The organism is Treponema saccharophilum DSM 2985, assembly GCF_000255555.1.
Lineage (GTDB): Bacteria > Spirochaetota > Spirochaetia > Treponematales > Treponemataceae > Treponema_D > Treponema_D saccharophilum.
This window is the reverse complement of the sequence record NZ_AGRW01000049.1, coordinates 115,184-158,796: the sequence shown is the minus strand read 5'-3', so window position 1 is coordinate 158,796 and position 43,613 is coordinate 115,184. Positions and strand designations below refer to the sequence as shown.

39 protein-coding genes and 1 pseudogene (1 of these 40 cut by a window edge) are annotated in these 43,613 nt (G+C 53.1%); 28 read left to right on the top strand and 12 right to left on the bottom strand.

Annotated elements, in window-relative coordinates; genetic code table 11:
- Positions 1 to 417: 417 nt before the first annotated feature.
- A complete protein-coding gene (locus tag TRESADRAFT_RS09005; RefSeq protein ID WP_040842738.1) occupies positions 418 to 1,290 on the top strand; it encodes a TatD family hydrolase in 873 nt (290 codons plus the stop codon).
- Positions 1,291 to 1,368: 78 nt separating this feature from the next.
- Here TRESADRAFT_RS09005 and TRESADRAFT_RS09000 read toward each other — a convergent pair whose 3' ends face one another.
- The 4 genes from TRESADRAFT_RS09000 to TRESADRAFT_RS08985 all read right to left on the bottom strand — a co-directional run bounded on the left by TRESADRAFT_RS09000 (position 1,369) and on the right by TRESADRAFT_RS08985 (position 6,544).
- Complete coding sequence (locus TRESADRAFT_RS09000; RefSeq protein ID WP_002704958.1) at positions 1,369 to 2,955, bottom strand: glucose-6-phosphate isomerase; 1,587 nt, start codon at positions 2,953 to 2,955, stop codon at positions 1,369 to 1,371.
- 82 nt (positions 2,956 to 3,037) lie between these two features.
- Complete coding sequence (locus TRESADRAFT_RS08995; RefSeq protein ID WP_002704957.1) at positions 3,038 to 4,693, bottom strand: hypothetical protein; 1,656 nt, start codon at positions 4,691 to 4,693, stop codon at positions 3,038 to 3,040.
- A gap of 19 nt (positions 4,694 to 4,712) precedes the next feature.
- A complete protein-coding gene (locus tag TRESADRAFT_RS08990) occupies positions 4,713 to 5,996 on the bottom strand; it encodes a M18 family aminopeptidase (protein ID WP_002704955.1) in 1,284 nt (427 codons plus the stop codon).
- Between the two features lie 98 nt (positions 5,997 to 6,094).
- Positions 6,095 to 6,544 carry a hypothetical protein gene (locus TRESADRAFT_RS08985; protein WP_002704953.1) on the bottom strand — a complete coding sequence of 150 codons (450 nt, stop codon included), beginning with the start codon at positions 6,542 to 6,544 and terminating at the stop codon, positions 6,095 to 6,097.
- 289 nt (positions 6,545 to 6,833) lie between these two features.
- On the opposite strand from TRESADRAFT_RS08985, the gene gltX reads away from it, so the two are divergent.
- From gltX to TRESADRAFT_RS15210, 5 genes are all read left to right on the top strand, one after another.
- Positions 6,834 to 8,414, top strand: a complete 1,581-nt coding sequence (gene gltX, locus TRESADRAFT_RS08980; RefSeq protein ID WP_002704950.1) for a glutamate--tRNA ligase — start codon at positions 6,834 to 6,836, stop codon at positions 8,412 to 8,414.
- Positions 8,415 to 8,726: 312 nt separating this feature from the next.
- Positions 8,727 to 10,808 carry a methyl-accepting chemotaxis protein gene (locus TRESADRAFT_RS08975; protein WP_002704949.1) on the top strand — a complete coding sequence of 694 codons (2,082 nt, stop codon included), beginning with the start codon at positions 8,727 to 8,729 and terminating at the stop codon, positions 10,806 to 10,808.
- A gap of 40 nt (positions 10,809 to 10,848) precedes the next feature.
- Entirely contained in the window at positions 10,849 to 12,060 is a 1,212-nt protein-coding gene (locus TRESADRAFT_RS08970; RefSeq protein ID WP_002704947.1) for a sugar ABC transporter substrate-binding protein, read from the top strand.
- A 4-nt stretch (positions 12,061 to 12,064) separates the two neighbouring features.
- On the top strand, positions 12,065 to 12,445 hold the full coding sequence (locus tag TRESADRAFT_RS08965) for a hypothetical protein (RefSeq protein ID WP_002704943.1): 381 nt from the start codon (positions 12,065 to 12,067) through the stop codon (positions 12,443 to 12,445).
- Between the two features lie 126 nt (positions 12,446 to 12,571).
- Positions 12,572 to 13,138: a CAP domain-containing protein gene (locus TRESADRAFT_RS15210; protein WP_002704941.1), complete on the top strand. Its 567-nt coding sequence runs from the start codon at positions 12,572 to 12,574 to the stop codon at positions 13,136 to 13,138.
- A 191-nt stretch (positions 13,139 to 13,329) separates the two neighbouring features.
- Here the strand turns inward: TRESADRAFT_RS15210 and TRESADRAFT_RS08955 are convergent, their stop codons facing one another.
- The gene (locus TRESADRAFT_RS08955) at positions 13,330 to 14,676 is read right to left on the bottom strand and encodes an RluA family pseudouridine synthase (protein WP_040842770.1); all 1,347 of its coding nucleotides are present in this window, start codon (positions 14,674 to 14,676) and stop codon (positions 13,330 to 13,332) included.
- Positions 14,677 to 14,806: 130 nt separating this feature from the next.
- Here TRESADRAFT_RS08955 and TRESADRAFT_RS08950 point away from each other — a divergent pair, with 130 nt between their 5' ends.
- From TRESADRAFT_RS08950 to TRESADRAFT_RS08935, 4 genes are all read left to right on the top strand, one after another.
- Positions 14,807 to 15,127, top strand: a complete 321-nt coding sequence (locus tag TRESADRAFT_RS08950) for a hypothetical protein (protein ID WP_002704937.1) — start codon at positions 14,807 to 14,809, stop codon at positions 15,125 to 15,127.
- A 96-nt stretch (positions 15,128 to 15,223) separates the two neighbouring features.
- Positions 15,224 to 16,495, top strand: a complete 1,272-nt coding sequence (gene argJ / locus TRESADRAFT_RS08945; protein ID WP_002704936.1) for a bifunctional glutamate N-acetyltransferase/amino-acid acetyltransferase ArgJ — start codon at positions 15,224 to 15,226, stop codon at positions 16,493 to 16,495.
- 54 nt (positions 16,496 to 16,549) lie between these two features.
- Positions 16,550 to 17,437: an acetylglutamate kinase gene (argB, locus tag TRESADRAFT_RS08940; protein ID WP_002704934.1), complete on the top strand. Its 888-nt coding sequence runs from the start codon at positions 16,550 to 16,552 to the stop codon at positions 17,435 to 17,437.
- A gap of 81 nt (positions 17,438 to 17,518) precedes the next feature.
- Positions 17,519 to 19,093, top strand: a complete 1,575-nt coding sequence (locus TRESADRAFT_RS08935) for an ATP-binding protein (RefSeq protein ID WP_002704933.1) — start codon at positions 17,519 to 17,521, stop codon at positions 19,091 to 19,093.
- A gap of 17 nt (positions 19,094 to 19,110) precedes the next feature.
- On the opposite strand, the gene TRESADRAFT_RS16265 is transcribed toward TRESADRAFT_RS08935, so the two are convergent.
- Complete coding sequence (locus TRESADRAFT_RS16265; RefSeq protein WP_159100054.1) at positions 19,111 to 19,287, bottom strand: hypothetical protein; 177 nt, start codon at positions 19,285 to 19,287, stop codon at positions 19,111 to 19,113.
- A 39-nt stretch (positions 19,288 to 19,326) separates the two neighbouring features.
- On the opposite strand from TRESADRAFT_RS16265, the gene TRESADRAFT_RS08930 reads away from it, so the two are divergent.
- The 3 genes and pseudogenes from TRESADRAFT_RS08930 to TRESADRAFT_RS16050 form a co-directional block, all read left to right on the top strand.
- Entirely contained in the window at positions 19,327 to 23,034 is a 3,708-nt protein-coding gene (locus TRESADRAFT_RS08930) for a NusA N-terminal domain-containing protein (protein WP_002704930.1), read from the top strand.
- Between the two features lie 171 nt (positions 23,035 to 23,205).
- Positions 23,206 to 23,607, top strand: coding sequence for a hypothetical protein (locus TRESADRAFT_RS08925; protein ID WP_002704928.1), 402 nt, complete (start codon positions 23,206 to 23,208; stop codon positions 23,605 to 23,607).
- Positions 23,541 to 23,714 (top strand): annotated as a pseudogene (locus TRESADRAFT_RS16050) (transposase); the annotation flags it as partial. The gene TRESADRAFT_RS08925 and the pseudogene TRESADRAFT_RS16050, both read left to right, overlap by 67 nt.
- A gap of 314 nt (positions 23,715 to 24,028) precedes the next feature.
- Here TRESADRAFT_RS16050 and TRESADRAFT_RS16260 read toward each other — a convergent pair.
- A complete protein-coding gene (locus TRESADRAFT_RS16260) occupies positions 24,029 to 24,190 on the bottom strand; it encodes a hypothetical protein (RefSeq protein ID WP_159100053.1) in 162 nt (53 codons plus the stop codon).
- A gap of 259 nt (positions 24,191 to 24,449) precedes the next feature.
- On the bottom strand, positions 24,450 to 24,632 hold the full coding sequence (locus TRESADRAFT_RS08920) for a hypothetical protein (protein ID WP_002704926.1): 183 nt from the start codon (positions 24,630 to 24,632) through the stop codon (positions 24,450 to 24,452).
- A gap of 132 nt (positions 24,633 to 24,764) precedes the next feature.
- Between TRESADRAFT_RS08920 and TRESADRAFT_RS08915 the strand changes: the two genes are divergently transcribed.
- From TRESADRAFT_RS08915 to TRESADRAFT_RS08905, 3 genes are all read left to right on the top strand, one after another.
- Positions 24,765 to 25,250 (top strand): helix-turn-helix transcriptional regulator, encoded by a 486-nt coding sequence (locus TRESADRAFT_RS08915; RefSeq protein ID WP_002704924.1) that lies wholly within the window; start codon positions 24,765 to 24,767, stop codon positions 25,248 to 25,250.
- Positions 25,251 to 25,490: 240 nt separating this feature from the next.
- On the top strand, positions 25,491 to 25,730 hold the full coding sequence (locus TRESADRAFT_RS08910; protein WP_002704922.1) for a DUF6364 family protein: 240 nt from the start codon (positions 25,491 to 25,493) through the stop codon (positions 25,728 to 25,730).
- Complete coding sequence (locus TRESADRAFT_RS08905; protein WP_040842737.1) at positions 25,723 to 26,139, top strand: type II toxin-antitoxin system VapC family toxin; 417 nt, start codon at positions 25,723 to 25,725, stop codon at positions 26,137 to 26,139. Before TRESADRAFT_RS08910 ends, TRESADRAFT_RS08905 begins: the two co-directional genes overlap by 8 nt.
- A gap of 20 nt (positions 26,140 to 26,159) precedes the next feature.
- Here TRESADRAFT_RS08905 and TRESADRAFT_RS08900 read toward each other — a convergent pair whose 3' ends face one another.
- Positions 26,160 to 26,354: a hypothetical protein gene (locus tag TRESADRAFT_RS08900; protein WP_040842735.1), complete on the bottom strand. Its 195-nt coding sequence runs from the start codon at positions 26,352 to 26,354 to the stop codon at positions 26,160 to 26,162.
- A gap of 145 nt (positions 26,355 to 26,499) precedes the next feature.
- Here TRESADRAFT_RS08900 and TRESADRAFT_RS08895 point away from each other — a divergent pair, with 145 nt between their 5' ends.
- The 4 genes from TRESADRAFT_RS08895 (at position 26,500) to TRESADRAFT_RS08880 (ending at position 31,586) form a co-directional block, all read left to right on the top strand.
- A complete protein-coding gene (locus TRESADRAFT_RS08895) occupies positions 26,500 to 27,669 on the top strand; it encodes an acetylornithine/succinylornithine family transaminase (protein ID WP_002704918.1) in 1,170 nt (389 codons plus the stop codon).
- Between the two features lie 289 nt (positions 27,670 to 27,958).
- Positions 27,959 to 29,626: a putative manganese-dependent inorganic diphosphatase gene (locus TRESADRAFT_RS08890; RefSeq protein WP_002704916.1), complete on the top strand. Its 1,668-nt coding sequence runs from the start codon at positions 27,959 to 27,961 to the stop codon at positions 29,624 to 29,626.
- 9 nt (positions 29,627 to 29,635) lie between these two features.
- On the top strand, positions 29,636 to 30,424 hold the full coding sequence (locus tag TRESADRAFT_RS08885; RefSeq protein WP_002704914.1) for an NERD domain-containing protein: 789 nt from the start codon (positions 29,636 to 29,638) through the stop codon (positions 30,422 to 30,424).
- A 133-nt stretch (positions 30,425 to 30,557) separates the two neighbouring features.
- Positions 30,558 to 31,586: a GGDEF domain-containing protein gene (locus tag TRESADRAFT_RS08880; protein ID WP_002704913.1), complete on the top strand. Its 1,029-nt coding sequence runs from the start codon at positions 30,558 to 30,560 to the stop codon at positions 31,584 to 31,586.
- 26 nt (positions 31,587 to 31,612) lie between these two features.
- Here the strand turns inward: TRESADRAFT_RS08880 and thiC are convergent, their stop codons facing one another.
- Complete coding sequence (gene thiC / locus TRESADRAFT_RS08875) at positions 31,613 to 32,941, bottom strand: phosphomethylpyrimidine synthase ThiC (RefSeq protein WP_002704911.1); 1,329 nt, start codon at positions 32,939 to 32,941, stop codon at positions 31,613 to 31,615.
- Between the two features lie 19 nt (positions 32,942 to 32,960).
- Positions 32,961 to 33,791 carry a bifunctional hydroxymethylpyrimidine kinase/phosphomethylpyrimidine kinase gene (gene thiD / locus TRESADRAFT_RS08870; RefSeq protein ID WP_002704909.1) on the bottom strand — a complete coding sequence of 277 codons (831 nt, stop codon included), beginning with the start codon at positions 33,789 to 33,791 and terminating at the stop codon, positions 32,961 to 32,963.
- Positions 33,792 to 34,147: 356 nt separating this feature from the next.
- On the opposite strand from thiD, the gene TRESADRAFT_RS08865 reads away from it, so the two are divergent.
- The 5 genes from TRESADRAFT_RS08865 to TRESADRAFT_RS08845 all read left to right on the top strand — a co-directional run bounded on the left by TRESADRAFT_RS08865 (position 34,148) and on the right by TRESADRAFT_RS08845 (position 38,596).
- Positions 34,148 to 34,861 (top strand): thiamine phosphate synthase, encoded by a 714-nt coding sequence (locus TRESADRAFT_RS08865; RefSeq protein ID WP_002704907.1) that lies wholly within the window; start codon positions 34,148 to 34,150, stop codon positions 34,859 to 34,861.
- 28 nt (positions 34,862 to 34,889) lie between these two features.
- A complete protein-coding gene (locus tag TRESADRAFT_RS08860; protein WP_002704904.1) occupies positions 34,890 to 35,831 on the top strand; it encodes a diacylglycerol/lipid kinase family protein in 942 nt (313 codons plus the stop codon).
- Positions 35,832 to 35,846: 15 nt separating this feature from the next.
- Entirely contained in the window at positions 35,847 to 36,749 is a 903-nt protein-coding gene (locus TRESADRAFT_RS08855; protein ID WP_002704902.1) for a hypothetical protein, read from the top strand.
- Positions 36,750 to 36,770: 21 nt separating this feature from the next.
- On the top strand, positions 36,771 to 37,619 hold the full coding sequence (locus tag TRESADRAFT_RS08850; protein WP_002704901.1) for a patatin-like phospholipase family protein: 849 nt from the start codon (positions 36,771 to 36,773) through the stop codon (positions 37,617 to 37,619).
- A gap of 65 nt (positions 37,620 to 37,684) precedes the next feature.
- Positions 37,685 to 38,596: a prohibitin family protein gene (locus TRESADRAFT_RS08845; RefSeq protein ID WP_002704900.1), complete on the top strand. Its 912-nt coding sequence runs from the start codon at positions 37,685 to 37,687 to the stop codon at positions 38,594 to 38,596.
- A gap of 135 nt (positions 38,597 to 38,731) precedes the next feature.
- Here TRESADRAFT_RS08845 and TRESADRAFT_RS08840 read toward each other — a convergent pair whose 3' ends face one another.
- Entirely contained in the window at positions 38,732 to 39,007 is a 276-nt protein-coding gene (locus tag TRESADRAFT_RS08840) for a hypothetical protein (RefSeq protein ID WP_002704899.1), read from the bottom strand.
- Between the two features lie 320 nt (positions 39,008 to 39,327).
- Between TRESADRAFT_RS08840 and TRESADRAFT_RS08835 the strand changes: the two genes are divergently transcribed.
- The 3 genes from TRESADRAFT_RS08835 to leuB all read left to right on the top strand — a co-directional run.
- On the top strand, positions 39,328 to 41,712 hold the full coding sequence (locus tag TRESADRAFT_RS08835) for a hypothetical protein (RefSeq protein WP_002704898.1): 2,385 nt from the start codon (positions 39,328 to 39,330) through the stop codon (positions 41,710 to 41,712).
- Between the two features lie 16 nt (positions 41,713 to 41,728).
- Positions 41,729 to 43,048 (top strand): fibronectin type III domain-containing protein, encoded by a 1,320-nt coding sequence (locus tag TRESADRAFT_RS08830; RefSeq protein ID WP_002704897.1) that lies wholly within the window; start codon positions 41,729 to 41,731, stop codon positions 43,046 to 43,048.
- A 495-nt stretch (positions 43,049 to 43,543) separates the two neighbouring features.
- Positions 43,544 to 43,613, top strand: the start of a protein-coding gene (gene leuB, locus TRESADRAFT_RS08825) for a 3-isopropylmalate dehydrogenase (RefSeq protein ID WP_002704896.1). It continues 1,025 nt past the right edge of the window; the window shows 70 of its 1,095 coding nt (coding positions 1-70); the start codon lies at positions 43,544 to 43,546; its stop codon lies off the right edge, out of view.

The window sequence follows — 43,613 nt, the reverse complement described above, 5'->3', positions numbered from 1 at the left end:
GCAATTTCCCCGCCCCGTGGTCACGGAGGCACGTTTTCGTGCCGGTCGAACGATTGCCCCAAAGAAGCCGAACTAAGAACGGGAAAAGATTTGCAATTTCCCCGCCCGCCGGGCACGGAGGCACGTTTTCGTGCCGGTCGAACGATTGCTCCAACGAAGCCAATCTAAGAACGGGAAAAGATTTGCAATTTCCCCGCCTGTCGGGCACGGAGGCACGTTTTCGTGCCGGTCGAGCGATTGCTCCAAAGAAGCCAATCTGAGAACGGGAAAAGATTTGCAATCGAGAACGGGAAAAGATTTGCAATTTCCCCGCCCTCGTGGGCACGGAGGCACGCCGCGCGTGCCGGCTGAGCGATTGCTCCGACGAAGCCGAACTTGGAACGGGAAAAGATTTGCAATCGCTGATATTATGGACGGATGTTTTCAGATACGCATTTTCATTTCAGGCATTTGGTGCGCGACCGCGCTCTTGACGGTGCGGCGATTCTTTCCGGGCTGTGCGCGCGGGAGACGTTCTTCGCGCTTGATATCGGGACGGAGGCGGACGACCTCATAGAACGGCTGAATTTCGTGGAGGAGGCGGCATCCGCCCTTTCTGATGGGGAGCGGGAACGCGTCCGCGCGCTTGTGAAATTCTCCGCGGGGATTTGGCCGTCCGTGGAGGAGATTTCCGCACGGCATGAGAGGATGGGAATCCTTGAGGACAAGATAGCGAAATTCTCCGCGGCCGACGGGAAGAGGCTCGTCGCAATCGGCGAATGCGGGCTCGACCATCATTGGAATCCGGCCGGGGCGGACGGACGGAGCGCGGACGATTTCGATTCCGAGATGCTTCGCGGGGAGGAGGAGCTTTTCGAGATGCAGCTCCAGCTTGCGAGCAGTCTCGACCTTCCGGTAATAGTCCATTCCCGCGAGGCGTTCGACGGAACCGTCAGCGCGCTTCGGAACATGGACAGCCACCGCGGGATTATCCACTGCTACTCGTATGGGATTGACGAGGCGCGCGTCTTCCTCGATTTGGGCTACCACATCGCGTTCGGGGGCGCCGTGACGTATGCAAAAAAATCCCGCATCGAGGAGATGGCGGCGCTTTTGCGTTTCGTTCCCGACGACAGGATTCTGATTGAGACCGATTCCCCGTATCTCGCGCCCGTCCCGTTCCGCGGTCAGGTGAACACGCCGATTCTCGTCGAGTACGTCTACAATTTTGTCGCGAGCGCGCGTTCCGTAACCCCGTCCGCCTTGAGCGCGACCGTTGACGGGAACATCTCGAAGCTCTTCCGCCTTTGAGCCGTCCACGCAAAAAAATGCCCCCGGAAAACGAAGCGCGCTTCAGAAATCCGGGGGCGTTTTTATGCGGTCACGCGATTATATGTTGAGGAGGTCGGAGTACGCCTTGAGCGCCCCGTCCGTATCGTGCGCGAGAACCTTTTTCGCGAGCTTCTTTCCGAGCTGGACGCCCTCCTGGTCGAAGCTGTTGATGTTCCACGCGAATCCCTGGAACATGACCTTGTTCTCGAAATGGGCGAGGAGCGCGCCGAGCACTTTCGGGGTGAGCCTGTCGCCGTAGATGATGCTTGACGGGCGCTCTCCTGCAAACGACTTGTTCGGGTCGTCGTCCTTCTTTCCGCACGCGAACGCCATAATCTGCGCGACGACGTTTGCGCAGAGCTTCTTCTGGCTCGTCGAGTCCTCGATGACGACGTCAGTTCCCGTCTGGTTCTCCTTGAACGCGATGAACTGGAGCGGGATGATGTTCGTTCCCTGATGGAGCAGCTGGTAGAACGAGTGCTGGCCGTTCGTTCCCGGCTCGCCGAAAATGACGGGGCCCGTGACGTAGCTGACCGGCTTGCCGAACCTGTTCACGCTCTTTCCGTTCGACTCCATGTCGAGCTGCTGGAGATGCGCGGGGAAGCGCGACAAAGCCTGCGAGTAGGGAAGCACCGCCGTTGACGGATATTCCTGCACGTTCCTTTCGTAGATTCCGATGAGCGCGTCGAGGAGCGACGGGTTCTTGAGGATGTCCTTGTTCGTCGCGGTCTTGTCCATCGCGGCGGCTCCGTCGAGGAATTCGGCGAAGACGTTCGGCCCGAACGCGAGCGACAGCACCGCTCCGCCGACGCCGCTTGTCGATGAGTAGCGTCCGCCGATGTAGTCGTCCATGTAGAATGCGGCGAGGTAGTCGGGGTTGTGCGCGAGCGGGGAAGTCTCGCTCGTGACGGCAATCATGTGCTTCGCGGGGTTGAGCCCTGCTTTCTTGAGCGCGTCCTTGACGAAGGACTCGTTAGTGAGTGTCTCGAGCGTCGTTCCGCTTTTTGAGACGAGTATGAAGAGCGAGTGCGCGAGGTCGAGCGATTTGAGGACGCTCGCGGCGTCATCCGGGTCGACGTTGGAGATGAATTTCGCCTCCATCTTGAACGTACCCTCCGCTTTTGCCCAGTTCTCGAGCGCAAGATACATGGCGCGCGGCCCGAGGTCGCTTCCGCCGATTCCAATCTGGACGACCGTGGTGAATTTCTCACCGGCAGCGTTTGCGATGCGTCCGTCGTGAACCTTGTCCGCGAATTCGGCTATTCTCTTCTGCTCGTTGATGTAGAATTCGCGCTTGTTTACTCCGTCAGCCGTGACGTCCTTTCCGAGCTGCCCGCGCGTGAGCTGGTGGAGGACGAGCCTCTTCTCTCCTGTGTTGACTACAGCGCCGTTGTAAAGCTCCTCGAATTTCTCGACAAGCTGAGCCTCTTGTGAAAGCTCTGCCAGGACGCCGAGGATTTTCTCGTCAACCTGTTTGGCTGCGTAGTTGTAGACGAGCCCCGCCGCCATCGGCACCGAGCATGATGCGACTCTCTCCGCCGCCTTCTCGCCGGAAAGCTCCTTAGCCACCGAGACTGCGCCTTTGAGCGACTGAAGCTTCTTGAACGACGCGAGCGTGTCAAGATTTTCCCAGGAAATTGCCATTTCGTTTCTCCTTTATGTTTTTAGTTCCGAGAGTATACCACATTGATTGGGGCGGTGCGAGCGGTCGGAAACGGGCTGCGGCTCATTCCTGCGCGGAAATCCACGCGGCGGCTTGCTCGTCCTCGCCTTGTACGCCATCCGCGGCGGAATCGTTCCAGAAAAGCGAGAAATCGACGCGAAGCCCGTTGTTCTTGAGCAGCTGCGCGAGGTTCATCTCCGCCGTGAGCGGTTTGTCCCCGCGGGCGGCCGTTCCCCGTATGCGCCACGACGATGCGGCTTTCCCGCTTTTCTCGCAGAGAAAATACATCGGGTCGTACATTTCCGAAAGAAGCGAGAAATTTCCCTCGTCGGACGCTGCCGCGCCTATTTTCCTGAGCGGTTTCTGGAACAGCTTCGCGAACGCTTTCCAGTCGGTAATCTCCGCAATGCCTTCCGCGCCGTCGTATTCCACCCAGCGCCCGCCGCCTTTTGAGAGGGAGAGCGCGTTCAGCGACTCGATGTAGTCGTAGGGCGTGTCGTGTATCCCCGAAAGCTCGCGCTGCCTTTTTTCCGTCATCTCCCTGAACAGCCGCTCCTCCGCGATGTTCGGGATGGCGCTTTTCGGTTTGCGCGGCTTTCTTCCGGCAAACATCCCCTCCGTCGCGGATTCTCCCTGCGGGTTCTCGATTTCTGCGATGTGCGTCGCGAAAAGCCCCGTCTTCCTGGGGAACGGACCGGCGGCGAGGAATTCGTTCAGCGAGCGCGTAAGTTCCTTCCGGTAGAAATCGGCGTAGGGACCGCCGCCGCTTTCGTCGAGCGTCAGCGCGTTCCCGTCGTCGCCGGCAAGACTGAGCGAATTGATTTTCTCCGCGAACGACCGGGCGAGATTCTCCGACTTCAGCCTCTCTTCCTCCGCGTCCCCGCCCGAAAATTCGCGGGCATGTCCCGCGCTCCATTCGAATGCCGCGTCGGAGAGGGGGAGCGCCGTCCTCGGTTCCGTCGCGAAAACGCCGTCGACGGCATCCGTCGTTTCCGCGGCGCCAATCTCGTCGAGCAGCGACGAGTAGAGCGCGGAGTCGCCCGACGCGCCGATGACGCACGCAATCGCGCCGCCCGCGTCGCTTCCGTAGACGAAGAACCCTTTTTCCGGCGGGAGAATATCCGCGTTGAGCCTGATGAAGCGGATTGCCGCCTTGAAGTCAGCGACAGCCGCGCCGACGCCCGTCCCTTTCCCGCGCGCGCCTGCAAGGACTGCAATCAGCCCCGATTTTGCGATTGATGCCGCCTCCCTGGAATACGATTGCGCGGGTTTCATCGCGAGGAACGACGGCGTGTCGATTTTCATCGCGAACGGCGCGCCGTTCCCGCACGCTTTTGCCGTGTACGTTCCGTCGCCGTTCGCCTTCGCGTCGAAAAGCGCGCGCGGCACGAAAACGGCGAGCTGCTCGTGGTGCGTGTCGGCTGCGTTCGCGCAATACGGAATTCCCGTCTGGAAGAAAACGCCGTCTTCCTCGTTCAGAAGCCATTTCGTCATGTCGATTTTCTTGAGGCTGCTCGTTTCCGGGACGAATTCCATCTCGACGAATTCCTCATCGGGCGCGGGAATCTGCTCCTCTTCCGCCACCGCGTCTTTTTTCGGGATGAATTCCTCCTCCGTCACGATTTCGGCTTTTTTTTCCGCCGTCTGCTCGGGTTTTGTCGTCGCGCACGAGAACGCGAGCGCAAGAACAGCCGGAGCGATTAAGGTCGTCCTTCTCATTTTTTTCTCCGTAATAACCTTATTGCGCGTAGAAAAGTTCCGTTGCGCGCGCCATGTGGGCCGCGTCGTCGCTGCCCGCCGACTCGAACGGCGAATGCATCGCCCATTGCGCGAGCCCGATGTCGACTGACAGCGCGGAGACGTGCGCCGTCGATATGTTCCCGAGCGTCGAGCCGCCCGCCACGTTCGAGTTGTTCGTGAACGTCTGCGTCGGAATTCCCGCGTCCGCGCATATCCGCCTGAAAATGGACGAGGAAAGCGCGTCCGTCGTGTATTTCTGCGCCGCGTTGTGCTTGATGACGATTCCTCCGTTGAGGCGCGGCCTGTTTATGGGGTCGGATTTGTCAGGATATGCGGGATGGACTGCGTGCGCGTTGTCCGCGCTGACGAGGAAACTGTTCGCGACTGCCGTGTTGTAGTCCTCGTCGGTGCGTCCGAGCGCGCCGTTGATGCGCCTGAGCGTGTCCTCGAGGAACGTGGAGTCGGCGCCCTGCCGCGTCCCGCTTCCGACTTCCTCGTTGTCGAAAACCGCATGGACGAGCGCGTTCCTTCCGCCTGATTTTTTGCACGCGCCGATGAATCCCAAAAGCGTCGTGTACGCGCATTCAAGGTCGTCGAGCCTCGGTGACGCGATGAATTCGTCGTCCGCGCCCCAGAACATGCCGTCGTCGCTGCACGAAAGGAAAAGGTCGTGCCCGAGGATGTCCTCCTCGCCGATTCCGCAGTGCTCCGAGATGAATTTTTTGAGGGAGAACGACTCTCCTGCCGCGATTACGGGCATCATCTCCGACTGCACGTTGATTTTGCGCCCGTCGTTCGCGTCCCGCGCGAAGTGGATTGCCAGGTTCGGAATCATGACGAGGTTTTTCTTCAGCGAGACGAGCTTCTCCTCCACGTCGAACGCGCCGGGGCCTTTCCGCACAATCGCGCGTCCCGCTATCGATAGCGGCCTGTCGAACCACGGCTGCATGAGCATCCCGCCGTATTTCTCGACGTTCAGCCTCACGCATCCGTTCCCCTTCATCTCGGGGTTCTCCTTTATCTTGAACGAAGGCGAGTCCGAATGCGAGGCTGCAATCCTGAACCCGCAAAAATCGCGTCCCGGCGCCACGAACGATAGTATCGAGGAGCTGTTCCTCGTGACGAAATACCGTCCGCCTTCCTCTATTTTCCATCGTTCGCCCTCGGAAAGCTCCGAAAAGCCGTTTTCCTTCAAAATTTCCTTTATGTTCCCGACGGCATGGAAGCAGCTCGGGCTTTTGCGTATGAATTCCAGCGTTTTTTCTGCAGTTTCGTTTTTCATGCGCACATTCTAGCACACAATCGCTTTTCCGTTTTCCGCTCAGGGCATGAAAAAGCGCGCCTCTCGGCGCGCCGTGGTGACAGCGGATTCAGAACCCGTTATTTGTACGATTTCTGGACGGTCAGGACGTCCGTCTCCTTGTCATAGAGGAACGAGAGGAGATAGATTGTCGTCTCGGATTTTGTCGTGCGCTTGTAGATTGTGCATGCGTACTTGTATCCCTTCTCCTTCATCTCCGGTTTGAGCTCCTCGTCGAAGAGAATCGTCTTCTCGCCGCTCTCGAAGTTGAAGTATTCGGTGATTGTCTCCTTCGGGTTCATGCCCCAGCCGTTCTTGTTCAGAATCTGCTGGACGCGGTTGTCGCGCTGCTCGTCCGTCTTGAATGCATAGAAGTGGTACTTGTGCCCGAGCGCGTTCGCGTCGAATTCGTACCATGTGTAGTTTTCGTCATCCGCGCTGTAAGCCTTTGTCTTTGGCTTGGCTGCGAAAACTGCTGCAGATGAAATCGCGAGGAAAAGCGCGATGATGGAAAATGCTTTCTTGAACATTGTGGTCTCCTTGATGTAAGTCTAAAAAATAGTCTGAAAACAGACTTGCATGACTCATAGTGTATCACAAGATTTCCGAATGTCCAAAATGAATGTTTCCGAACGGCTTTTTTTTGCCCGCTCGCGTTTCCGGGCTGGCAGGGGCGTTTGCCGTACCTTTATGCTTGGTTTAATTGAGGTTTGTCCACTTTTGGAATAAAATTAGACGTTACGTTTTTTTTGAACGAAGCCCCGCAATCACGCAAGGAACGCCGGGGCTGACAATCATTTTTTTACGAGGTTATTTTTTATGGAAAACATCAAGGAAGTCCGCGTGCGCTATGCGCCGTCGCCCACGGGACTGCAGCACATCGGCGGCGTCCGCACCGCGCTGTTCAACTATCTCTATGCCCGCTCGAAGGGCGGAAAATTCATCCTGCGCCTTGAGGACACCGACCGCACCCGCTACGACGAGAAGTACGTCCAGAACCTGTACGACACGATGGCGTGGCTCGGGCTGGACTGGGACGAGGGCGGCGACAAGGGCGGCGAGTACGGGCCGTACGTCCAGAGCGAGCGGTTCGCGCTGTACAAGGAATACGCGCAGAAGCTCATCGAGAACGGAGAAGCGTACTACTGCTTCTGCGACGCCGAGCGCCTCGACAGAATCCGCAAGATACAGCAGGAGAACAAGATGGCCCCCGGCTACGACAGGAACTGCCGCCACCTCACTCCCGAGGAAGTCAAGGCGAACCTCGACGCGGGAAAGCCGTTCGTAATCCGCCTGAAGGTTCCGCTTGAGGGCGAGACGAAATTCCACGACCACCTTCTCGGCGACATCACCTGGAAGAACGAGGACATTTCCCCCGACCCGGTTCTCCTCAAGAGCGACGGCTTCCCGACGTACCACCTCGCGAACATCGTGGACGACCATCTCATGCACGTCTCACACGTCATGCGCGCGCAGGAATGGATTCCCTCGACGCCGCTCCACGTGCAGATGTACCGCTCGTTCGGGTGGGAGCACCCCGAGTTCTGCCACCTTCCGATGGTGAACGGCTCCGACGGAAAGAAGCTCTCCAAGCGCCACGGCTCGACTTCCTTGAACGAATTCCGCGCGAGGGGATACCTTCCGCAGGCAATCGTGAACTACGTCGCGCTTCTCGGATGCTCGTACGAGGAGGGCAAGGAATTCTACACGCTCGCCGAGCTTGCCGAGAATTTCCGCCTCGAGCACCTGAACAAGTCGCCCGCCGTGTTCGACTACAAGAAGCTCGAATACTACAACGGAAACTACATACGCCGCCTCTCCGACGAGGAGCTTTACAAATGGACGCTCCCGTTCATCACGGGGACGGGCGACGCGACGCTCGAAATCAACCCGGAGAACCCGCAGCCCAAGCCGAAGGTGGGGCCGGAATATTCGGGCGTGCGCCTGAACGACGCGGGCGAGCCTGAGTGCGTGGACGAGTCGATGGGAATGACGAGCGCGGACGTGAAGGCCGCCCTCATGAAGCTCATGCCGCTCATCCGCGAGAGACTCCATTTCCTCTGCGATGCCGCGGAGATGGTGCGCTTCCTCTTCACGAAGCCGGCCGTTCTTCCCGTCGAGCAGATTGTCCCCAAGAAGCTCGACGCGGCGAAGACGAAGGAAGTCCTCGAGGCTGCAATCGGCTTCATCGAGAAGCTTCCGTCAATTTCCGAGGAGGAGGGCGAGAACCTCGCAAAGGCGACGGCTGAATCCCTCGGAGTCAAGCTCGGCGACTTTATGATGCCCATCCGCATGGCTGTCACGGGAAGCCGCGTGTCGCCGCCGCTCATCGGCTCAATCCTCATTCTCGGTGCCGATGAATCGGTTGCCCGCGTAAGAAAGACGCTCGAGTCGTTCTGATTCCGCGTTTTTGACGAACGAACCCCGCGCGTGCGTTTTCGTGCGCGCGGGGGTTTTTATGCACGCTGAGCCTGTTCGGGAGACTGCTTCCGGGGCAGGCGTTTTTTGATGTCCTCTTCCTATCATCAAACCTGTTCGGAAACCTCAGTTTCAGAACATTAAGAACAGGTCTGTTTTGGCGCGGTAGAGAATCGCCTCGCCCCTGATAGCCCGCCCCGTTGTCGTAAGCCGCTGACGAAACGGGCGGGTTTCTTAGGAATCGGAATCAGTTTTATGAAAGCCAAGTTTTTGAACACACAAGAAGGAGAACTTATGAGAAGAAATTCCTTGTCTTTCAAAATCGTCACCAGGATTGCGCTCCTCGTGACATTGATTTGCGTCCTGCTCACGGCGTTCGCAATACTTTTTCTTCGCAGAATTCAGACGAACCAGGTCGTCGGCATGATGACGAGATGCCGCGACGATGCCGGAAAACTCATCGACTTGTCGATTGACGCGTACATCCGCGAGGTCGAGGCAATCTCAATGAGAAGCGACATCCGCGAGATGGATTGGGACGTGCAGAAGGAAATCCTCATCGAAGAGGCGCGGCGCATGGGATTCGAGTCGTTCGAGGTCGGCGACATGAACGGCATGGCGCATTCGACGCACGGGAACGACATATGGGTCGGGGGACGGAGCTACTACAACAAGGCGCTTTCCGGCGTCCCCAACATCTCCGATTTGGTCTACGACGAGCGGTACAACAAGATGGTCGTCGTAGTGAGCTGCCCGCTCTATGGCGAAGGCGGTTCCGTGGCCGGCGTCATTTCCGCAGTCGCCGACGCATCGTTCACGAACGCGATAACGTCGTCGGTGAAGCTCGATTACGACGGGGGCATATTCATAATCAACGACGCGGGCGACAAGATGGCGGGCGTCGATTACGCGGGGCGCACGATGCTCGAGAACAACATCCACAGCGGCGATTATGCGCCCTCCGGAAAATTCGGGCAGTTCCGCGAGCTTCAGATAAAGATGATTCAGGAGCCTAGCGGGCTTGAGACGTTCTTCATGGACGGGAAGGAATATTTCCTTTCGTTCGTCACGGTGAACGGCGGCAGGTGGCATCTGGGAATCATTCAGAACAGGGCGCAGGCGCTCGCCGTACTCTCCGAGATTTTCTTCAGGATGGTCCTCATAACGGTTGCCGCGATTGTGTTCGGCTCGCTCGGCGGGCTTTTCTTCGCGCGCACGCTCAGACCGCTCAGAAGGGTCAGCGCGAGCATAAAGGAAATCGCGTCCGGAAAGGCGGATTTGACGCAGCGAATCAGGATAAAGACGGAGTACGAAATCGGGGAGCTTGTGGACGGGTTCAACACGTTCACGGAAAAACTCCAGAGCATAATGACCGTCATGAAGCAGTCGAAGGAATCGCTTTCCGATGCGGGCACGATGCTGAAAAGCGACACGAAGAACACGATTTCCTCGATAGATGCGATTATCGAGAATATCCAGGCGACGAGGATGGGGACGACGCTCCAGTTCTCCAGCGTCGAGCAGACGGCGAGCGCCGTGCACGAAATCGCGTCGAACATCGAGTCGCTTGAGCGCATGGTCGAGAACCAGTCGTCGAGCGTAAAGGTCGCGAGCGGCGCGGTCTCGGCGATGATAGGAAACATCGAGAAAGTCAACGCGTCGGCGGAGAAGATGACCGATGCGTTCAGGCGCCTTGAGGAAAAGGCGCAGTCCGGGCTCAGGAAGCAGGACGACGTGAGCGACAAGATTTCCGTCGTCGGCGAGCAGTCCAAAATTCTCGGCAACGCGAACAAGACAATCCGCGAGATTGCGAGCCGCACGAACATGCTCGCGATGAACGCGGCAATTGAGGCGGCGCACGCGGGCGCGAGCGGCAAGGGATTCTCCGTCGTCGCCGACGAAATCAGGAAGCTTTCCGAGACGTCGTCCGCGCAGTCGAAGGAAATCGGTGAGCAGCTTTCGAAGATTCAGGATTCCATCGGGCAGATTATATTCGCGTCGAACGAATCGCGGCTCGCGTTCAAGAACGTCAGCGAGGAAATCCAGTCCACCGACTACCTCGTCAAGGAAATTTCCTCCGCGATGGACGAGCAGCACAGGGATTCCGAGAAAATCAACGCGTCGCTCGGCAGCATGAACGACAGCACGGACATCGTCCTTTCGGCGGTGAACGAGATGTCGGAGGGAAATGCCGCGATTCTCAAGGAAATCCAGAACCTCCAGTCGTCCACGACGGATTTGAAGCAGAACATGGACAAGATGGAAAGCGGGGCGGAGGACATCAGAAGCACCGGAAGCGCGCTTTCCGAGATTTCGGAGAGGATGTCCGCCTCGATAGAAGATATTTCGGGGCAGGTCGACAAATTCCAGGTTTGAAGGGGCGTTTTTCGTCCCGCAAAGAAAACGAGGCAACACCATGAAGACAATCAGAAGAATCGCTCTTTTTACCGTTCCGCTCATCGCGCTTTTTTTGTCCGGATGCGGGAAGAACAAGGACGGGAGCGTCCCGGCAAAGCAGGACAAAATACACATCCGCGTCTGGGAGACGGACGGCGGTATTGACGAGTTCATAAAGCAGGCGGGAAAGGAATTCTCGAAGCTCCGTCCGGACGTCGCTGTCGATTACATTTACGTGGGGCTTCCTGCGATGGTCGAAACGCTCGAAATCGATGCGCCCGCCGGAGTCGCGCCCGACATAATAACCTCTCCGCACGACACGCTCGGAATCATCGTCTCGAAAAACCTCGTCCTTCCGACGCGGAATCCCGGCGACATCTCGCGCAAGGTGCTCGGCGCGTGCTCGAAGGCGCTTACGTACAACGGCACGATGTACGGATATCCCGTGAGCGCGGAGACGTACGCGCTTTTCTACAACAAGAAGCTCATAAAAGAGCAGGACGTCCCGAAAACGTGGGACGCCCTTGTCGGATGGTCGGGGGAATTCATCGCGAACAACCCGCGCCGATATCCGTTCGTCATGGATTTCATGAACATGTACTACTCGGTGATTTTCACGACGATGAACGGGAACAGGCTCTACGGCGAGAGCGGGAGCGAGGGGCAGAACCCGCACATGGGAACGAAAGACGCAATCCGCGGCATGGAATTCTTCCAGTCGCTCAGGGAAAAGCTCGGAATCGGCAGCACGGAGCTGAACACCGCGACGTGCGACGGACTTTTCTCCTCGGGAAACGCGGCGATGTACGTGACGGGCTTGTGGAACGTGAAGCCGTTCGAGAAGGCGGGAATCGATTTCGGCGTGGCGGCGCTCCCGTCGCTTCCGGGGGAAAACAAGCCGGCGGCATCGTTCAGCGGCACGCGCGGGATGTTCGTCACGGCGGCCTCGAAGCATCCCGACGTCGCGGCCGACTTCCTCGAATTCCTGCTCACGCCGGAGATGCAGCAGCTTCGGTTCAGCCTGACGGGCGCGATGCCTTCGATAGACACGGCGGTCAGCAGCAAATACATGGCGGGATTCACGAAGCAGCTCGGCTACGCGTTCCCGATGCCGTCGATTCCCGCGATGGGGAATATGTGGTCGGAATCGTCCGAGACGCTCCGCAACATCTGGAATGGCGCCGATGTTGCCGAAGAGATGCGTTTGCTCAACGAAAAGATAAAAGGATGATTGTATGAAAAATATTCTTGCGCTCTTTTTTTCTGCCGTCATGTTCCTTTCCCTTTTTGGCTGCGAGATAGAGCCGGTCGAGACGTTCTACACGGTAAGCGGAACCTACGACGAGGAATTCGAGTCGTGCGCGTTCCTTCATTTCGAGCCGGGCGAGGAAAAAATAGGCAGTATTTCCGACAAGGACTGGGGCACCGTCAAGACGATGCTCGTCACGTCCTGCGCGCAAAGACACGAGTGGGCGAAAAGCGAGGTCGAGTCGTTCCTTTTGGGGCAGGGGCTTTCGCCGTCAGACGCGTCGGAAAAAGCCGGAACGCTTTGCTCGATGGAGCACGGTTTCTGGGCGCGCCGCGTCGGTTCCGGAATCACCTGTGTCGTGAAATGACGCGGCGCCGCTGCGGGTTTTCTTTTTTTTGGAAGGGAAACCCGCTTTTTTTTGTCAAAAATACATTCTGTATGCCAAAATGGAGAATCCAGTTTTATGGCGAATCTTTCCGCGCAAGGAGCCTTTATGAAACGAATCTGTCTTTTCCCGCTGGTCGCGCTTTCCGCGCTCTTCCTTTTCTCGTGCGCCGACGACAACAGCGCCGAGCCTGCGCCGGATTATTCGGCTGTTGTCGCGAATACCGACGAGAAAGTAATCGAATGCTTCAACCTTACGAATGAATTCCGTACGGGAAGCGAGGCATATTACTTGAACAATGACAACGTGACGACGACGAGCCTTGTCGGAAAACTTTCCGCATTGACGCTCGATGAGGAATTGTGCCGGGCTGCCCAAATCCGCGCGAACGAAATCGTAAAAAGCTTCTCCCATACGCGCCCGAACGGAAAATCGTGCTTCACCGTTCTTTCCGATTTGTCGATTTCGTATTCCGCCGCCGGCGAGAACATCGCCGCAGGTTCCTCCACGGGAAGCGGCACGTTCACGCAATGGAAGGAGGACGGCGAGAATTATGCGGGGCAGGGGCACCGGCGCAACATGCTCGGTCAGAATTTCACGAAAATCGGAATCGCCTACGCATATGCAGATGGAAGCAGATACGGATATTACTGGGCGATGATTCTCGCTAAATAGCCCGAATGTCGGGTTTCAGTATCGGAACATGGTAGTTGACCGCAGCCGAAGATACTCATAAAAAAGAGAAACCGGTCAGTCCGACAAGCTCGATGACCGGTTTCCGCATCCATAGACCAGTACCTGAAAGTGTCTTGCATTTCGGCATTCCGGACCGTTTCGGAATCTCGCCATTGCCCGCCCCGCGCCCCCTAGAACGCTTCCCCGCACTCAATCGTCATCCGCACGCCCGTCCTCGGATGGGTGAACTCGATTCTGCGCGCGTGGAGCATGAGCCGCTCGCCGTCCGCTTTCGTCCCGTAGAGCGAGTCTCCGATTATCGGGATGCCGAACCCGTGCGCGTCCGCGCTTGCCGTTCGCAGCTGGTGCGTCCGTCCCGTGTGCGGCATGAAAAGGACGCGCGTCGCGTTGCGGGCGGTTCCGCCGGGGGATTCGTACCGCTCGACGCCCAGAACCTGCCATTCCGTGACGGCTTTTTTCCCGTTCTCGGCGTCCCAGATTTGGTGCGGGCGGTTCTCCACGTCAAGCCGGAAGAACGTCTCCACCGTTCCGTGCGCGGGAATTCCATTTTTTGCGAGGACGCCGTCGAGGAGCGCGACGTATTCCTTCCGAACGTCCCCGTTCTCGAACTGCCGCTGCATCGCGCGCTGCGATTCCCTGTTCAGCGCGAGGATGAGGATTCCGCTCGTCTCCATGTCGAGCCGGTGCACGGCGGGCTGCGCGGGAGAGCCGGGGAAAAGCCTTCTGAACCGCGTCTCCGCGCTGTCCTTTTCCGTTCGACCGGGGACGGAAAGAAGACCGCTCGGTTTGTCGATTGCGCAGATGTCGTCGTCGCGGAACAGTATCTTGAGCCCGAGCATCGCGGGAAGGAGGATTCCGCACCGCTCGTCGCACGGCTCGCATTTTTTCGTTCCGCCGTTTCCGACGAAGAATTCGCACATCGAGACGGGAAGCAGGTTGTTCTTGAACGCGTGGTGGAGGAGCTTCGGCGCGCAGCAGTCGCCCGTCCCCGTCGGCGGGAGCTTTCCTTCTGGCATCATCATCGCCGCGTTGTGTGATTCGCATATGTCGCGGAGCGTCCGCGTCTTTCCGTCCGCGCAGCAGAACGAGTAGAGCGCGTGGACGTTCGCGAGTGACTGCGCGCAGAGAATCTTCCTTTTGGATTCAAGCCCGCGCCTTTTTTCCGCGTTCTTTTCCGAGCCGATTTCCTCCGTGAGGCGGTGGATTTCCGCGTCGTTCCCGCTCAGCGCGCGCGCGATTTCTTCGGCGGACGCAACCGGCTCCGCGTATTGTGACGGAAGCGAGAGAATCTCCGTCCCGCGCAAATCGAGCCTGCGCGCCGTTCCCGAATTCGACGCGATGACGGTCTCGTTTCCGTCCTCGTCGCGGCAGACGAGCGCGCCAATCATCATTCCGGCGTCCTTGCGCTCCTCGCTTTCCTTCGTCACGCGGATGACTCCTATCTCGCCCGAATCGATTTTCCTCGCGATTTCCTCGCACGCTTGTGCAGCCCTTTTTTCCGGGAATGGTGGGAACATGTTCTCTCCTTTTGTTTTCTCGTTTCCGTTCCGTCCATCGTAGCGGAAATTCACGCTTTTGCGAACGCGCCGGATTTCAGCCGCCGCCATAAAATTCCGAGAATTTGTTGAGTTTATATGGAGGGAAAAAATGGTAATAGTTATAGATGACGAGAAGGTTATGAGATGCGCGCGGAGGATTTCCCTCTCGCTGGTCGCCCTGGCGGTCCTGCTTTTCCTCGTCCTTTCGGGGATGGTGTTCAAATTCAGCACGGAGCACGCGCTCGAGTACGAGATGAAGTACAACATGATGAACGCCTCCGGAAAAGCCGTCGCTTCCTCGATGCGGAAGACGGGCGAGGTCGAGGATTCCCTCCTGAACAACAAGAACGCGTTCCGCAACACGAAGAAGAACGGGAAGAACAACGCGTTCTTCGACGAGGTTTCGCGGAAGCATCGGAACGACAGATGAAATCCGATTGGTTTTCGCTTTTCTCTTGTGCAGATTCCCTCAATCACATATAATTTTGCATATTTATGCAAATCTCTTGAAAAGGAGTGAATATTTATGCAATTCAAATTCATTGAGGGCGGCGTTGCCGCTGCGGAGGGCTTCACGGCGAGCGGAGTCCTGAACAAGATAAAGGCGAGCCGGACGACGTTCGACACCGCGCTCATTTTCAGCGACGCGCTCTGCAACGCGGCTGGCGTGTTCACGCAGAACCGCGTCAAGGCGGAGTGCGTCAAGTTCACGAAAAACCAGATTGCCGACGGAAAGGCGCAGGCGGTCATCATGAATTCCGGCAACGCCAACGCCTGCACGGGCGCGCAGGGATACGAGAACGCGAGGAAGGAGGCGGATGCCGTCGCGTCCCGGCTCAAGATTGACGCGGGGAACGTCCTTGTCTGCTCGACGGGCGTCATCGGACAGCAGCTTCCGGTGGAGAAAATCCTGAACGGGCTTGACGAGTCTGTCGCGAAACTTTCGAAGACGGGAAACGTCGAGGCGCGCCAGGCAATCATGACGACAGACACGAAGTACAAGGAAGTCGCGCTCGAGACTGAAATCGGCGGGAAGAACGTCCGCATGGGCACGATGGCGAAAGGCTCGGGGATGATTCACATCAACCTCGGCACGATGCTTTCCGTCGTCACCACCGACTGCGCGATTTCCGCCGAGATGCTCGAAAAGGCGCTCAAGAAAAGCGTCGCGGGAACGTACAACTGCGTCTCGGTTGACGGCGACACCTCCACGAACGACACGCTGCTGATTCTGGCGAACGGGATGGCGGGCAACGCGGAGATTGTCTCGGAGGGCGCGGAATTCGATGCGTTCTGCGAGGCGCTCGACACGCTCAACACGCAGATGGCGAAGAAAATCGCGGCGGACGGCGAGGGCGCGACGAGGCTCGTCACCTGCAATGTCGTCGGAGCCGACAACGTGGAGAACGCGCGCGGGCTTGCGAAGGCGGTCATCTGCTCGAACCTCGTGAAGGCGGCGTTCTTCGGTGCCGACGCGAACTGGGGAAGAATCCTCGACGCGATGGGCTACTCGGGATTCTTCTTCACGCCCGAGAAGACGAGCGTCTCTTTCCTCTCTCGCGAGGGGGCGAAGCGCTACTTCGACGACGGCGACGTGAACGGCGGGAAGGAGAATTCCATAAAGGTGTTCGACCACGGCGTTCCGCTCAACTTCGACGAGGAGAAGGCGAAGAAAATCCTCCTTGAGGAGGCGGTGGAAATCCTCGTGGAGCTTGAGGACGGAAGCGCGAAGGGAACGGCATGGGGCTGCGACCTGACGTACGACTACGTGAAAATCAACGGGGACTACCGCACATAATTTCCGCGTTCGCGTCGGGCGGTTAAGAATAGGTCAAAAAATCGAGGTGTTTTTATGGAGAACGGAATAGAGAATCCGAGGCTCGACAACGAGCATTGGGCGGGCGTGCTTGTTCAGGCGCTCCCGTATTTCAGGCATTGGGTCGGAAAGACGGTTGTCGTCAAGTACGGCGGAAACGCGATGCTCAACGAGGAGCTGAAGTCCGCGGTTATGGAGGACATCGTGCTTCTCAACACGGTGGGAATCCACGTCGTGCTCGTCCACGGCGGCGGGCCTGAAATCAACAAGATGCTCGACCGCGTGGGCAAGGAGTCCAAGTTCGTCAACGGGCTCCGCTATACTGACGCGGAGACGATGGAAATCGTTCAGATGGTGCTGACGGGAAAGCTCAACAAGGACATCGTTGGAATCCTTTTGCAGGAGGGCGGAAAAGCGGTCGGTCTTTCCGGCGTCGATTCGGGGCTTCTTCGCGCGAAGAAAATCGACAAGGACGGCGCCGACCTCGGGTTCGTCGGCGAGGTGACGGAAGTCCACCCGGAAATCGTGCAGTCGCTTCTGGAGAAGGGGTTCATACCCGTCATCTCCACTGTGGCGCTCGGCGAGAGCGGGGACTTCAACCGCTACAACATCAACGCCGACACTGCCGCCGCGAAAATCGCCGTCGCGCTCGGGGCGGAGAAATTCGTGCAGCTCACGAACGTCCCCGGCGTCCTCCGCGACGTGAACGACCCCAAGTCGCTCATCCAGCGCATCCACCTTGCTGACGTTCAGAAATTCATCGACGAGGGAATAATCGCCGGCGGCATGATTCCCAAAATCGAGTGCTGCATGATGGCGCGCGAGGGCGGTGTCCCGCGTACCCACATCATCGACGGCCGTGTTCCGCATTCGCTCCTCATCGAGATGTTCAGCGACCGCGGTATCGGAACGATGATTTACTAAAGTTCGCCTGAATGAAGAACGCTTCGGAATGGAATCAGCTTTTTCCGCTTCCGAAGCGTTTTTTTTGCTATAATTTTCATCATGGAAGAATTGCAGCAGTTGCCGCTTGGCGTGCAGGATTTTAAGAAACTCCGCGAAGAGAACAAACTTTACGCGGATAAGACAAGCCTTGTTTATGATTTGACTCATTCCAATTCCGCAGTTTTCTTGAGCCGCCCCCGGCGTTTCGGAAAAAGCCTTCTTCTTTCGACCATAAAATATTATTTTCTTGGATTCAGAAATTTGTTCGCAGGCCTTGCGATTGACGGACTTGAAAAAGACTGGATTGAATACCCTGTTCTTTACTTCGATTTCAACGGTCAAAATTACAGCGAAGAAAACGGTCTTAATGACATAATCGAAAATCATCTGCGGACTTGGGAAAAAGAATATGGCTGCGATTGGATTTCCGAGACAGCCGCAGTCCGCTTTGAGAACGTGATAAAAGCCGCCAGCGAGAAAACGGGAAGACGGGTGGTTGTCCTTGTCGACGAGTATGACAAGCCGCTTCTTGACACGATGAACGACAATGCCGAAATCGAGGAAAAAAACAGGGCTGTTTTCAAGGGCGTTTTCGGTGTCTTGAAAAAAATGGATGCATACCTGCGATTCTGCATGTTCACCGGCGTGACAAAATTCAGCAAAGTGAGCATCTTCAGCGATTTGAACCAGTTGACGGATATTTCCTTGAACGAACGATACAACAACATTTGCGGAATATCCGATTCGGAAATAGAGGGCGAGTTTTTTCCATATGTGAAACGGCTTGCCTCTGTTTCAGGAAGTTCCGAGCAAAAAGTGCGCGACGAACTGAGGCGCATGTATGATGGATATCATTTTTCAAAGTCGGGAGACGGTATGTACAACCCGTTCAGCCTGTTCCACTGTTTCGATGAGAATGATTTTGGAAGCTACTGGTTTGAGAGCGCCACGCCGACTTTTTTGATAAGCAAATTGAACGATTCAAATTATGACATCAGGAGTCTCGCATCGGAGGTTAAGGCAAACGAAAATGAACTGAAGGATTATAGACCCGAGAATTTGAATCTGATTCCTCTCTTCTATCAGTCCGGCTATCTGACGATAAAAGGGTGGAACCAGAGACAGCGTTCTTTCTCGCTTGGTTTTCCAAATGCCGAAGTCAGGTACGGCTTTTTGAATTCCCTTGCTCCAAGTTTTCTCCATGTCGAGCACAAAGCGAATTCCTTCAATATCGATTTGCTTGACGACGCGGTTGAGACAGGTAATACAGACGGAATGAAGAAGTGGTTCGTATCTCTGTTTGCGATTTTGCCGTATTCGGCAGGAAAGGAAATCGAATCTGTCATGGAGCAGAACTTCCAGAATGTGATTTTCATGGCTCTCACCATGATGGGAAAATATGCGCGCACGGAAGTTCACTCGGCAAAAGGTAGGGCTGACTGCATTCTTGAAACAGCTGATTATGTCTATATTTTCGAATTCAAGCGTGATGTTCCTGCAAAAATGGCCCTAAAGCAAATTGAAGAGCAGGGCTACGCAAAGCCGTATTCCGCCGACAACCGTACTCTGTTCAAGATTGGTGTTAATTTCTCAAGCTCCGAGCGCAATATCGCCGAATGGGAAGTCAGTTCGTGAATCGTTTTTTGCCCCACTCACTGCCGTCTTAGCAGCGACTGCGTGAGTTCCTGAATCGTCTGCTTGTTGAATTCCGTTAGCCTGTTGTACCTCTCCATGAGCGTCCTGTTCTCGCTCGAAAGCTCGCATCCCCTCGTCGTTTCGGAGACGCACACGCCTTTCACGAGGTATTCGACAGACGTTTGCGAAGGCATCTTTGTCATGGTATAATAGTTTGTAAAACGAGGTATTTGATGAATTTTGTTGATGAAAACATAAAAAGACTTATTAAGCAGTGTGATGGTGGCGATGAAGCCATGACATTCTTGGCTATATATTCGTTTATCGAAGGGTATTTCCGAGATTTATACCCTAGTGAGTTTAAATATGAAGATGATATAAAATTTCATCATATTATGGACAAAATAAAATCGAGGCATTTAAAGACAAGTTTCCCAGCAGAAATAAATCTCTATGAAACGTTAAAAAAATATCATGGGGAGAAGAATCCTAATGCATATAAAAACTTGCGTACAGCAATAGATACAAATCGGATTCGGCATTGCTTCTCTAATATTCGCCCTGGCACTCTATCTGTCATTGTTGGTCAGTTTATTGATTTTGCTCGTTACAGAGGATTCCTGACGGATGAAATTTCTAATATGAACATTAGCAAACCTGTTTCGGATTCTCGCTCAAAGATTCAGTTAGAACCAACTGATGATTCCGTTTTATATGATTTGAAAAATGATTTGCTTTCGAAATATACTGATGTTTCAAAATTGTTCCACGAAAAAACTCGCATTGCATCAGAGCTCGAAAATATAGATTCTCAAATCATTAATGAATCAAATATACAAAATCTGCAAGCCTTGATTCGGAACAAAAAAGAAAAGTCAGAATATTTAACTAGAATAAATGCTAAACTTGATACTCTTAGAGAATACACTGATTTTATAAATGAACTTGCAATATCTTTGATAGAAGCTCGTAGCAAGAAAAATTATGAAACCCAGATAATTCATTTGAGTGAACCGCAAAAAAGATTGATAAAAGAAGATGTTGATGGACTTACTGAAAGAGATGGTCACTCTATGTATATAAAGGGTGGACCGGGAACAGGAAAAACGTTGGTCCTTATTGTCATTCTTTTTAAACTGTACTTTGCAGAACATAAATCTGTTCTTTTGACATATTATCCTACCTTAAATAAGTATATTTCATATTTGTTTGAGCTATATAACGATGATAAATTGCTTAAGTATTTTGGATTATCAAAAATTGACCCTGTTAGTTTAAAAAACTTGAGTAGTACAGGAATCCTAAAATTTGATGATTTCCTTCTTTCCAAAATTCGAAAACTCTTGGAAGTGAAAAATACATATTCGCTACGAGATAATGCAACTATTTTAACAGAAATTTGTCATTCAGTTGAACCAAATCCTAGAAAAGCGGCAAGACTGTACGAAGAAATTGTAGAAAATGTCTTGCCAAATAAGTTAAATGAAGAAAAGTATTGTACTTCTCAAAGAAAAAGAGAACGATGGGAAAAAATTTCGAAAGTTTTGGAAGCATTAGACGACAGTTCAAATATGCTAGACTTGTATGCTTATTACAAATTTTGCTTACGAGATATTAGTAAAATTGCCCTTACAAATGAAAGTTGCGATTATATTCTTATTGATGAGGCTCAAGATTTAACGAATGCTCAGATTTTTGCAATCAATAAATTTGTAAATAAGAAGGGTGGTTTAATTCTTGCAGGTGATCCAAGTCAGGAAATCAGAAATAAGCGTGTGTCGATGGCGCAACTTGATGTAAATATCAGTGGTGGTAAAAGATATAATCCAGAACTGACACAAAATTTCAGAAGTTCAAGACTGATTCAGGATTTGGGAAATGACTACAAGCAAGAGCCATGTCTGCATATACGAAAAAATACGAAGTCGGTTGAGGGAATTACAGCAGGTCCGCCACCTCAGATTTTTCTAACTGACGACACAGAGGAGTCTAATTACCAAAATACATATGCTCAAATTATAAGTTCTGTAAAAATGTGTACAAATGATTTGTGTATAACGCCTGAAAACATTTGTATTGTTGCATTCAATGAATCTGAATTAGTGTGTCTTCAGCAAGAATTGGCTCAAAAATTGGAAATGGAATCAGTGTTCCTTTATAAGGATTTTTCTTTTAAAGATAACGAGAAAGCAAATGGAAAAATTCGTCTATGCACTTTGCGCGAAATCAAAGGAATTGACTGTGCTGTTCTTCTTTTTATGGTTACAGACCAGTCAAAACAAAAGAACAACGGTGGATTTAAGTCAGAGCTAAAAGCAAATGCAATTTATACTTGTATAACAAGGGCTATGTACCTTCTTCAAGTTTTCATACCAAAATATTGCAGAATGAGTGATTTGAGTGTTGCCGTTTTGGTTAATAAGTTATGTCCGTCTGATACTGAAGTTGCAGAATTTGTGGAGGAACAAAATAAGAAGGAACGAAAAGGAATCCCATTAAAAGAATACTTTGAAAAATATAAAGGAGAACCAGAATCCGAAGTTCTTAGAAAAGTCGAAATTTCTTTGAAAGAGTTTTATGAAAAGCAATTTGGTACAGATGAGAATTGTGTTGTCGAGTATTCAGAGGATTCTTTGATTGCTTATGTCTATGCAAGAAAAAGAGTTGTTCAAAATGTTCAAGATGGTTTAACAGAGATTTCTCTAACAGAAGCACGGTCTATTAGACCTGAGTGTAATATTGATGATGAAATTGAAGTATATGTTAATCCTAAGACTTTGAGCATTAAGCAATCCGAAATTAATATGACAGAGGATGAATCCAAGCCTTTTGTTAAGATTTTGACTGAAGTATATGAGCAATATCCTGAGCGGCGTACAGATGAAAATGGCAATTCTCTGCCAAATTCAGAAGAGGGGTATTTGAATATTGCTGGCTGTGGATTAGCAAAGCCTCTTGAATTTGGTTATGAAAAATGGCCAATTTTGATAAAAGATAATCCTGATAATTTTGATTGGACTGTGTATGATGGCAAAGGAACTGTTAAGGTTTTTGCGTTCAGACCAAAAGTTGTAAAAAATGTAAATAAGGTTATCGTACGAAAGCAAACAATTATAAGTACAAAAAGGGAAGAAAGTGGTGAATTAGCTAAATTGCCTACTTTGGAACAGATAAAATATGCAATAAAAAAGGCAAAAACAGAGGATAATGGAACTGTCTTATTGAAGAATGCAAGAGTAGTAATTAAGGATGATTTTGATATAACGATATCTGCAGATATGTTAAAAGTTCTTGTAATTCAAAATCCAAATATTTTTGAATTGTCGAAGAATTTATCAGGAAAAAATGCAGTTCGAATTATTGAAGAGAAAACCGCATTTCAGGCAAACTCATTAACTGCAGACGAATATGTAGGAATAGTTTTAGAAAAAGATGAGAAAAAGATGCAAATAAGCACAGGCGATATGCCTGTTCAATATCGTTCGTTTGCATATTTCCCTGCATATGCTAATTCTAATGGCGATTTATGGAACTCTTGTAATAAAGGGGATACGGTGTGTTTTAAAGTCATTGATAATCCTGTTCTTCATGGGATGAAGATGGCTAAATTGCTGACTGTTCAAAATAAGGCGGTAACACAAACGATACAACCTGTTATCATTCCTCATTCGCTTAAGGCACAAGTTCCCAATAGTGGAGTAAATACCTATATTTTTGTTGCCGATTCGCTTGGAGTTAATAAAACTCCCAATTTAAAAGGATATTTGCAAAATTCTGTTGAAGGAATTTCTAGGGCATCAATCTCAAAAGTTCGCCTTCAAAGTAAAAATATTCAGATAGCACCTTCTTTGATCGGAAAAAAATTCTTAGTGATTTTGATTGAGAAGAACTCACAATGTAATAGTTGGATTTTAGATGTTGTCAAAATGCTTGATGAATAGAATCCCTTTTTGAATGAAAACCTGCAATCTTTCTGGAACTACTATTCAAAGTTCGCTTGAAATTGCTTCTTCAAAACGCTTTCGGCTCCTCGGAACTCCCCGTTCCCTTTGCCGGAGTGTTTTTTCTCGAACATATTCTTTCTTCATGCTAAAATTGCGACGGAGAAAATTATGCTTGATATCCCGTATAAAAAAACAGGCGCACAAAACGCTTATATCTCTTACGAAAAATTGGAAAGCCGGTTGAAGGCAATTCCTCAGGAATTTTTTGTCGATGTTCTGAATTTTTTTGATTTGCTTGAGTACAAAATCGATGTCGTGAAGTCTGAAAAGAAAAACGAAAAAAAACGCTCGGTTCAAGAAGGCTTGGACTTGCTGGAGAAAATCACGGGCTGCGTTCATGAGACAGTTTCTTTGGAAGACGCAAAAACAGAATACTTCGCGGAAAAATCGAATCTTGATTACATAATCACCAGAGATAAGGAAAATGGTTTCAAAAATTCTCCCGTAAAATCCGCAGGCGGTCGGCTGTTGTCGGGATTTTTCCCTCAACGAATTCTTACATCAGGCTGATAACAAGCTATCTGCTTGAGTATTCAGAGGACTGGCAGACTGGGAGGAGCTACATGAATGCCAGCTCAATAAAAGTTCAAAAGGAGATTCTGTTTAGCGCTGCATGATGGATTATGGCTTTTTTCAGGAACGAAATTGCGAACTAAATTTGACACAATCGAAGATTTCTATAACTAACTTTTGGTTCATAATCTCTTTTACAGACTGCTTAAGGGTAGGCAATAAGTAGAAAAAAATAGCCTGTCAGAATCAAAAAACTGACAGGCGCGTATATTAATTATAACAGTTAAGTAGTTCATTGTTAACGAATAGTAAATTATTATAGCTTTTGTATTTTAAATTAGCTTCTGTGATTGTTAATGGTATTTTGACAGTGGTTCATACACTTTTTCACCTACCTTTGCATCAAAGGCTGCCTTCGTTATTTTTGAAGCACTTCTAAAACCATTTTTGCAACATCTGAATTTGGAGCATCTGACAATGCTTCATATGTTTTTTTACCTGCTTTGTAAAAAAGTGCCGCCCCTGCTAATCCCGCACAAGTTGCAAAAACTATTTTTCCAATATCTGTATCTGATTCCATAAATATTCTCCTTAGTCAAATCTTTGACTTATTGTGTTGTAGATTCTAGAAGCTATGTTAAGTCCAGAACGCCTATCACTTGGTGTCTTTGCTACAACAAAACAAATACTTCTACCGTCATTTAATTGATATGATAAAATATTATGATTTTGCCTCCTTTTTATTCTAAAACCCCACCCATACAAAGTCTGTTCCATTCTATGAGTAAAGTGTTTATAACCACGAAAAAGCTTCTGTACCTCGTTTTTAGTCATAGGCTTTATTCTCTTTCGCAGGTTTCAATATTAACATTGTTGTCATTAACCTGAATTTTTTTAATGCGTTTTGCTAATTTACTAGCACCATAAAGCAATGTACAAGTTAGAACTCCGGCACCTAGCCAATCGTACCATTCTGCATTCACTTCCCCATAAGGAAGTTTAATGATTAACTTGTCATTCATGTTATTACCTCCTGTTCGGTCTTTCGTACCGTTAATTAACCATAATCTACTATATTGATTTTTAATCGTCAAGTATTTTCTTTATAGATTTTTTAGAGTTTATTTATTAAACTAAAGAAAATGAGGTTTTTCATGAAAAGAACAGTTATAAAAGATGAAGATACATTGGAAAATATTTTAACTATGAAAAGGAATCTGAAACATTTAAGAAAAATTGCAGGCTGGACTTCAGAAGAATTAGGAAATCAGCTTGGTCTTTCTAAACAAACAATAAATGGTCTAGAAAACAATCCTGATATACCAATGAGTAGAGTACAATATCTTGCACTTCTAACAATTTTTGAAGCCAAAGCAGAGGATGATAGTAATGATGCATTGAATGTAAGTTTAAATAATTTATTTTTTGAAAAAGATATTTATAAAAAAAATAAGACTGAAATTGATTCAGGTATTGCCATAATTGCAGAATCTGTAGCTAAAGTAGGTATAGGTTCTGCAATAGTGGCATCTTTTATGTCGACAATTTTTACGCCATTAGGATTAGTAGCTACGCCTGTCGCAATTACTGGTGCTATTTTAAGTTCTATTTTATTAAAAAATAAAGATAAGGATAAATAATTATAGAAAAGCCTATGAGAAAAATTACTAGATGATCTAAATCAACGGAGAAAAAGCTTAACGCCGCCGTCAACAAATATAGAAGGCTGCTGAGTCAGATACATAAATAGGACATACCACACTTCATCAAAACGCTTTCGGCTCCTCGGAACTCCCCGTTCCCCTTGCCGGAGCGTTTTTTTTGCGTGAACTATGCATTTACGTACAGAGTGTGGTATCTTGTACGTAAGGAGGCTTCCCATGAATGCAAAATTGACTTTGAGTATGGACAGGGCTGTTATAGCGTCGATGAAAGGTTATGCGGCTGAAAATAATTCAAGCATATCCCAAATTGTGGAGACATTTTTCAAGGGATTGTTGTCTTCTCAGACTGGAAAAAAGAAAATTTCCCCTCTTGTTCAGGAACTTAGCGGAATAATTCCCGCTGAAGATAATGAACATAATGATTATGTTGATTATCTGGAAAAAAAATATGAGTAAATTGATTTTCGTTGATTCTGATGTGATTTTGGATGTTCTTGAAAAAAGAGAGCCGTTTTATTCATATTCTGCTCAGATACTTACATTGGGTGATGAAAAGAAAATAAAACTTGTGACAACTTCATTAGTATTCTCAAATGTCTATTACCTGCTTCGAAAGCATCTTGGAATTGACAAGGCTAAAGAAAGTTTAAGAAAGCTTCGTGTCATAGTTGATGTGATTTCTGTGAACGCAAAAGAGGTCGATTTGGCATTGAATTCTGAAATGTCAGATTTTGAAGATGCCCTGCAATATTTTACAGCGCTGAACAGCAAAATAGGCTTCATAATTACGAGGAATGTTCGTGACTACAAAAATCCAAAACTAATTGTACAGACTCCTCAAGAGTATATCGAAGGATGCAAATAAAAACGTACAGCGCGTTTCCGTCAGCGGACTTCGTATGTGAAGAGGCCCGCATAGTTGCTCTTGTCCTTCGATGCGTAGATTCCGATTGTTTCCGCGTCGGCCGGATAGAACGTTGTTATGCTTGAGCTTCCCGTGTTTTTCGCCATGACGTATGCGATGTGCTTATTCGCGCTCGGAATGTCCACCGTCGTGGAGGCGGGAAAAAGTCCCGGCAACAATGAGAGGAAAAGAATTGCCGCTGCTGGGCTTTGTTCTGAAAAGTTCTCGGACAGGTCGATTGTTTTTTGGTATAGTTAATGATGTTTTTTGGAACGTCGTTTTTCGTGTTCCAAGAAAACAGCACTATTCAAGGAGAAAAACATGGGTTCAAAACTTGTTGTGAATAATTATGGCTCGTTCGATGTCGTCTTCACTCACGGAAACGGTTCGACGATGTACGACGTGAACGGAAAAAAATACATCGACTTCCTCGCGGGAATCGCCGTGAACTCTCTGGGAACGAACTACAAGCCGCTCGTGGAGGCTGTGCAGAAGCAGGCGGAGAAGGAAATCCACATCTGCAACTATTTTATGAGCGATGTGGGAATCCAGTTCGCCGAGGAACTTCTGAAGGCTACGGGCTTCGAGGGCATCTACTTCGGAAATTCGGGCGGAGAGGGCAACGAGGCGGCGATAAAGCTCGCGAGAAAATACGGATACTTGAACGGTGGCGAGAAGAGGCGCGTTATCTACACGCTTGAGAATTCTTTCCACGGACGCACGATGGCGACTCTCACGGCGACCGGCCAGGAGAAATTCCACCCGGCTTATTTCGCTCCGTATGTTGAGGGCTTCAAGACGATAAAGGCGAACGACTGGGACGCGATAAAGACTGCCTTCGACGACACGACAGCGGCTCTTTTGATTGAGTGCGTGCAGGGCGAGGGCGGCGTGAACATCGTTGACGCAGAATGGGCAAAGGCGGCGGCCGATGAAGCAAGAAAGGCGGGCGCGATTGTGATGGCGGACGAGGTTCAGACGGGCTTCGGGCGCACCGGAAGCCTTCTCGCGTCTGACGAGCTTGGATTCAAGCCGGAAGTCGTCTCGTTCGCGAAAGGCGTCGCCGGCGGTCTTCCGATGGGCGGAATCCTCTTCCGCGGCAAGGCGAACGACGTGTTCAAGGCTGGCGACCACCAGTCCACGTTCGCCGGAAACCCGCTCGCCTGCGCGGCCGGACTCGTCGTGCTCCATGAGCTGCAGAAGCCCGGCTTCTTGGAGAGCGTGAAGGAGAAGGGCGAGTACATGAGGAAGGAAATCGCCTCCTGGAAGAACCCGAACACCGGCGACGTCCGCGGCAAGGGCTTGATGATTGGCGTGGACATCGAAAACGGAAAGAGCGCGCTTGAGCTTGAGAAGAAGCTCCTCGCCAACGGCCTTCTCACATCGACCGCGGGAAAAAACACCCTCAGAATCGTTCCGCCGCTCAACATCTCAAAAGAGGAAATCGACGAGGGCCTTTCAATACTGAAAAAAACATTGGAAACGCTGTAAAACCCGATATTTGAATATCAATTAAAAATAAAAAACGGTCATTGAGCGAAGTCGGAATGACCGTTTTTACATGCCAGAGGTGGCTTCGGCTGCGCTCAGACAGCTTGCTGGCATCCCTTTCGGAAATCCATTAGACCTGTTCGGAAACTGAAGTTGTCGAACAGGTCTTTTTTCTTTGAGGCGGGATGCGCTTTCCTGACATCTTCCGTACCGGTTGGCGGCGCGGCGCGGCTTTTCGGAGTCGTTTTTTTGAAAGACGTGGCGTGCTGTTTTCGGTAGAATTGCGCTCATGAAAAACACAACTTACGTATTTGGCCATAAGAACCCGGACACTGATTCCATCGTCTCTGCGGTGGCGTTCGCCCGGCTCAAGAACATAATGGGCGAGAGCGAGTACGTTGCCGCCCGCGCCGGAAAGCTTTCCCCGCAGACTGAATATATTTTCAAGCGATTCAACATCGCGCCGCCGGAATTCCACGCGGACATGGTTCCCAAGGCGGCGTACTACATGAACGAGCTTGGCGAGAACGCGACCGTCCTTGAAAGCGAGTCGCTCTGGAATGCCGCCGGCCTCATGCAGAAAATCGGAAACCACGTTCTTCCCGTCGTCGATTCTGAAGGAAAATACAAGTCGCTCCTCCATTACAACGTTTTTGCGCACAACGTCCTTTCTATTTTGAACCCGGAGCACCATCTCGGCGTCTCGACGAGCATCTCCCTCATACAGAAGACGCTCAACGCGCAGCCGCTCAACATCTGCAGCGGCGACGAGATTCACAAATTCACGATTATCGTCGGGGCGGCGAGCTTCGCGTCGTTCCAGGAGACGATTGGGGCGCATCTTTCCGAGAAGGTCGTCGTCATAACGGGCGACAGGGACGACGTGCATGAGCTGTGCATCGACAAGGGCGTTTTCGCGCTCGTCATAACGGGCGGAAAGCTTCCTGAAAAGGCTGTCATCGAGAAGGCGAAGAAGCGGGGAATTTCCGTCCTCATCAGCTCCTTCGACACCGCCTCGACGTCGATGCTCATCTCGTACTCGTCGCCGGTTTCCGTCATGTCGGACTATTCCGTCCAGCCCGTCCTTGAGATGGACACGGTGAAGAAAATCAAGCCGCTGCTCCACAAAAGCCCGAGCCACTCGCTTCCCGTCGTGGACGAGGACGACAGGCTCATCGGCGTCATCAGCGAGAACGACCTGCTCCACGAGCCGAACGTGCAGATTTCTCTCGTCGACCACAACGAGATTTCGCAGGCTGTGGAGGGAATCGAGAACTACAGGATTCGCGAGATAATCGACCACCACAGAATCGGGGCGATTCCGACGAAATATCCGATTACGTTCATAAACCGTCCGGTCGGCTCGACGTCGACGCAGGTCGCGAACATGTTCCGCGAGAACCGCGTCTCGATTCCTAAAGAAATCGCGCAGATTCTCCTGTGCGGAATCCTCTCGGACACGCTCATCCTCCGCTCCGCGACGACGACGGACGTGGACCGCGACGTCGCCGAATATCTCTCGTCGATAACGGAGCTTGACATCGAGTCGCTCGGAAAGGACATCATCTCCGCGGGAAGCCATATCGGCGCGCGGAGCGCGGGCGAGGTCATCGCGCAGGACATGAAGGAATATTCCGAGGCGAGCGACGGCGGGAAAATCTCGTACACCGCGAGCCAGATTGAGGTCGAGGAGACGGAGGAGATTCTCTCGCGCAAGAAGGAATTCCTCGGCGAGCTTGAGATTGTGAGGAGGAGCCACGGCGCGCTTTTCAGCGTCCTCCTCGTCACGGACATCACGAAGCTCAGCTCCGTCATGCTCATCGCCGGCGACCCGAAATTCATACCGTTCGTCAATTTCCCGAAGAAGGACGAGGGCGTCTTCTACCTGAAGGATGTCGTCAGCCGCAAAAAGCAGCTCGTCCCGCTTCTGACGGAGGTCATCGGGAACTACAGGTAGGATTTTCCGGTGCTGCCCGTCCTTTTCGCGGTTTTTGCCGCCGTCCTTTCCGCCACTGCCGCCGCGATTCTCCTCTTGGTCCGCGGGAACGCGCGCGCCGTTCTTTTAAGGGGCGAGGAGGGGGAGCGCGCGGTCGCAAGAATCCTCTCTGCGCTTCCGGAAAAATTCGTCGTCATGAACGACGTCATCGTTCCGTCGCGGACCGGCTCGGCGCAGATTGACCACGTCGTCATTTCCGAATACGGTGTTTTCGTAATCGAGACGAAGAATTACGCGGGAATCCTCGACGGGGACGCGTCCGGAAAAACGTGGCGCAAGACGCTCGGCGGGCGGGCGATTGAGATAAGAAACCCGGTGATGCAGAATTCGTCGCACGTTTCGGCGCTGTCGCTCGTGCTTGCGCTCAAAAAGGAATTGTTCGTCCCGCTCGTGGCGCTGTCTCCGGAATGCGCGCTCTCGGAAAGGCTCGCCTCGTCGCTTCGCGCGTCGGGCGTGTCCGTCGTCCCGTTCCCGTCCGTCGCGTCGTTCGTCGCGTCACGCCGCCCCCGTGTTCTTTCGCGGGGCGATGTCGGGCGGCTTTGCGGGGAGCTTTCCCGCGTCATGTACCGCTCCCCGCTCGCGCGGAGAAGGCACCTGCGCTCCGTCGCGCGCTCATCCGTCCGGGGCGAGACCGATTACGGAAGATGCCCGGAATGCGGCGGGAAGGTCGTCCTCGTCCGCGGGAAGGCGGGGCTGTTCCTCGGCTGCTCGAATTTCCCGTCGTGCCGGTTTTCGCGAAAATGGCGGAACGGCAGGTGATTGAGAGCCAAACTGCATTTTTCTTGATTTCTTGGATATTACAGACGACTTTTTGACATTGTTGATGCTGAATTTTGCATTCAACCGTAAAATATATCTTGAAAGTCGAAAAATATTTATTTAGACTGAATGAATGACTAAACAGAAACTGTTTGACTTTCTCACCGTAAGAAAGACTTTTATTTTCTTGTTGATATGCCTCGCTATTCATTTCTCCAATGTCGTGATGTTTTTGGGGATGCGGCTTTATCCGCTTGCCAGCCTCAACTTCGTCAGCGCCATTTTCTACATTTTCATACTTTTTTTGTTCAACAAAAACAGCACGAAGATTATCTGCGCGTCTTATTTCGAGATTCTGATTTTCTCATTGCTCAGCGAGATTTTCATACGGGGACGGCTCTGCTACGTTTTTTTCACGATAGGGATGATTCCGATGATTTCCTTCCTTCTTCCGTTCGAGAGAAAGTACAAAGCCGCCTACCAGTTCATCGGAATCTTCGTCGCAATGCTGACTTTTTTCCTGCGCTTGAAGGGCGTCGTTCTTTTTGATGCGTATGATGAAATCGTTTCCAAATACGAGTTCGTCGTTTCTTCGATAAACCTCTCGATTACGCTTCTGCTGCTTTTCCTGCTGTCGAACATCTACGCGATAGAGATGGACAGCGCGAAGATGAAATTCGTCTTCAATTCGAACCACGACCAGCTTACCGGCCTTCTCAACAGGCAGTTCATAATGCGCGTCGTGAGCCGCATAAACCACGTGGGCTCGGGAACATATGCCGTCGCGGTCATCGACATAAACGACTTCTGCAACGTGAACGACATCTACGGCCATTCCGCGGGCGACATGGTGCTGCGCGCGTTCGGCGCGTGCATCCTCGAGCACATACCGAGCGACTTCTTTGCGGTGCGCTGGTCGGGCGAGGAATTCCTCCTGATAATGCCCGATATCAGCGAGGAGAAGGCGCGCTCGATTGTCGAGGAGATATGCGACAGTTTCTACAGCGTCGGCGTCGATGTCGAGGGCAACATCGTCCGGATTACCGCGACGGCAGGAATTGAGGTCTGCGATTCCCTCGGGAATTTCGAGGCGCTCGTCGCCTCCGAGGAGGAGAAGATTGCCGCCGGAAAATGCGACGGCAAGAACTGCATCGTGTCGTGATTTTTTTCGGCAGTGCGCCGGATGAATCACAGAATGTCGATATATTCCCCGCTCAGCGCTTTGTTCATGGAGCGCACCGCGCAGAATTTGCCGCACATCGAGCACGCCTCGCTGTGGTCGTCCTCCGGCTTCCTGCTGTCGCGTATCATCCGCGCCGTTTCCCCGTCAAGGGCGCACGCAAACTGCGCTTCCCAGTCGAGCTTTCTTCTGGCGTCGGCCATCCTGTCGTCAGCCTCCCGCGCGCCGGGAATTCCCTTCGCGATGTCCGCTGCGTGCGCCGCGATTTTTGACGAGATTATCCCGTTCTTCACGTCGTCGACGTTCGGGAGCGCGAGATGCTCCGCCGGCGTGACGTAGCAGAGGAACGCCGCGCCCGCCGCCGCCGCCACGGCGCCGCCGATCGCCGCCGTTATGTGGTCGTATCCGGGCGCAATGTCCGTGACGAGCGGCCCGAGAACGTAGAACGGCGCGCCGTGGCATATCGTCTGCTGTACTTTCATGTTCGCCGCAATCTGGTCGAGCGGCACGTGCCCCGGACCTTCGACCATGACCTGGACGTTGTGCTTCCACGCGCGCTCGGTAAGTTCGCCGAGCCTGACGAGCTCCTCAATCTGGCACGCGTCCGTCGCGTCCGCAAGACATCCCGGGCGGCACGCGTCCCCGAGCGAGACCGTCACGTCGTGCTTCTCGCAGATGTCGAGGATGTCGTCGAACCGCTCGTAGAACGGGTTCTCGTTTCCCGTCATGACCATCCACGCGAAGACGAGGCTCCCGCCGCGGCTTACGATGTTCATCTTCCTCTTCCCGCTCTTTATCTGCTCGATTGTCTTCCGCGTTATCCCCGAATGGATTGTGATGAAATCGACGCCGTCCTCCGCGTGAATCCGCACCACATCGACGAAATCATCCGCCGTCAGCGTCGCGAGGTCGCGCTTGTGGTGGATGACGGAATCGTAGACGGGAACTGTCCCGACCATCGCGCTGCATTCCGCGCAGAGCTTCCTCCTGAACGGCTGCGTGTCGCCGTGGCTCGACAAGTCCATTATCGCCTCGGCTCCCATCGACACCGCGCTCTCCACTTTCTTCATCTCGACCGCGTAGTCCGTGCAGTCGCGCGAGACGCCGAGGTTCACGTTTATCTTCGTCCTCAGCATCGATCCGATTCCCTCGGGCGACAGCGATTTGTGCGCCTTGTTCGCGGGAATGGCGGCTTTCCCTTCCGCGACGAGCGCGCGTATCTCCTCCGCCGTCCGCCGCTCCTTGCGCGCGACAATCTCCATCTCCTTCGTCACGATTCCCTTCCGCGCCGCGTCCATCTGCGTCGTGTAGGCTTCAGTTTTTTTACTGGTCTCCATTTTTTCCTCTTCTTTTTTTTTATTGGCTCATCCCGGAAACAGGCGTTCCCGGACTGAATTCGTTTTTCCAAAGATGGTTGAGCGGTCCCCTTCCGTTCCCGAGCCTCATCATCGACGATATCGCGCCCGTGACGTATTCTTTCGCGAGGACGACGCTCCGCTCAAGCTCCATCCCCTTCGCGAGGAACGCGCATATCGCGCTCGAAAGCGTGCATCCCGTTCCGTGCGTGTTCGGGTTTTCTATCCTCTGCCCCGAAATCCATGTTCCGTTCCCGTCCTTCGTGATGAGGAAATCGTCGGCGCTTGCGCGCGCGTGCCCGCCTTTGACGAGGACGGCGCATCCGTATCTTTTTTGGAGAAGCTCTGCTGCTTTTTCGACGCGCGCCTTCGTTCCGATTGTTCCTGCCCCGAATCCGGAAAGCCGCTCCGCCTCGGGGATGTTCGGCGTGATTATCGTTGAGAGGGGGAAGAGCGCGTCCGCGAGCGCCCCGACGTCGCCGTCAGGAATCAGGCTCGCGCCGCTCGTCGAGATGATGACCGGGTCGGTGACGATGTTCGCGAGGGAAAGGCGGGCGGCGCAGCCGGCAACGGCTTCGGCGTGCTTCCGCGAGGGAATCATCCCGATTTTCACGGCGTCGGGAGGAATGTCCGTCGCGGCGGTCTCTATTTGCGCGGAAAGGAATTCGGGCGGGACTTCCATGATGCCGTAGACTCCCGTCGTGTTCTGCGCGGTGAGGGCGGTGATGGCGCCCATCGCGTATATCCCGTTCGCCGCCATCGTCTTGATGTCCGCCTGTATGCCCGCGCCCCCGCTCGGGTCGGAGCCTGCGATTGTGAGTGCCGTTCTCAATTACGGGCCTCCTTGTTGGTTCGGGCAGCGGGAAAACAAAAAAATCCGCGCATCGCCGTCAGGTTCGCGCGGATTCTCTCCGTTTTGTCCCTCCGTTGGAATTGCCCAAATCAGGTTCTCGGGTCGAACCGCATACGGTTCCTCTCAGCCGGATTCCTCTCCAGCTCCCCGTTCGTGTGCCGGTTGCCCGGCTTTTTCTTGCGGAACAGATTACCCGAGCGGCTGTTACGCGGTCAAGAGGTCTGCGGCGGTATTTTTTCCGCCGGTGCTTTTTGCGGGAACGCGATTTCCCTATAATTGCATCCGTTCCGGAATCCTGTTTTCCGGATTTTCCAGTCATCTGCGGAGGTTTTTTTATGGGGAAGAATCGGGTCGATGTGTCCGCTTATCTCGTCGTCGGGCCGGAGAACACGCTCGGCCGTCCTGTCCGCGATGTCGTTTCCGATGCGGTGCGCGCGGGGTTCACCGCCGTGCAGATTCGCTCGAAAACCGCATCCGCGCGCGAGCTGATAGGGATTTGCCGCGAGTCCGCGATTGCCATCGGGCAGCTCGGCAAGTCGGATTCCGTCTCGCTCCTCGTGGACGACAGGCTCGACATCGTGCTTGCTGCGCGCGAGGAGGGAATCAAGGTCGACGGAATCCACGTGGGGCAGAAGGACATTCCCGTTTCCGTGTGCCGGAAATATCTCGGGGAAGACGCCGTCGTGGGGCTTTCCGCGCGGACGTTCGACCTGCTCGAATATGCGCGGGGGCTTTCCGCGGACGAGTACGGGATGATTGACTACTTCGGCGCGGGTCCCCTCCACAAAACGCAGTCGAAGGCGGACGCGGGGCTTGACTTGTCGGGGAATTTCCACACGCGGAACATGGGGGAGCTTTCGGAGCTCGCGCGCATCTCCCGCGTTCCCGTCGTCGTCGGCGGCGGCGTCACGGTGGACGACATTCCCGCGCTGCGCTCCACGGGCGTCGCCGGGTTCTTCGTCATCTCCGCCGTTGCTGGCGCGGAGAATCCGTTCTCAGCCGCGTCCGCGCTCGTCTCCGCATGGCGCGCGTGCGGATGCTCTTCCTGAAGCTGCTTTTTGTGCTACAATTCGACGCATGTACCATTTCATCGTAAATATTCACGGCGGAAGCGGGAAGGCTTTCGTGCAATGGAACAAAATACGGGCGATGCTCAAGGAGCGCGGTGTCGAATACGTCACCCACGTTCCCCAGCGCCCCGGACACGCCTCCAAGATTGCGGCGAGGATAGCGGGCGAGGGCGACGGCGACGTCAATCTCGTCATCCTCGGCGGCGACGGAACGATAAACGAAGTCCTGAACGGAATCCCGCAGGACAAACTGTTCCGGTTCAGGCTCGGGCTGATTCCGACGGGAAGCGGCAACGATTTTTCACGCGGGCTCGGGCTTCCGAGGCACAACCCGCGGAAGGCGCTCGACATCGTGCTGTCGTCCGACGGTTCTCGGCGGATTGACCTCGGCGTCGTGGAGTCGGACGACCCGGGCGCGAGGTTCCCGCGGCGGCTGTTCGGGATAAGCGCGGGGTTCGGGCTAGACGCGCTTGTCGGGACTTCCATAAACAAGTCGAAGATAAAGGTCGTCCTGAACAGGCTCCGCATGGGAAAGCTGAGCTACGCGCTTTTGACGATAAAATCGCTCTTCTCCCTGAAGACGCACGACGTATCCGTCTCGTTCGACGGCGGCGACCCGATTGAATTCCGGCGCGTCATATTCTGCGCGGCGATGAATTTCCGTGCGGAGGGCGGCGGCGTCCCGATGGCGCCCGATGCGCGCGGGGATGACGGGAAGCTTTCCGTTTGCCTCGTCTCCGGCGTCCCGAAATTCCTCACGTTCTTCATGTTTCCCGTCCTCCTTCTCGGGAAGCAGCGCATTTTCAAATCGTTCTACCTCCGCGATTTCGAGTCGATGAGGCTTGTGTCGTCGACCCCCGCAATCGTCGCGACGGACGGCGAGTCGTTCGGATTTGTGCGGAACGTCCGTTATACTGTTATAAAGGGCGCCGTCCGCGTCCTTATTTGAATTGCGGGAGGTTGTATGCCGTTTTTCAGGAGAATTATCGCGTCCGTCATGATGGCAGTTTTCGTTTTCGGCGGGTATGCAGGCTCGTTCTCTGCCGCGGTGGATGACGTAATAGAGGAGGAGACCGTGGAGGACGTCCCGGCGACGGACTCTAACACGTCGTCCTCGTCGAAAAACAAAAGCTCGTCCTCGTCTTCGTCGGAGTCGTCGTCGTTCAGCCAGGCGCTGTTCGAGATTATCTTCGAGGCAATCGGGTACCTCTGGCTCGCGGCGAACGTCTCGGTCAGGTTCTACGACTATCCCTACATGGAGGACGGCGTGAAGTACGTGACGTACCCGGCGCTTTTCGAGTCTTCCGGCGACGGCGACGGGGAAAAAAGCGTCGGCGCGAAGCCGCGTTTCTACCGCTTCTCGTGCGGCACGTCTGCTTTCTACATGCGGACGCTCGGCTACGGTCAGGAATGCTCGTTCGAGGGGCAGGCGCTCTTCATCGGGCCCTACTTCGAGAACACGCTCTACTCGAACTCGCTCAGGAATGCGCGCGACGATTATCAGGGGAACGTGAAGCTCGGCGGGCAGTTCTTCCTGTTCTCGACGAACCCGCTTTCTTGCTCGCTCGTCGTGCAGTGGTCGCACTGGTACGGGAACAATATCGCCGAGGAGATAAGAAGCGGAATCTCGTTCGGCTACGACATCCGCTCGTATCCGTTCCGCCCCGTCGCGATACAGTGGCGCCCAGTCTGGAGCCACTTCGACAAGAACGTCGGCGTGTTCGAGTCCAACCTCAACGCCGGAATCCTCCTCGGGCGTGTCGAGGTGTTCTGCGGGTGGCGTTATATGAGCGTGTACAACTACGAGACTGACAAGCGTTCCGACAAATGGAACGGCGCTCTGGTCGGCGCGAAGCTGTATTTTTGATGGAGAGTGAGGAGGTTTTTTGTGAGAAACGGGCTTGTTCTTGAGGGTGGCGCGCTCCGCGCAATGTTCACCTGCGGCGTCCTCGATGTCCTGATGGAGGGCGGGGTGAGATTCGACGGCATGGTCACGGTTTCCGCCGGCGCGTGTTTCGGGTGCAACTTCAAGTCGAACCAGGCGGGGCGGGCGATACGGTACAACATGGAGTATGCGGGGGACAGGCGGTTCTGCTCCGTCCATTCATGGCTGACGACCGGGAACATGTTCAACGCGGAATTCGGCTATCATACGATTCCGGAGAGGCTCGATCCGTTCGACTACGAGGCGTTCAGAAAAAGCCCCGTCGAATTCCACATCGTCGCGACGAACATCCGCACGGGAAAGGCGGAGCACAGGCGATTCGACGAGTGCGACGACCGCTGCATCGAGTTCATGCGCGCGTCCGCCGCGATGCCTATCGCACAGAAAATCGTCCGTTTCGACGGCGAGAAGTACCTTGACGGGGGAATCGCCGACTCCATCCCACTGCGGCTGTCCGAGTCGCTCGGCTTCGGGAAGAACCTCGTCGTTCTCACGCAGCCCGCCGGTTTCGTCAAGAAGCCGAACCCGCTCCTCCCGCTCATAAAGCTGCGCTACGGCGTCTATCCGAACCTCGTCGAGGCTGTGAGAAACCGCCATGTAGTGTACAACGAGGAGACGAGGTACGCGTTCTCCCAGGCTGAGCGGGGGAACGCGTTCGTCGTGTGCCCACGCGAGCCGCTCGGGATTTCGCACACGGAGAAGAATCCCGCCGAGCTCAAGCGCGTGTACGACGAGGGGCGGCGCGTCTGCGAGGGCGCGATTGCTCGTATAAAGGAGTTCCTCGGGCAGTAGGGGCATGCTGTTTCCGCCATCCGCGAGGTCGGTTTGGCGTATTTATAAAAAAAAAGGAGCATATGATGAAAAAGATAGGAAAATCTGTTTTCGCGGGCGCAATCGCGCTTTTTGTCCTCGCCGTCGGAATCTCGGCGTATGATGTCGTCGAGCCGAACGAGCGCGGCGTAATGGTCACGCTCGGCGAGGTTTCGAGCGGCGTCCTCGAGCCGGGAATGCACTTCCACGTTCCGTTCATCTCCCGCATCCAGAAGTATTCTATTGTCCCCAAGGGGATGAACGCGAATTTCTCGGTGGGGAAGGACGGCGCGATAACGAAGGACATGCAGACGGTCGGCTCGCAGGTCACCGTCTTCTACCGCTACGACGACGACAGGATAATGGATGTCGTCACGAAGTACGGGGACGCCATTTTGGAGAACGCGATAACGCGGAGCCTCGTCTCGTGCGTGAAGGAGGCTGTCGGAAAGTATTCGATTTACGAGCTTGTCGAGAACCAGGACAAAATCACGACGGACGTCTCGAAAAGCCTTGCCGCCCGCCTTTCCGAATACCCGATTGAGGTGACGCAGCTGACGATTTCCAACTGGGACTGGAGCGACGACTTCGACAAGAACATCAAGGAGACGATGAACAGGACGCAGCAGGTCCGTCAGGCTGAGCAGGATTTGAAGCTTGCCGAGACGAACGCGCAGAAGCAGGTCGCCGAGGCTGAGGCTGCGAAGAAGGCGGCGGAGCAGACGGCCGAGGCCGACTTGATGAAGGCGCAGAAAGCCGCGGAGGCGAAGCGCGTCGAGGCTGACGCCCTCGCGTATTACAACGAGAAGGTCGCGCAGAACTACAACGTCGAGATAAAGCTCAAGGAGCTTGAGATTGAGCTTGAGAAGGCGAAGCGCTGGGACGGAAGGCAGGTTCCCGAGTACGTCCCGCTCACCGCGGCAGGCGGAATCGTGAACCTCCCCGAGGCAAAGAAATAGCATCCCGCGAAGACGCGCGGAACGGACGGAGCGGCTTTTGCCCGAAGACGGTCAGGAGCCGTTCCGCTTTTTTTTGCCTGATGTTCAGTGTCCGCGGAATCGGGGAACGGGGGGATACCGGCGGTACGGACCGTTTTATTGTTCCCGGCACAGTTCCTGAAATCGCCTGATTGCATTTATGTACGCATTATGGCTTTTTGCGCCGAATTCTGATTCTTCTCCATTCTCAGCATATTTCCTTTCGATTTCATCGATTCTGGCTGCCAATGAGTCTAAATCCGGGATATGTTCCCTTTCGCAGATGGTCTGCACCCGCTTCTGATAATCATACACAGTGCTCGGATTTCCGGCCGGTGTCCGTTCCGAATACCCTGTCCGTATCAGGAATTCTTTAAAATCATCCATCGTCATAAAAAAGCCTCCTTGAGGATTTATTCTCCTCATGTTCATAACACATAAAATCGGTTGGTTTTGCTGTGCCGCGCTTGATTCCGAAACACATTCGGAGCGTCGCATTCTATAATAAATATATTAGGATGTTTTCCGGACAGGTCATTTTTTTTTCAGGGGGCGAAGTCTGACAAATATGGTTTATTAGTATATATTAAACGTGTTCGGAGCCGAAAAATGGCTTGGGACGAGTTTTCTTGGGATGCGATGAGAAAAAGGCGCAGTTCCGGGAAGTCGTGAACCTGAACGGTAGGGGAAGGTTCGTTCGGAGGAGTGTTTTTATGGGGAAAACGGTTTTCAGATTTCTGGCGGCGGTTGCGGTGCTTTTCGCCAGCCTGGGAGCATATTCGGCGGTTCCGAAAGATGCCGCTGTCATGGTGTACAACACCGAGGAGGAGAATGTCCCGAAGGATTTGGGTTGGCTCAAGAATTCCGTTAGGGACAGGCTCAGCGCGAATGTATCAAAATATACGGATTTCAGGCTCATCGACAACACGAACGAGAAGAAAGTCAAGGAACTCCAGAAGAAATTCGAGGGCGGCGGATACAACGAGGCGGCGATGGCTGAAATCGGAAACCTCACGCCGGCAAAGTACGCGATTTTCTCGACGGTGAGGAAAGCCGGCGGCAAATTTTCCCTGACGGTCGGCGTCGTGGACCTTTCCACGGGAACGAACCTTTTTCAGCATGTGAGCGAGGGGCAGAAGGAATACGAGAGGCTGTACGACGGCGCCGGATGCGAAATCGACAAGATTACGATGAATATGTGCAGTGCGCTCGGCGTGTCCCTTTCGACCGAGCAGAGGTGGGTTCTGCAGCACGGCGAGAGCGACCTTTCTTCAGACGACAGGCAGAGGCTTGCGGAGCAGGAGGCAGCCCGCTACAAGGAGCAGATTGCCGCGCTCAACAAGGAGATAAGCGTGTCATCGACCTCGTCTGAGCTTTCCGCCGATTCCGTGCGCGCGAAGGCGGAGGCTCAGCGCGCAATCATCGCGGAGAAGCTGCGCACAGCGGAGGAGAAGTCGAAGCGTCTTGCGGAGGAAAATAAGAAGGCTCTTGAGTACGAGAAAATCCTCAACGAGAAGAGCGCGAAGGTAAAGGAAGAGCGCGACCGTCTGGCGCGCGAGGCTCAGGAGAAAGCTGAGAAGGCGAGAAGCAAGAAGCTTGAGAATGCCTCCATCCTCAGCCAGATAAGAATCATCGAGGGAAAGAAGCAGGCGCTCATCGGAATCCGCGACGACCTCCACGAGCGGCTCAACGAAATCGACGAGCAGGCGCAAGCCGACATCGAGACCGAGACCGACAAAATCATGAACGCGCCGCTGAAAATCGGCGACCGGAAGCAGGACGGGACGATAACGAGCGATGCGCTCATCAGAAGGCAGAACGCGGCCAAGGCGAAGAAGATAGAAATCCTCGTGCAGGCGGAGAAGGACAAGGAGGATGCGAGCACCAAGCCGAAATCGACGATGGACGACCTCAGGAAAGGAATCTATGCCGACTACGCGCTTTTGGGAACGGAGAAGAAGCCGAGGACGGTTTCTTCTTTGAGCGACGAGCTCCAGCTTTCCGTTGGCGTGTGGGACGGTGAGAGCCACAAGTGGCCGGTGAACGTCTACCTGTATTCCGACAACATCCTCCTTACGCAGACCTCGTTCGAAATCGAGTACACGCAGTTCACGGGCAACGCCGTTCCGAAAATCGAGGATTCCGACGAGGTTTGGGACGACTACAGCGATGCCGTCGCGATGTACGACTCTCTGTTCAGCCGCGGCGACAAGATTCTCGTCTGCGAGATGGATTATTGGGCGGAACCAAAGGACGAAGACCATCCGTCCGAGTACAAATTCGGTTTCAGCAAGCTGCGCGTGTACAACAACGTCCGCGGAAAGAATGTGAGCGAGATGTCGCTCAACTCGAAGAGGGACTTCTCGATGACGCCGCCGTACGACATCCGAACGGACGAGCAGATTGCCGAGGCCAATAGGAAGGAAGCGGAAATAAAAGCGCTTGAGGAGAAGCGTCTCGCCGCGGAAAAAGCGCGTCAGGACGCGAAGGACGAGGTTGCCAGAATCAAGGCGGAGAGAGAATACCGCGAGGAGCAGGAGCGGATTGCGCGCGAGGAGGAGAAGGCGGAGAAAAAGCGGCAGAAGGAAATTGAGCGCGAGGAGGCGAGGCGGAAGCAGCACGGCAGAAGCTCAATCCTGTTAGTGGGCGATTTCTACAACTACGGCGACGACAACATGATTCTCGCCGGCGGCCTCATGATTACGAAGAAGCTCGGAAAGCATTTCTATTGGGGCTTGAATTTGACGGGCGGTTTCAACACGTACATATACTCGCAGTCGAGCGACAGCAAGTCGGAGCCGTCCCCGGATGACCTTTCCTACAAGGACCTCGGCGGCGAGACGACGCTGACATTCACCGGGCTGCTTGGCATGAACTGGTGCTTCGACGAGCAGATAAGGGTCTGCCTCGACGGCGAGGCGGGACTCGTGAACGACGCGTTCGGCTTGTGCGGAAGCCTGACGGTGGAATGGTTCTCTCCGTCTGTCGGATGGGTTCTCTTCGGGCGGTACGGTGTCGGCTGGACTCCGAGCGAATGCTACACTGAGCAGGAGCGGTTCTTCGACAAGTATTCGATCGGGCTCGGCATAACGTGGTAGGACAAGGAGAAGAATTATGAAATCAAGATTCCCATTTGCAAAAATCGCCGCGGCTTTACTGTGCGCGGCTTTCTCCGCCGTCGTTTCCGGGTGCGGCGGAGTGTACCTGAACGAGAAGTACGAGCTGCTCGACGGAACGTCTCCGATTTCTGTTGAGAACGGAAGCGGAAGCAAGAAGTCGTCGGAAAAGAAATATGCGCTCTATGTCGCTAACCCTTCGTTCTATTCCTTCCAGAATAATTGGAAGTCAAATGCTTCGCAGGGGTGGTCTTATTGGGGAGAACTGTCAGAATCAAGAACTTCAGACCTCAAAAGCAAGTTCACTTTTACTTCCAAGAAGATGACGAAAGAGGAAATCCAGTCGTATCTTACTTATTCAAGCGAGGAGAGCATAACATCGCTGCTCGGTTACTCGCGCGGTTATCTGGCTTATTGTCCCCAGAATTCTAGCTCTGTAAAGATAGTCCTCAAAATGGAGGACGAGAACACGATGGAGCTGACGAAGGTTGAGGATACGGGGCAGCTCGGAATGAACATCGAGTGGAATAACTACGGCTACGTCGGGGATTCCGTATACATTTTTGTCGACGGCGCATACGAAAAGACCGCCAGTACGTCCGCGGGGAGCGCGACTATCGATGGCCTTACTTCCGGCTCTCACTCCGTCGTCCTCAAGAACGGAAACTCAAGCGACGCGAAGGAGCTGTCCAACAGCTGCTCCGTTTATATCCAGGCGGGGACAGCGATGTACCCGTACACGCTTTCTTGTGACATAACTTCCTCCACCAGCGTGACGCTCTCATGGACCGGAAACTATTACGGGGATTACGTCTACGTCTGGAAGAACGGAAGCTGTATGAACACGAATAGATACGGTTATTCAAGCTCAACAATCACCGGTCTTACTGCCGGAAGCACGTATACGTTCGTCCTCAGGGCAAACCAGACGTCCGGGTCGCCTGCAATATCAAACTCGGTAACCGTCACAATGCCGTCTTCGTCAAGTTCAAGCTATACTACGCTCGACGTGAATGCTGGCTGGACGGAAGGAATCCTGACAAGCGGCACACAATCGTGCATCTATCGTTTTTACGCTTCCGCCGGGAGAACTTATACGGTATATTGGGCAGATAGTTATCAAGGTACTGGCACTGGCAACGAAACTCTTGACGTGAAGGTCTCGGCTTATTCTAATTTATCATTCGTCAGTACTATGTTTTTCGATTCTACAGGGCAGACGATAAAATGCGGCGCAACATCCGGCTATATATACCTGAAAGTAGAGCCGTATTCTTCCGGAAGTACAGGCACATTCAAGATAAAAGTCTCGTCTTAAGAAAATCGACTGTCCTGCAATCGGCGGAAACTTTCCGCCGATTTTTTTATGCCCGCCAATCCGAACCGGTTAGCGAAAGATTTTTGCCCACCCGACAAATTCCGCCACGGTAGGCACGGGCTTCGCACGTGCCGGCGAACGCTTGCTCCAACCAAGCCGAACTTAGAACGGAAAACGGTATGCAAGTCGAACTAAGAACGAAAGCTTTTTGCCCATCCGACAAAATTCGCCACGGTAGGCACGGGATTCGCACGTGCCGGCGAACGCTTGCTCCAACCAAGCCGAATTTAGAACGGGGAAAAAGAACGCAATCCGAAGTAAAAACGAGAGATTTTTGTCCTCACGACAAATTCCGCCACGGTAGGCACGGGCTTCGCACGTGCCGGCGAACGCTTGCTACCACCAAGCCGAACTTAGAACGGAAAACGGTATGCAAGCGCGCGCCTTTTTCGGTAAAATATCCGCAATCCAAATCTACAAGGAGTATTCAAAAAGATGGAAAAGACAATCGCTCTTATCCCAGGCGACGGAATCGGTCCCGATGTTGTGGCGGAAGCAGTGAACG

Excerpts from the sequence above, each read along its gene's own strand:
- TRESADRAFT_RS09005 (WP_040842738.1), top strand. The coding sequence starts at position 418 with ATGTTTTCAGATACGCATTTTCATTTCAGGCATTTGGTGCGCGACCGC.
- TRESADRAFT_RS09000 (WP_002704958.1), bottom strand. The coding sequence starts at position 2,955 with ATGGCAATTTCCTGGGAAAATCTTGACACGCTCGCGTCGTTCAAGAAG.
- TRESADRAFT_RS08995 (WP_002704957.1), bottom strand. The coding sequence starts at position 4,693 with ATGAGAAGGACGACCTTAATCGCTCCGGCTGTTCTTGCGCTCGCGTTC.
- TRESADRAFT_RS08990 (WP_002704955.1), bottom strand. The coding sequence starts at position 5,996 with ATGAAAAACGAAACTGCAGAAAAAACGCTGGAATTCATACGCAAAAGC.
- TRESADRAFT_RS08985 (WP_002704953.1), bottom strand. The coding sequence starts at position 6,544 with ATGTTCAAGAAAGCATTTTCCATCATCGCGCTTTTCCTCGCGATTTCA.
- gltX (WP_002704950.1), top strand. The coding sequence starts at position 6,834 with ATGGAAAACATCAAGGAAGTCCGCGTGCGCTATGCGCCGTCGCCCACG.
- TRESADRAFT_RS08975 (WP_002704949.1), top strand. The coding sequence starts at position 8,727 with ATGAGAAGAAATTCCTTGTCTTTCAAAATCGTCACCAGGATTGCGCTC.
- TRESADRAFT_RS08970 (WP_002704947.1), top strand. The coding sequence starts at position 10,849 with ATGAAGACAATCAGAAGAATCGCTCTTTTTACCGTTCCGCTCATCGCG.
- TRESADRAFT_RS08965 (WP_002704943.1), top strand. The coding sequence starts at position 12,065 with ATGAAAAATATTCTTGCGCTCTTTTTTTCTGCCGTCATGTTCCTTTCC.
- TRESADRAFT_RS15210 (WP_002704941.1), top strand. The coding sequence starts at position 12,572 with ATGAAACGAATCTGTCTTTTCCCGCTGGTCGCGCTTTCCGCGCTCTTC.
- TRESADRAFT_RS08955 (WP_040842770.1), bottom strand. The coding sequence starts at position 14,676 with ATGTTCCCACCATTCCCGGAAAAAAGGGCTGCACAAGCGTGCGAGGAA.
- TRESADRAFT_RS08950 (WP_002704937.1), top strand. The coding sequence starts at position 14,807 with ATGGTAATAGTTATAGATGACGAGAAGGTTATGAGATGCGCGCGGAGG.
- argJ (WP_002704936.1), top strand. The coding sequence starts at position 15,224 with ATGCAATTCAAATTCATTGAGGGCGGCGTTGCCGCTGCGGAGGGCTTC.
- argB (WP_002704934.1), top strand. The coding sequence starts at position 16,550 with ATGGAGAACGGAATAGAGAATCCGAGGCTCGACAACGAGCATTGGGCG.
- TRESADRAFT_RS08935 (WP_002704933.1), top strand. The coding sequence starts at position 17,519 with ATGGAAGAATTGCAGCAGTTGCCGCTTGGCGTGCAGGATTTTAAGAAA.
- TRESADRAFT_RS16265 (WP_159100054.1), bottom strand. The coding sequence starts at position 19,287 with ATGCCTTCGCAAACGTCTGTCGAATACCTCGTGAAAGGCGTGTGCGTC.
- TRESADRAFT_RS08930 (WP_002704930.1), top strand. The coding sequence starts at position 19,327 with ATGAATTTTGTTGATGAAAACATAAAAAGACTTATTAAGCAGTGTGAT.
- TRESADRAFT_RS08925 (WP_002704928.1), top strand. The coding sequence starts at position 23,206 with ATGCTTGATATCCCGTATAAAAAAACAGGCGCACAAAACGCTTATATC.
- TRESADRAFT_RS16260 (WP_159100053.1), bottom strand. The coding sequence starts at position 24,190 with ATGGAATCAGATACAGATATTGGAAAAATAGTTTTTGCAACTTGTGCG.
- TRESADRAFT_RS08920 (WP_002704926.1), bottom strand. The coding sequence starts at position 24,632 with ATGAATGACAAGTTAATCATTAAACTTCCTTATGGGGAAGTGAATGCA.
- TRESADRAFT_RS08915 (WP_002704924.1), top strand. The coding sequence starts at position 24,765 with ATGAAAAGAACAGTTATAAAAGATGAAGATACATTGGAAAATATTTTA.
- TRESADRAFT_RS08910 (WP_002704922.1), top strand. The coding sequence starts at position 25,491 with ATGAATGCAAAATTGACTTTGAGTATGGACAGGGCTGTTATAGCGTCG.
- TRESADRAFT_RS08905 (WP_040842737.1), top strand. The coding sequence starts at position 25,723 with ATGAGTAAATTGATTTTCGTTGATTCTGATGTGATTTTGGATGTTCTT.
- TRESADRAFT_RS08895 (WP_002704918.1), top strand. The coding sequence starts at position 26,500 with ATGGGTTCAAAACTTGTTGTGAATAATTATGGCTCGTTCGATGTCGTC.
- TRESADRAFT_RS08890 (WP_002704916.1), top strand. The coding sequence starts at position 27,959 with ATGAAAAACACAACTTACGTATTTGGCCATAAGAACCCGGACACTGAT.
- TRESADRAFT_RS08880 (WP_002704913.1), top strand. The coding sequence starts at position 30,558 with ATGACTAAACAGAAACTGTTTGACTTTCTCACCGTAAGAAAGACTTTT.
- thiC (WP_002704911.1), bottom strand. The coding sequence starts at position 32,941 with ATGGAGACCAGTAAAAAAACTGAAGCCTACACGACGCAGATGGACGCG.
- TRESADRAFT_RS08865 (WP_002704907.1), top strand. The coding sequence starts at position 34,148 with ATGGGGAAGAATCGGGTCGATGTGTCCGCTTATCTCGTCGTCGGGCCG.
- TRESADRAFT_RS08860 (WP_002704904.1), top strand. The coding sequence starts at position 34,890 with ATGTACCATTTCATCGTAAATATTCACGGCGGAAGCGGGAAGGCTTTC.
- TRESADRAFT_RS08855 (WP_002704902.1), top strand. The coding sequence starts at position 35,847 with ATGCCGTTTTTCAGGAGAATTATCGCGTCCGTCATGATGGCAGTTTTC.
- TRESADRAFT_RS08845 (WP_002704900.1), top strand. The coding sequence starts at position 37,685 with ATGAAAAAGATAGGAAAATCTGTTTTCGCGGGCGCAATCGCGCTTTTT.
- TRESADRAFT_RS08840 (WP_002704899.1), bottom strand. The coding sequence starts at position 39,007 with ATGACGATGGATGATTTTAAAGAATTCCTGATACGGACAGGGTATTCG.
- TRESADRAFT_RS08835 (WP_002704898.1), top strand. The coding sequence starts at position 39,328 with ATGGGGAAAACGGTTTTCAGATTTCTGGCGGCGGTTGCGGTGCTTTTC.
- TRESADRAFT_RS08830 (WP_002704897.1), top strand. The coding sequence starts at position 41,729 with ATGAAATCAAGATTCCCATTTGCAAAAATCGCCGCGGCTTTACTGTGC.